This window comes from Streptomonospora halophila (genome assembly GCF_039542725.1).
Classification (GTDB): domain Bacteria; phylum Actinomycetota; class Actinomycetes; order Streptosporangiales; family Streptosporangiaceae; genus Streptomonospora; species Streptomonospora halophila.
Map to the genome: position 1 here is coordinate 1 of NZ_BAABIK010000015.1, position 55,670 is coordinate 55,670.

General features: G+C 73.7%; 51 protein-coding genes and 1 pseudogene (1 of these 52 running past the window's edge). 20 read left to right on the forward strand and 32 right to left on the reverse strand.

What is annotated here, in order from left to right; all coding sequences use genetic code 11:
* Positions 1–109: 109 nt before the first annotated feature.
* The 3 genes from ABEA15_RS14045 to ABEA15_RS14055 all read right to left on the reverse strand — a co-directional run bounded on the left by ABEA15_RS14045 (position 110) and on the right by ABEA15_RS14055 (position 1,865).
* Positions 110–358: a hypothetical protein gene (locus tag ABEA15_RS14045; RefSeq protein WP_345556987.1), complete on the reverse strand. Its 249-nt coding sequence runs from the start codon at positions 356–358 to the stop codon at positions 110–112.
* A gap of 255 nt (positions 359–613) precedes the next feature.
* Positions 614–925, reverse strand: coding sequence for a DUF6401 family natural product biosynthesis protein (locus ABEA15_RS14050; RefSeq protein WP_344142409.1), 312 nt, complete (start codon positions 923–925; stop codon positions 614–616).
* A gap of 166 nt (positions 926–1,091) precedes the next feature.
* Positions 1,092–1,865 (reverse strand): ferritin-like fold-containing protein, encoded by a 774-nt coding sequence (locus ABEA15_RS14055; protein WP_344142410.1) that lies wholly within the window; start codon positions 1,863–1,865, stop codon positions 1,092–1,094.
* Between the two features lie 914 nt (positions 1,866–2,779).
* Between ABEA15_RS14055 and ABEA15_RS14060 the strand changes: the two genes are divergently transcribed.
* Entirely contained in the window at positions 2,780–4,258 is a 1,479-nt protein-coding gene (locus tag ABEA15_RS14060; RefSeq protein WP_345557056.1) for a DEAD/DEAH box helicase, read from the forward strand.
* Between the two features lie 457 nt (positions 4,259–4,715).
* A complete protein-coding gene (locus tag ABEA15_RS14065) occupies positions 4,716–5,606 on the forward strand; it encodes an alpha/beta fold hydrolase (protein ID WP_345556988.1) in 891 nt (296 codons plus the stop codon).
* A gap of 247 nt (positions 5,607–5,853) precedes the next feature.
* Here the strand turns inward: ABEA15_RS14065 and ABEA15_RS14070 are convergent, their stop codons facing one another.
* The 4 genes from ABEA15_RS14070 to ABEA15_RS14085 form a co-directional block, all read right to left on the reverse strand.
* Entirely contained in the window at positions 5,854–7,020 is a 1,167-nt protein-coding gene (locus ABEA15_RS14070) for an MBL fold metallo-hydrolase (RefSeq protein ID WP_345556989.1), read from the reverse strand.
* Between the two features lie 166 nt (positions 7,021–7,186).
* Entirely contained in the window at positions 7,187–8,077 is an 891-nt protein-coding gene (locus tag ABEA15_RS14075; RefSeq protein ID WP_345556990.1) for a PHP domain-containing protein, read from the reverse strand.
* 51 nt (positions 8,078–8,128) lie between these two features.
* Complete coding sequence (locus ABEA15_RS14080; protein ID WP_344142416.1) at positions 8,129–8,785, reverse strand: DUF6758 family protein; 657 nt, start codon at positions 8,783–8,785, stop codon at positions 8,129–8,131.
* A 166-nt stretch (positions 8,786–8,951) separates the two neighbouring features.
* Positions 8,952–10,307, reverse strand: coding sequence for a CPBP family intramembrane glutamic endopeptidase (locus ABEA15_RS14085; RefSeq protein ID WP_345556991.1), 1,356 nt, complete (start codon positions 10,305–10,307; stop codon positions 8,952–8,954).
* Between the two features lie 408 nt (positions 10,308–10,715).
* Between ABEA15_RS14085 and ABEA15_RS14090 the strand changes: the two genes are divergently transcribed.
* Positions 10,716–11,861, forward strand: coding sequence for an Mrp/NBP35 family ATP-binding protein (locus ABEA15_RS14090; protein ID WP_345556992.1), 1,146 nt, complete (start codon positions 10,716–10,718; stop codon positions 11,859–11,861).
* Between the two features lie 231 nt (positions 11,862–12,092).
* The gene (locus tag ABEA15_RS14095) at positions 12,093–12,566 is read left to right on the forward strand and encodes a nucleoside deaminase (RefSeq protein WP_344142419.1); all 474 of its coding nucleotides are present in this window, start codon (positions 12,093–12,095) and stop codon (positions 12,564–12,566) included.
* A 308-nt stretch (positions 12,567–12,874) separates the two neighbouring features.
* On the opposite strand, the pseudogene ABEA15_RS25645 reads toward ABEA15_RS14095, so the two are convergent.
* From ABEA15_RS25645 to sigE, 7 genes and pseudogenes are all read right to left on the reverse strand, one after another.
* Positions 12,875–13,030, reverse strand: a pseudogene (locus ABEA15_RS25645) (IS982 family transposase); the annotation flags it as partial.
* A gap of 28 nt (positions 13,031–13,058) precedes the next feature.
* Positions 13,059–13,445, reverse strand: coding sequence for a VOC family protein (locus ABEA15_RS14100; protein WP_345556993.1), 387 nt, complete (start codon positions 13,443–13,445; stop codon positions 13,059–13,061).
* A gap of 10 nt (positions 13,446–13,455) precedes the next feature.
* Entirely contained in the window at positions 13,456–14,256 is an 801-nt protein-coding gene (locus ABEA15_RS14105; protein WP_345556994.1) for a helix-turn-helix domain-containing protein, read from the reverse strand.
* A 59-nt stretch (positions 14,257–14,315) separates the two neighbouring features.
* Entirely contained in the window at positions 14,316–16,025 is a 1,710-nt protein-coding gene (locus ABEA15_RS14110) for a S1C family serine protease (RefSeq protein WP_345556995.1), read from the reverse strand.
* Between the two features lie 177 nt (positions 16,026–16,202).
* Positions 16,203–17,306, reverse strand: a complete 1,104-nt coding sequence (locus ABEA15_RS14115) for a sigma-E factor regulatory protein RseB domain-containing protein (protein WP_345556996.1) — start codon at positions 17,304–17,306, stop codon at positions 16,203–16,205.
* Positions 17,303–17,977: an anti-sigma factor family protein gene (locus ABEA15_RS14120; protein ID WP_344142427.1), complete on the reverse strand. Its 675-nt coding sequence runs from the start codon at positions 17,975–17,977 to the stop codon at positions 17,303–17,305. The genes ABEA15_RS14115 and ABEA15_RS14120 overlap by 4 nt, the downstream gene beginning before the upstream one ends.
* 2 nt (positions 17,978–17,979) lie before the next feature.
* Positions 17,980–18,591 (reverse strand): RNA polymerase sigma factor SigE, encoded by a 612-nt coding sequence (gene sigE, locus ABEA15_RS14125; protein ID WP_344142428.1) that lies wholly within the window; start codon positions 18,589–18,591, stop codon positions 17,980–17,982.
* Between the two features lie 408 nt (positions 18,592–18,999).
* Here sigE and ABEA15_RS14130 point away from each other — a divergent pair, with 408 nt between their 5' ends.
* On the forward strand, positions 19,000–19,623 hold the full coding sequence (locus tag ABEA15_RS14130; RefSeq protein ID WP_344142463.1) for an O-methyltransferase: 624 nt from the start codon (positions 19,000–19,002) through the stop codon (positions 19,621–19,623).
* Between the two features lie 29 nt (positions 19,624–19,652).
* Here ABEA15_RS14130 and ABEA15_RS14135 read toward each other — a convergent pair whose 3' ends face one another.
* On the reverse strand, positions 19,653–21,191 hold the full coding sequence (locus ABEA15_RS14135; RefSeq protein WP_345556997.1) for a leucyl aminopeptidase: 1,539 nt from the start codon (positions 21,189–21,191) through the stop codon (positions 19,653–19,655).
* Positions 21,192–21,300: 109 nt separating this feature from the next.
* Positions 21,301–21,468 (reverse strand): DUF3117 domain-containing protein, encoded by a 168-nt coding sequence (locus tag ABEA15_RS14140; RefSeq protein WP_084722758.1) that lies wholly within the window; start codon positions 21,466–21,468, stop codon positions 21,301–21,303.
* Positions 21,469–21,886: 418 nt separating this feature from the next.
* On the opposite strand from ABEA15_RS14140, the gene ABEA15_RS14145 reads away from it, so the two are divergent.
* Complete coding sequence (locus ABEA15_RS14145; RefSeq protein WP_425579399.1) at positions 21,887–22,603, forward strand: enoyl-CoA hydratase-related protein; 717 nt, start codon at positions 21,887–21,889, stop codon at positions 22,601–22,603.
* 39 nt (positions 22,604–22,642) lie between these two features.
* Here ABEA15_RS14145 and ABEA15_RS14150 read toward each other — a convergent pair whose 3' ends face one another.
* The 4 genes from ABEA15_RS14150 to ABEA15_RS25650 form a co-directional block, all read right to left on the reverse strand.
* A complete protein-coding gene (locus ABEA15_RS14150; protein ID WP_345556999.1) occupies positions 22,643–24,460 on the reverse strand; it encodes a serine/threonine-protein kinase in 1,818 nt (605 codons plus the stop codon).
* A gap of 60 nt (positions 24,461–24,520) precedes the next feature.
* Complete coding sequence (locus tag ABEA15_RS14155; protein ID WP_425579396.1) at positions 24,521–25,102, reverse strand: hypothetical protein; 582 nt, start codon at positions 25,100–25,102, stop codon at positions 24,521–24,523.
* 400 nt (positions 25,103–25,502) lie between these two features.
* Positions 25,503–26,099: a DNA-3-methyladenine glycosylase I gene (locus tag ABEA15_RS14160; protein ID WP_345557000.1), complete on the reverse strand. Its 597-nt coding sequence runs from the start codon at positions 26,097–26,099 to the stop codon at positions 25,503–25,505.
* Positions 26,096–26,776 (reverse strand): hypothetical protein, encoded by a 681-nt coding sequence (locus tag ABEA15_RS25650; RefSeq protein ID WP_425579397.1) that lies wholly within the window; start codon positions 26,774–26,776, stop codon positions 26,096–26,098. Before ABEA15_RS25650 ends, ABEA15_RS14160 begins: the two co-directional genes overlap by 4 nt.
* A 152-nt stretch (positions 26,777–26,928) precedes the next feature.
* Between ABEA15_RS25650 and ABEA15_RS14170 the strand changes: the two genes are divergently transcribed.
* On the forward strand, positions 26,929–27,279 hold the full coding sequence (locus tag ABEA15_RS14170) for a hypothetical protein (RefSeq protein ID WP_345557001.1): 351 nt from the start codon (positions 26,929–26,931) through the stop codon (positions 27,277–27,279).
* A 316-nt stretch (positions 27,280–27,595) separates the two neighbouring features.
* On the opposite strand, the gene ABEA15_RS14175 is transcribed toward ABEA15_RS14170, so the two are convergent.
* The 3 genes from ABEA15_RS14175 to ABEA15_RS14185 form a co-directional block, all read right to left on the reverse strand.
* Positions 27,596–28,423, reverse strand: a complete 828-nt coding sequence (locus ABEA15_RS14175; RefSeq protein ID WP_345557002.1) for an LOG family protein — start codon at positions 28,421–28,423, stop codon at positions 27,596–27,598.
* A gap of 136 nt (positions 28,424–28,559) precedes the next feature.
* Positions 28,560–29,624: a succinyl-diaminopimelate desuccinylase gene (gene dapE, locus ABEA15_RS14180; protein ID WP_345557003.1), complete on the reverse strand. Its 1,065-nt coding sequence runs from the start codon at positions 29,622–29,624 to the stop codon at positions 28,560–28,562.
* Positions 29,625–29,769: 145 nt separating this feature from the next.
* Entirely contained in the window at positions 29,770–30,606 is an 837-nt protein-coding gene (locus ABEA15_RS14185) for a 2,3,4,5-tetrahydropyridine-2,6-dicarboxylate N-succinyltransferase (RefSeq protein WP_344144374.1), read from the reverse strand.
* A 277-nt stretch (positions 30,607–30,883) separates the two neighbouring features.
* On the opposite strand from ABEA15_RS14185, the gene ABEA15_RS14190 reads away from it, so the two are divergent.
* Complete coding sequence (locus ABEA15_RS14190) at positions 30,884–31,747, forward strand: VldE C-terminal domain-containing protein (protein ID WP_344144377.1); 864 nt, start codon at positions 30,884–30,886, stop codon at positions 31,745–31,747.
* 62 nt (positions 31,748–31,809) lie between these two features.
* Here ABEA15_RS14190 and dapC read toward each other — a convergent pair whose 3' ends face one another.
* Positions 31,810–32,925: a succinyldiaminopimelate transaminase gene (gene dapC, locus ABEA15_RS14195; protein ID WP_345557058.1), complete on the reverse strand. Its 1,116-nt coding sequence runs from the start codon at positions 32,923–32,925 to the stop codon at positions 31,810–31,812.
* Positions 32,926–33,109: 184 nt separating this feature from the next.
* The gene (gene fdxA / locus ABEA15_RS14200) at positions 33,110–33,433 is read right to left on the reverse strand and encodes a ferredoxin (RefSeq protein WP_344144612.1); all 324 of its coding nucleotides are present in this window, start codon (positions 33,431–33,433) and stop codon (positions 33,110–33,112) included.
* 525 nt (positions 33,434–33,958) lie between these two features.
* Here fdxA and ABEA15_RS14205 point away from each other — a divergent pair.
* On the forward strand, positions 33,959–35,293 hold the full coding sequence (locus ABEA15_RS14205) for a hypothetical protein (RefSeq protein ID WP_344144380.1): 1,335 nt from the start codon (positions 33,959–33,961) through the stop codon (positions 35,291–35,293).
* A gap of 255 nt (positions 35,294–35,548) precedes the next feature.
* Positions 35,549–36,520: a site-2 protease family protein gene (locus ABEA15_RS14210; protein WP_345557004.1), complete on the forward strand. Its 972-nt coding sequence runs from the start codon at positions 35,549–35,551 to the stop codon at positions 36,518–36,520.
* A gap of 30 nt (positions 36,521–36,550) precedes the next feature.
* Here ABEA15_RS14210 and ABEA15_RS14215 read toward each other — a convergent pair whose 3' ends face one another.
* Both ABEA15_RS14215 and mshB read right to left on the reverse strand, forming a co-directional pair.
* Positions 36,551–37,009 (reverse strand): hypothetical protein, encoded by a 459-nt coding sequence (locus ABEA15_RS14215; RefSeq protein ID WP_344144384.1) that lies wholly within the window; start codon positions 37,007–37,009, stop codon positions 36,551–36,553.
* 115 nt (positions 37,010–37,124) lie between these two features.
* On the reverse strand, positions 37,125–37,985 hold the full coding sequence (gene mshB, locus ABEA15_RS14220) for an N-acetyl-1-D-myo-inositol-2-amino-2-deoxy-alpha-D-glucopyranoside deacetylase (protein WP_345557005.1): 861 nt from the start codon (positions 37,983–37,985) through the stop codon (positions 37,125–37,127).
* 117 nt (positions 37,986–38,102) lie between these two features.
* On the opposite strand from mshB, the gene ABEA15_RS14225 reads away from it, so the two are divergent.
* The 6 genes from ABEA15_RS14225 (at position 38,103) to ABEA15_RS14250 (ending at position 44,245) form a co-directional block, all read left to right on the forward strand.
* The gene (locus tag ABEA15_RS14225; RefSeq protein ID WP_345557006.1) at positions 38,103–40,337 is read left to right on the forward strand and encodes a prolyl oligopeptidase family serine peptidase; all 2,235 of its coding nucleotides are present in this window, start codon (positions 38,103–38,105) and stop codon (positions 40,335–40,337) included.
* Between the two features lie 477 nt (positions 40,338–40,814).
* Positions 40,815–41,228, forward strand: a complete 414-nt coding sequence (locus ABEA15_RS14230) for a hypothetical protein (RefSeq protein WP_345557007.1) — start codon at positions 40,815–40,817, stop codon at positions 41,226–41,228.
* Between the two features lie 309 nt (positions 41,229–41,537).
* Positions 41,538–41,933 carry a DUF3054 domain-containing protein gene (locus ABEA15_RS14235; RefSeq protein WP_345557008.1) on the forward strand — a complete coding sequence of 132 codons (396 nt, stop codon included), beginning with the start codon at positions 41,538–41,540 and terminating at the stop codon, positions 41,931–41,933.
* Between the two features lie 331 nt (positions 41,934–42,264).
* A complete protein-coding gene (locus ABEA15_RS14240; RefSeq protein ID WP_344144392.1) occupies positions 42,265–43,017 on the forward strand; it encodes a class I SAM-dependent methyltransferase in 753 nt (250 codons plus the stop codon).
* A gap of 168 nt (positions 43,018–43,185) precedes the next feature.
* Positions 43,186–43,563 (forward strand): hypothetical protein, encoded by a 378-nt coding sequence (locus ABEA15_RS14245; RefSeq protein ID WP_345557009.1) that lies wholly within the window; start codon positions 43,186–43,188, stop codon positions 43,561–43,563.
* Between the two features lie 79 nt (positions 43,564–43,642).
* The gene (locus ABEA15_RS14250; RefSeq protein ID WP_345557059.1) at positions 43,643–44,245 is read left to right on the forward strand and encodes a TrmH family RNA methyltransferase; all 603 of its coding nucleotides are present in this window, start codon (positions 43,643–43,645) and stop codon (positions 44,243–44,245) included.
* Positions 44,246–44,360: 115 nt separating this feature from the next.
* Here the strand turns inward: ABEA15_RS14250 and ABEA15_RS14255 are convergent, their stop codons facing one another.
* The 3 genes from ABEA15_RS14255 to ABEA15_RS14265 are packed head-to-tail and all read right to left on the reverse strand — an operon-like array spanning position 44,361 to position 47,749.
* On the reverse strand, positions 44,361–45,110 hold the full coding sequence (locus ABEA15_RS14255; protein WP_345557010.1) for a succinate dehydrogenase/fumarate reductase iron-sulfur subunit: 750 nt from the start codon (positions 45,108–45,110) through the stop codon (positions 44,361–44,363).
* Positions 45,107–47,047 (reverse strand): fumarate reductase/succinate dehydrogenase flavoprotein subunit, encoded by a 1,941-nt coding sequence (locus ABEA15_RS14260; RefSeq protein WP_345557011.1) that lies wholly within the window; start codon positions 47,045–47,047, stop codon positions 45,107–45,109. The genes ABEA15_RS14255 and ABEA15_RS14260 overlap by 4 nt, the downstream gene beginning before the upstream one ends.
* Positions 47,048–47,749 carry a succinate dehydrogenase cytochrome b subunit gene (locus tag ABEA15_RS14265; RefSeq protein WP_345557012.1) on the reverse strand — a complete coding sequence of 234 codons (702 nt, stop codon included), beginning with the start codon at positions 47,747–47,749 and terminating at the stop codon, positions 47,048–47,050. It lies immediately after the preceding gene.
* Between the two features lie 79 nt (positions 47,750–47,828).
* Here ABEA15_RS14265 and ABEA15_RS14270 point away from each other — a divergent pair, with 79 nt between their 5' ends.
* From ABEA15_RS14270 to ABEA15_RS14285, 4 genes are all read left to right on the forward strand, one after another.
* Complete coding sequence (locus ABEA15_RS14270; RefSeq protein ID WP_344144402.1) at positions 47,829–48,770, forward strand: LysR family transcriptional regulator; 942 nt, start codon at positions 47,829–47,831, stop codon at positions 48,768–48,770.
* 393 nt (positions 48,771–49,163) lie between these two features.
* Positions 49,164–49,982, forward strand: a complete 819-nt coding sequence (locus ABEA15_RS14275) for a hypothetical protein (protein ID WP_344144404.1) — start codon at positions 49,164–49,166, stop codon at positions 49,980–49,982.
* Positions 49,983–50,083: 101 nt separating this feature from the next.
* The gene (locus ABEA15_RS14280; RefSeq protein WP_345557013.1) at positions 50,084–52,021 is read left to right on the forward strand and encodes a fumarate reductase/succinate dehydrogenase flavoprotein subunit; all 1,938 of its coding nucleotides are present in this window, start codon (positions 50,084–50,086) and stop codon (positions 52,019–52,021) included.
* Positions 52,018–52,818: a succinate dehydrogenase/fumarate reductase iron-sulfur subunit gene (locus ABEA15_RS14285; protein ID WP_344144408.1), complete on the forward strand. Its 801-nt coding sequence runs from the start codon at positions 52,018–52,020 to the stop codon at positions 52,816–52,818. The genes ABEA15_RS14280 and ABEA15_RS14285 overlap by 4 nt, the downstream gene beginning before the upstream one ends.
* 94 nt (positions 52,819–52,912) lie before the next feature.
* Here ABEA15_RS14285 and ABEA15_RS14290 read toward each other — a convergent pair whose 3' ends face one another.
* A complete protein-coding gene (locus tag ABEA15_RS14290; protein ID WP_345557014.1) occupies positions 52,913–54,082 on the reverse strand; it encodes an FAD-dependent oxidoreductase in 1,170 nt (389 codons plus the stop codon).
* 313 nt (positions 54,083–54,395) lie between these two features.
* A protein-coding gene (gene typA / locus ABEA15_RS14295) for a translational GTPase TypA (protein ID WP_344144412.1) crosses the window boundary here: on the reverse strand, positions 54,396–55,670 show its 3' portion. It continues 612 nt past the right edge of the window; the window shows 1,275 of its 1,887 coding nt (coding positions 613–1,887); its start codon lies beyond the right edge, outside the window — the gene reads right to left on this strand; the stop codon is at positions 54,396–54,398.

Here is a 55,670-nt window from a genome sequence, read left to right on the forward strand (position 1 = left end):
CGCAAAGGGGGCGGAGCCGATCGATCGGCTCCGCCCCCTTTGCGCGCTTCCGCGGTCTCCCGGCCGCCGGCTGCGCCGCGCCACCGCGCCCGGCGCTGCCCCGGCGGTCTCAGAGTAGCTCGTCGTTGCCGAGCTCCTCGCGCGCGAGCCGCTTGATGCGGCGGACGATGAGCACCCCGGCGACCAGGACCGGGATCACGGCGAGCCAGAAGGCGATACTCGCCCAGCCGACGCCGATAAGCACCATGACCGCCAATGCGACCACGATGATCGAGGTGAACAGCGAGAAGTCGACGCGGTCCTGCTGGATCAGGACGCCGATCGGCGGTCGCGCCGCACCATGCCGGCCGCTCCCCATGCGCTCTTCCTTTCTTGCGGTGCGGGCACCGCGCGTACTCGTCCCGGAGTGCGGCTCCACGCGGGCGGCTGCGGGCCCGCGTCCCGGCACCCGTTCCCGGGGACACCGGCGCGCCGACGCGCCTGAGCCGCGAGCTGCGCGGCCACTCCGGATCGGGCCAAGCCTACGCTCAGTCACCACGTTCGTGAGGGGACTTCGCGGATCGGCGCCGCGGCACCGTCCGAGCCCCCGTTTCAGGTGAGAGTGAGAACAAACCTAGCGGACGAAACCGTGTTCCTTGGCCAGTCTGCAGACCGCCAGCACGCGCAGTGTCTCCCAGTCGTAGCCGTCGCAGGAGGAGTGCCAGCCCCGTTCGCGGCATCCGTCCATGAACCCGTCGAGGTAGCGGGAGAGGCTGATGCGGGTGATCGGTCCGCTGTCGGCGGCGATGGAATCGCGCACCGCGGCGGCGTGCTGGTCCAGCTCAGCGGTCATCCAGGGCTCCATCGTGTCGCCGAGGGGACCGAGCAGCCCGAACTCGCGGGAGAGCCGGGCCAGGGGGCCTTCGGCATAGAACCCAGGACGCATGGATGGCTACCTCAGCACAGGGGACGGAGCAAGAACGCGACCGACTATATACGAAACGAAGAGCAAATCGTGACGCGCCATTGTAAAGCCCACAAGACGGACGCCCTGGACACAGCCCCGCGCGCCGAGCGGGAACGGTGCCGGCCGCCCCGCCGCAGCGCTCCCGTCAGGTGCTCAGGCCCATCGCCTCCAGCCGGGCGGTGTGGGCCTCGGTGAGGTCGGCGAACATCCGGCTCACCATGGCCAGGTCGGCGGCTTCGGCCGCCTGGGCACGGTCCCCGTCCTCCGCGGCCTCCCGATCGGCGGCGCCGGAGTCCTCGCCCTGCGCGGCCGAGCGCATGCCCGAGGCCAGCAGCGCCGCCAGCTCCGGCCGGCGCGCGGCCACGCTCTGCGCCTGGCTGAGCGCCTCGCCCACGAGCCGGCGCGCCCACAGCGACAGGCGGCCGGCCAGCCTCGGGTCCTCGGCGATGGCGGCACGCACCTGCGCGGCGACGAACTCGGCGCGGCCGGACTCCACAAGGGTGTCGCGGACGATCGCGTGCGTGTTGGGATCGCACAGCTCGGCGACCTTGCTGTAGAAGTCGCCGGCGATGCCGTCGCCGACGTAGGCCTTGACCAGGCTCTCCAGCCAGCTCTGCGGCTCGGTGCGCGCGTGCCAGGCGTCCAGCGGGACGACGAAGGGCTCCATCGCCGCCTCGGGGTCGGCGCCCAGCTCGGCCAGGCGGTCGTGCAGCCGCCGGTAGTTGGCGTGCTCGGCGGCGGCGAGGTCGGCCAGCGCGCCCTTGCTCGCCAGGGTCGGCGCCAGTTCGGCATCGCCGGCCAGGCGGAAGAAGGCCACGAGGCGCGCGTAGGCCAGCAGGCCGAGCAGGTCGCTCGCACCTTCGGCGGCCGCCGGGGCGTCCTGTGCCGCGTCGGACGCGACGGGGTTCTGCTCGCTCACCGCGTCCCGCCCGTCGAGGAGCGGAACGGCCGCTGCACTGCCCTTCGAGCACGCGTGGTCATGGCGGACAGGCTACCGCCCCGGCGCGGCGCCGCGCCCCGGAGCCGCTCGAACGCCCGCCGGCGCACGCGTTCGCGAGGCGCCGGGCGGCGCTCGGGACTTTTCGCCGGCCCCCGCGCGTTGACCAGCACGGAGAAGGCCGCTCGGAAGACCGCTCGCGAGAGTGACGCCGTTCTGCCACTGCGTACGGAAACGCGGCATATCCAGCAGCAGAGCGGCGGGTTAGAATCGGTCGCAGTGGCCGCTAGGAGTCGGCCATCGCGCGGCGCCCTCGCCGCAGCCGTACCGCACCCAGCGGGCGCGGACGCGCTGCTGCAAGGCCGCGCGCGGCGGTCTCCACGCGGTTCCCCGCGCCGCCGCCGCGCGGTGTGCACCGCGGCGAACCATGACAACAACCGTCACCGGCGCCACGAACGCGAAGGTGAACGAGCGAGCGTCAGCGTCGACCGCCCGCAAGTGCCGGGACCGCCGGGACACTGCGGCGGGCTAAGGAGCGTGAACGTGCGGCGGACATGCCCTCACACGCCCACCCGTCAGCACCCGGCGGCCGCTGACGCCCGACGACAGGAGGCGGACGGCCCTGCGACGGTGCCGAACCGTGCCGCCGGGCCGCGCCGGGGACCCGAACCGGTCCCCGAGCCGCGCCGGCCGAGCCCCCCAGCGGGCACGTGCGCGAGGAGCGCCCTGCCCGCCCATCGGGCCACCGTCCGCCACACACCACGGCCACGAACGCAAGAACGGCCCGCCCAGAGGAGGCATGAGCCCTGACAAGCGCAGACACGAACGAAGAACGCCAGACGTTCCGCGGACTCGGAGTCGAACCCGAGATCGCGGACGCACTCGAAGCGGAAGGCATCGTCGAGCCCTTCCCCATCCAGACCCTCGCCCTCCCGCTCGCGCTCGCGAGCTCCGACATCATCGGCCAGGCCCGCACCGGCACCGGCAAGACCTTCGCCTTCGGACTCCCGCTGCTTCAGCGCGTCAAGGAGACGCCGGGTTCGTCCAAGAAGCCGCGCGCCCTGGTGGTGGTGCCGACCCGCGAACTGGCCATACAGGTCGCGGCCGACCTCGGCACCGCCGGCAAGCGCACCGGCGGGAGGATCCTGACCGTCTACGGCGGCCGCGCCTACGAGCCGCAGATCGACGGCCTCAAGGACGGCATCGACATCGTCGTGGGCACTCCGGGGCGCCTGCTCGACCTGGAGAACCAGAAGCACCTGAGCCTTCGGGACGTATCGGCGGTCGTGCTGGACGAGGCCGACAAGATGCTCGACCTCGGGTTCCTGCCCGACATCAAGAAGATCCTCAGTAAGATCCCCGACGAGCGCCAGGTCATGCTGTTCTCGGCCACCATGCCGAGTGAGATCGTCTCCCTGTCGCGCAACTACCTGCGGCGTCCCACCCACGTGCGGGCCGGCGACGACGACGAGCCGGGCCAGGCGCGCATCCTGGACATCTCCCAGCACGTCTTCCGCACCCACCCGATGGACAAGCCCGAGATGCTCGGGCGCCTGCTCCAGGCCGAGAACCGCGGGCTGACGATGGTCTTCTGCCAGACCAAGCGGGCCTGCGACAAGGTCGCCGCCGACTTGAAGGACCGCGGGTTCGCGGCCGCCGCCGTGCACGGCGACCTCGGCCAGAGCCAGCGCGAACGCGCACTGCGGGCCTTCCGCGCCGGCAAGATCGACGTGCTGGTGGCCACCGACGTCGCCGCACGCGGTCTGGACGTCGACGACGTCACCCACGTGGTCAACTACGAGTGCCCCGAGGACGAGAAGACCTACACGCACCGGATCGGCCGCACCGGCCGCGCCGGGCGCTCGGGCACCGCCGTGACCTTCATCAGCTGGCAGGAGGTCGCACGCTGGAAGCTGATCAACACGGCTCTCGACCTGCCGCACACCGACCCGCTCGAGACCTACTCCACCTCGCCGCACTTCTTCGAGGAGATGGGCATCCCGGAGGGCACGAAGGGCCGCCTGGCCGCCGACCGGCGTGAGCGCGCCGGCCTGGAGGCCGAGGAGGTCGAGGACATCGGCGACACCGGGCGGCACCGCACCGAACGCGGCGGCAAGGACGGGCGCGAGGAGCGCGGAAGCAAGGGCGGCGAGCGGCGCGGCCGCTCACGCAACCGGCGGCGCACCCGCAGCTCGGGCGGAGCGCCCGCGAGCGCCTCCGGCGACACCGGCAAGGCCGCCGAAGGCGGTTCCGGCGCCGGTGCCAAGCCCGAGCCCGACGGCGCTTCGGGCGGCGAGTCCCCGGCTCCCCGCCGGCGGCGGCGCCGGCGCACCCGCAGCGGAGTGGAGCAGCCCGGCAACGACCAGGCGCAGTAACCGCCGCACCCGCGTTCCGCGCGGCACAGGAGGCCGGAGCCGCCGACCGGGCGGCGTCCGGCGAAGCACGGCACCGGTCGCGGGCGCAAGGCCGCGACCGGGCACGAGGGAGCGGTCCGCCGACGGGGCCCGCGCCGGTTCCAGCGCGCACCGGCCCCGTCCCCCGGCGCCCCCGTACCGTACGGACAGCGCCCCGCGCGCCTCCGCGCGGCGCAAGCCCGTCCCCGCCGCTCCGGCGCCGCCCGCCCCGGCGGCAGCGTCCCCGAACGGCGCCCCGTCCCGGGTGCCCGCCCCGGTCCCGCACCGCGCCGGGGCTTCCCACCGCTCCCGGATCCCCCCATCGCGACTCCCCTCCCGCGACCGGCCGCCACCCCGCGGCGGCGATTCGCACCACACGCTCGTCAGGCGCGTTCCGTCCGCATCTGCGGTCGCACAGTGGCGCATATAGTGAGCCGACGTGAGTACTCCTCGTTTCCTGGGCCTCCCGCCCGGCGTCCGGAACACCACCGTCCGCACCCCCATGGGCAACGTCGCGGCTTTGCAGGCCACGCCGTCGGCCGGCGGTTGCGAACGGCAGCCGGCGCTGCTCGTCCCCGGCTACACCGGCAGCAAAGAGGACTTCATCGCGCTGCTGCAGACGCTGGCGGCCGCGGGGCGCTCGGTGACGGCGGTCGACCTGCCCGGGCAGTACGAGTCCCCCGGCTTGGTCGACCCCGGGGAGTACACCCGCGTCGGCCTGGGCGCGATCGTCGGCGAGGTCGCGCTGACCCTGGACGACGGCCCCGTCCACCTGCTCGGCCACTCCTTCGGTGGGCTGGTGGCCCGCGAGACCGTCATCTCGGCCGCGGTTCCGCTGCTGTCCTTCACGCTGATGAGCTCCGGCCCCTCGGCGATCGGCGGGGCCCGCGCCGTCGACGCCCGGCGGCTCGCGGACGCCATCGGCCGGGCGCGTACGCGCGAGCGCCTGGAGGAGATCTGGGCCGAGCACCTGGACGCCCCGACCCGCGCGAGCGGCGTCTCCCCCGAGATCCACGCCTTCCTGCGCGAACGCATGGTCGCCAACCACCCCGACGCGCTGGTGCACATGGCCGAGGAACTGCTCAACGCGACCGACCGCACCCCGGAGCTCGCCCGGTCGGCGCTGCCGATGCTGGTGCTCTACGGCGAGAACGACGACGCCTGGCCGCCCGAGGCGCAGTCGGCGATGGCCGGGCACCTGGGCGCCGAGCGGGTGGTCATCCCGGGCGCGGCCCACTCGCCCAACGTCGAGGCGCCCGAGACCACGGCCGAGGCCCTGACGGCGTTCTGGAACCAGGTCGAGTCCAAGGACCGCAGCGGCACCGCGTAGACCGGCGAGCAGGCCACCGGCCGGGGCCGCCGCGGCGGGTTCGGCCACGAACTCGCCCGCACGGGCCCGGGTGCAGGCCGCTCCCGGACATCTGCCGGACGCGCGTCGGGCAGAGCCGAGACGGCGGCAGCGGGGCGCGGGTGGTCTCCGCTCGCGGCCCCGCGCGTTTCCGGACGCCCGCGAGCCCGCCGGAGGCGGGACCGCGCACGGCGCCGGTCGGACGCCGCGGCCCGCACCCCGGCGGGGATCAGTGCGTGGAGACCCAGGTGTCGAAGTTGTCCGACTCCGCGCCCACGGACGTCTCGGCGCCGCTGTCGGGCAGGACGCGGGTGTCGGGCGGCAGCGTCAGGATCATCTCGCCGATGGAGTGCAGCTGCTGGGTGTAGTCGATGTAGCCGCCGGCGACGGTGCCGACCTCGCCCTTGCGCAGCGAGTCGCCGGTGAAGACGACGCCCTTTTCGGCGACGTAGTAGGCGACGCTTCCGACGGAGGTGCCCGGGATCGGCAGGATGTCGACCTCGATGTCGCCGGCCTTCAGCGAGCCGCCGCCCTCGACCTCCAGGTCGGGGCGGTGCTCGGCGCCGTGCAGGCGCCGCCAGGGCCGCAGCTCGCGCCGGTGCAGGGCGATCGGCGCCTCGTCGCGCTCGGCGACCTCGATGGCGGCCGCGATGTGGGTGTTGTAGCCGTTGGTGCAGGCCACCAGGTACACCTCGCGGTCGCCCACGGCCTCCATGATCGCCTCGGCGTCGTGCGCCGGGTCGATCACCACGACGCCCTCGTCGTCGGCGTCGACGATCCAGGTGTTGCTGACGACGTCGACCTCCTGGTCCTCGGCCTTGAGCACGCCGATGGTGCGGACGCGCTGCACACCCTCCTCGTCGCGCTCGGACACGCCGGCGGTCTCGGGCTCGTCCTCGTCGGCGAACAGCGGCTTCCCGCCCGCGACGACCGGGGCGGCGTCGTCGGCCTCCTCGCGGTCGCCGTCCTCGTCGGAGGCGTCCTCGTCCTCGTCCTCGTCCTCCGCGGCGTCCGCCTTCGGGTCCGTCGCGCCCGTGTCCTCGTCGGACTCTCCGGCCTTCGTCGACGCTTGCGCGGAGCCCTTCCCCGCGGGAGCGTTCTCGGCGTCCTCGTCCGCCGCCGCCTCGCCGCCCCCGGAGTCCTCGGACTCGGTGCCCGCGGCCCCGCCGTCCGGCTTCGCGGCGGCGTCCTTCTTCGTCGCCCCGCCGGACTTCGCGGCCGTGTCCGGCTTGCCGGCCGCGGCGTCCGCCGTCTCCGCCGTCGCCGGCTCCGCGCTCTCGGCGGCGGCGTCGTCGGCGGTCCCGTCGGTGTCGGCGCCCTTGGTTGCTACCGACGCCGCACCGGGCTCCCCGGCCTCCTCGCCGTCCTTCTTCTTGCCCTTCCGCTTCCAGAACACGGTGCCGACCCTTCGCTGTCCGTCTCGAACACTTGACTAACGGGACCATTGTCACCGCCACGCGGGCCACATCGGTACCCGCACCAGACGGCCGCCGATTATCCCATTCGGCGGCTAAACCGCCTATAAGACTTCTCAGCGCGGCGTTCGCGCCGCGCGGACCGCCTCATTCGGCGGTGATGGGAGCGGCTCCGGTCGCCGGTCGAATCAGGCGAGCGTACTCCTCGGGGGCGGTTTCGCGGCAACCGAGGCGGTGGCCCGTCAGCTCACCGTGGTCGTCGCTGGAACCGGTGACGGCCAGCTCCAACCGCTTCGCCACACCCCGCCAGAACGCGGCCTCCTCCTCGTCGTGCGCGGGGTGGTCGGCCTCGATTCCGCCGAGCCCGGCCTCAGCCATCTGCTCGACCAGCGCCAGGGGGACCGCGCCGTCGGGGGTCGCCTCACCGCGGGCCGGGTGGGCGACGGCGCACACCCCGCCGGCCGCGCGCACCAGCTCGACCGCCCTCAGCGCGTCGAGCGCGTAGCGCGCCACGTAGCCGGGGCGGCCGAACCCGATCCAGGTGTCGAAGGCTTCGGGCACGTCGGCGGCGGCACCGGCCTCCACGATCGCCCGGGCGATATGGGGGCGCCCGATGACGCTCTCGCCGGCGGCTCCCGCCGGCCCGTCACCCCCGGCGGGCACGCCCGCCAGCTCGCACACACGCTCCCAGCCGACGGCCACACCCGCGTTCCGCAACCGCTCGACCATGGAGCGGGCCCGGATGGCGCGGTCGTCGCGGATGCGCCGCAGTTCGGCCTCCAGTTCGGGGTGGGCGGGGTCGAAGAGGTAGGCGAGCAGGTGCACGCCGGCGCCCTCGTGCAGGCAGGACAGCTCCATGCCCGGGACCAGGGTGAACCCCGCAGGCAGGGCGGCCGCGGCGGCGGCGATGCCGGAGACGGTGTCGTGGTCGGTCAGGGCGAGGACGTCCAGACCGGCCTCCGCCGCGCGCCGGACGACCTCGGCGGGGGGCTCGGTGCCGTCGGACACCGAGCTGTGGGCGTGCAAGTCGATGCGCATCCGCCGATCATTCCACGCCTGCGCGCGACTCCGGCTGCCCGGCGCGACCGCCTAGGCGACGGGCTTCAGCGCGGAGGCGAGGAAGGGCGAGGGAGCGCCGAAAGGGGGCTCCAGCGCGGCCCCGCCGTCGTGGCGGTCGCGCAGGTCGCGCAGGTCGGTCAACTCGGCGATGAGCACGGCGGCGTCGGCGGGGCTGAAGACGACCCACAGCCAGTCGGCCATGGCCTCGCCCGCATAGGCCGCGCGTCCGCTGCCGGTGTCGACGCTCCACAGCGCGATGTCGTGGCCGTCGTAGCGGACCTTGGCGTCGGGCGGCCCGGAGCCGAACCCGGTGCCGGGATCGGGGCCGTCGAGCCCGGCCAGGCGGGCGCCGACGCCGATTCCGGGATCTTCGGCCACCAGCGCCAGCTCGCCGACGCCGCCCAGCGGAGCGGGCCCGGAGAGCGCGACTGCGGCCCCGAGCGCGCCGCTGCGCTCGTCGCCGGCGTCGGCGAAGCCGGTGACGAGCCATCCCGCGGGAAGCGGCCACGGCAGCCAGACCGGCACCTGGGTGAAGTCGAGCAGGACCTCCAGGGAGGCGCTGCCGGGTGCCCGCACGGGGTTCAGCGGGGCGACGGGGCCGTGGGCGTCACACTGCCACGCACTCGACCACAGTCCCGGCGGGTGGACGGCGCGTCCGCAACGGGGGCACGACGGATCCGACTTCATGACTGCCGGGAGGATACCCGTGCCCACAGTGGGGAAACGCGGTCGGGGGGACGCTGCGGCACCCGCGTTGCCCGTGTCGCCACAGGTGGAGGCGCGACGTCCGCTGCCCCGCGCGGCGCCCGTGGTGCGGCCGTTCGCCGCGCCGGGCGCAGCGGGGCGCAGTCCGCTATCCGCCGGAGCCCGGCGCCGTCCACGGCGATCCGCCGCCCGGGCCGCCGGAGGGACCCTGGGGATACCCCGACCGCCACTGCGCGGGGCCCGGTACCCGGTCGGCCTGGCGCTCCCAGCCGGGGTGCGCGGGCTGCTCAAGCTGCCACGGCGCGGAGGGGGGCTGAGCGCCCCACTCGGGAAGCGCGGCAGAGGCACCGGCGGTGTTCCGGTCGCCCTCGTCATCGGCGACGGTCCGGCGCACGCCCAGCCGCCGGGCCAGCCACACCACCGCGGCGCAGTAGAGGGCGACCTCGATCGAGGTGCTGAGGACGCCCTGCCAGGAGCCGCCGCCGGTGGCCACCTGGTCGAGGGTGCCCTCGTAGGCGCTGATGGAGAAGGCGGTCAAATTGTGCAGGACGTGCAGCCCCAAGGCGGCTTCGAGGCCGCCGGTGAACCAGGTCAGCCAGGCCATGGCGAGGCCGAATACGGCGACGTCGGCCAGTCCCCAGCCGGAGTAGTCGTGCAGCAGGGTGAAGACGGTGCCGCTGAGCAGGATCGCCAGGAACGGCGTCCGCAGGAACCAGGAGATGTGGCTCGCCCCGCGCCGCTCGCCGGCTCCGGCGCCGATCGAGCCCACCGCCTGCATCAGGAAGCCGCGCAGCGCGATCTCCTCGGCCGAGGCCTGGAAGGGCACCAGCAGCACGATCAGCACGAGGGCTGAGACGAAACCGGGACCGCCCGCGTACTCGCCGATGAAGGGCGTGCCCGGCGAGGTGATCCGGTGGAGGCCGAACAGCACGGCGAAGGAGATCACCAGCGCGGGCACCGCCGGCGCCAGGCAGCACAGCAGCCAGCGCCACCGCATCCGTCCGGCCACCGAGAACAGGGTGCCCACCGGCCGCCGCTGCACCGTCCAGGCGGCGGCGAAGACGATGGGCGCCATCGTGGCGACGACGACCAGTTGCAGCACCAGGTTGGCCAGCGGCGAGCGGAAGACGTCGTCACCGGTGCCCTGGATGCCGGCGACCACGGCGACCACCACCGCGGCGGTGGCCATGATGAGCTGCACGACCACGATCGCCAGCACCGCGGCGAGGACGGCCAGCGGCGGCATCCACCAGCGGTGGCGGCGGGTGCGTGCGAGTCGGTGGTAGGGGGCCCCGGCGGGCGGCGGGACGGTCCCCGAGGGGCCGCGGCGCGGCTGAGCCGGCGGCGGCCACGCCCAAGCGGAGGAGGTGTGCACCTCGTCCCGGCTCGCCGCCGGCGGCCAGGCCCAGACCTGCTCATGCTGGTGCGCCGACCCGTCCGGGCCGATGGGCCCCTGCGGTTCAGACGACCAGGACGAGCCGGGTGGCGGCGGCGAGTTTCTCATCGTTTGCCGAGATTACCCTCCGAGGTTGTATTGGCCGTGTTAAGAACGCACAGACACCACCCGATTACCGCATCCGACCTGGGCGGACTCCGGTCCCGGCGCTCGCCGCGCGCCCCGCCCGCGCGGCACCGGCCGCCCGGTACGGGCCCCGCCGGCGCCGGGCGCACTCCGCGGAGCAGGCCGGGGGCGCTGCCGGCGCCGCGCCGAGAGGGCGGTTACCGGCCGGTACTCCAGTCCCGAAGCTGGTGAGTTACGTCACATCCGAGGCGCGCGCTGCACCGCACACCCCTCCGCACGGGCGCGATCCCCTCCCGGCGCGCGGCGGCGGCCGCCCGTCCGGGGGGCGGCCGCGGAATCGGGCTGCGCAGGGAGTCGGGGTCTCCGGACCTTCTTGCATACCATGGGGACATGTCCTCCACACCCACCACCGAGCTGGTGAACGCGGCTCTGGCGACCGTCCAGGACCCCGAGATCCACCGCCCCATCACCGATCTCGACATGGTCAAGAGCGTCGAGGTCGCCGACGGCGGTGTCGTACACGTCGGCATCTACCTCACGGTGGCCGGTTGTCCCATGAAGGGGCGGATCGAGAGCGACGTCACCAACGCCGTATCCAAGGTCGAGGGCGTCACCCGGGTGACCGTCGAGCTCGACGTCATGAGCGACGAACAGCGCAAGGCCCTGCAGACCAAGCTGCGGGGCGGGCAGGCGGAGAAGGAGATCCCCTTCGCCAAGCCCAACTCGCTGACGAAGGTCTATGCGGTCGCCTCAGGCAAGGGCGGCGTGGGCAAGTCGTCGGTGACCGTGAACCTCGCGGCGGCGATGGCCGACCTCGGGCACAAGGTCGGCGTGGTCGACGCCGACATCTACGGCCACTCGGTGCCGCGGATGCTCGGTGTCTCCGGCCACCCCACCAAGGTCGAGGACATGATCATGCCGCCGACCGCACACAACATCAAGGTCATCTCGGTCGGCATGTTCACCCAGGGCAACCAGCCCGTGGTGTGGCGCGGCCCGATGCTGCACCGCGCGCTGCAGCAATTCCTCGCCGACGTCTTCTGGGGCGACTTGGACATCCTGCTGATGGACCTGCCCCCAGGGACCGGCGACATCGCCATCTCGGTGGCCCAGCTGCTGCCCGGCGCCGAGATCCTCGTCGTCACCACGCCGCAGCAGGCCGCGGCCGAGGTCGCCGAGCGGGCCGGGGCCATCTCCGCCCAGACCCACCAGCGCGTCGCGGGCGTCATCGAGAACATGTCCTACTTCGTCGCGCCCGGCACCGAGGAGCGCACCCGCCTCTTCGGCGAGGGCGGCGGCCGGAGCGTGGCCGACGGCCTGACCAAGGCCCTCGGCGCCGAGGTGCCGCTGCTGGGCGAGGTCCCCCTGGACATGCGCCTGCGCGAGGGCGGCGACGCCGGCCAGCCGCTCGTGCTCAGCGAGCCCAACACCGAGGTCTCGCGGCTCCTGCGCGGGATCGCCGAGGACCTCGTCGGCAAGCCGCGCGGGCTGTCGGGCATGCAGCTCGGCGTCACGCCCATCGGGGGCGGCCGGTAGCTCCACGGACCGCTCCACCGACCCCGCCGGGGGCCGCCGTCGCCGACGGCGGCCCCCGGCTTTGCTGTCGGCCGGTCTCTTTCGAGCGGCGCGCGTACGCCCACAGGACGCGCGGGCGCGCTCCGCCCGCGCCCCGGCGCCCCGGCGCCCGCCGGTAGCATCGGAGGCCGCCGCGGCCCGCCGACCGGGCGGAGCCGCGGCGCCGCCGACACCGACGCTCCGGAGGTCCCGTTGCCCGAGCCCGCGGACACCGTCCGCTTCCGGCAGTGGCTCGCCGTCGCCGCCGAGGAGGCGCGCGCCGGGCTCGACGAGGGCGGCGTCCCCATCGGCGCCGCGCTGATCGGCCGCGACGGCGCGGTCCTGGGGCGCGGCCGCAACCGCCGGGTGCAGGACGGCGACCCGTCGGCGCACGCCGAGACCGCGGCGTTCCGCGCCGCGGGACGCCAGCGCGGCTACACCGGCACGACCATGGTCACCACGCTCTCCCCCTGCTGGTTCTGCAGCGGCCTGGTGCGCCAGTTCGGGATCTCGCGCGTGGTCGTCGGCGAGTCGCGCACGTTCACCGGCGGACACGGCTGGCTGGCCGAGCACGGCGTGGCTGTCACGGTGCTCGACGACCCCGACTGCGCGGCCATGATGGCGGAGTTCGTCCGCGACCGCCCCGACCTGTGGAACGAGGACATCGGCGCGGCCACCGACGGCTAGCTGTACTCGGTCATGGCGTCGGTGGAAGGCGGCTCATCAGTGGGCGCATCGGCGCGATACGCCGGGTTCGGATGCGTCACTGGCCACGGGCGTCCCCGGTGGCGGACGCGCTGGACGATGAGCCTTCGCCCGCAGGCGGTCAGGCGTGCGCCGGCGTGGGCCGCGACGACCTCCAGTGGTGTGCGGACGGCCGCCTCAACTCCACTGGAGGTCGTCGTTGTGGACCAACGGACAACGCCGATGTGTCATCAACCCGATGGCCGAGCACGGCGGGATCGTTGCTGGGAGTTGTCGGGCGCCCGGGATCGATGGTCATAAGCGGTCAGGGACCGCTTGACCGGGGCGCCGATCAGCCGGTTGTGCCGGATCGCCGCGTTGAGCGCGCAGATGCGCCGGCACACCCGCGCCCACAGGCCCTCGGTGGTGCGGGCGGCGTGGCGTTCCAGCCCGAGCCGGCTCTTCAGCCCCAGGCATATCGGCCGCGGTTCCCCTTCAGCGAAGGTCGCCGCTGATCACCCACAGGTGTCCGAACGGGTCTCTGACCCTGCCCTGGCGCCTGCCGTAGGGGCGGTTCTCGACCGGGATCACCGATTCGGCCCCCAGCCGCACCATGCGGTCCGCGGTCGAGTCCGGATCGGGCACCTCGGCCATGATGAGGACGGGCGAGCCGCCCGTCGAGCGGGGATCGTTCCACCCCCACTCCTCGACGCTCTGCGCCACGGCGAAGGCGGCGGACCCGAGGGTGATCTCGGCGTGGTTCACCACGTCGTGCTCATCGGCCGCCCGGAAGGCAAGCGTGGCGCCCAGCGCTTCGGTGTAGAAGCCGATCGCCGCATCGGCGTCGGATACGAGCAGCTTGGGACGGATCTCTGTGGTCATGTTCCGATGATCACGGCGAGGGGCGGCGCCAGCCTTGTAGATTCCGGCCCTCCTCGGCCAGCCATGCGGACGGTGTCGTGTGCATGAGATCCCGGAAGTCGCGCACCAGGTGGCTCTGGTCGTGGTAGCCGCTCTCGGCCGCCACCTGGGCCCAGGAGCCGGCTCCTTCGGCGGCCCGATCGACGGCGGCCGACAGGCGAGCGACGCGCGACGCGAGCTTCGGGCCGATCCCGAGCGCGGTGCGCATCACGTGCCGCAGGTGGCGCGGGCTCAGGTGCGCGCGCCGAGCCAGATCGTCCACGGGCACCCGCCCGGCACCGGCCCCGATGATCTTCAGCGGTTCGAGGGCGTCTCGGGAAACGGCGCGCCGGTCGGGCCGCTCCAGCCGCTCCAGGAGCCGGACCCGCATGAGCCGCTCCCGCTGCCCGGCCGTGCGGCCCGCCAGCTCCTCGCTCAGCCGGCGCAGCCACGGCAGAAGGGTGTCGGCGCCGACCCCGCCGGCGTCCACTTCGCCGAGCGGCACCCCGGTCAGGCGGTGCATGGCCAGAGGGGACAGCTCCACGTACACCGTCGGCTGGTGCGGCCGGAGGACCAGGGACGGGGTCGCCTTCCCGGGCCGCATCAGCCCCGCGACGACCGCCTGCATGCTGCTGGTGTGTCCGTCGTAGCGGATTTCGACGGGGGCGCCCAGGCTGAGGACCAGTCGGGTGGACAGCGCAGGCAGGGCTCTGTGCAGGCGCGGGGGGCCGGTGTGCTCACCCGCGGCGACCACACCGATACCGGCCTCGCGGCACGCGTGACCCAGCTCCACCCCTGCATTCTCGCATCGCCCGACCGGCCAGGGCCGGACGGGCGGGGGCGGGACGGTCGTCAGTCCGTGGTCGAGCCCAGGGTGATGTCGGTGGTGCGGCGCTCGCCGTCGCGCTCGTAGACGATCTCCACCCGGTCGCCGGCCTCGTACTCGCCGATGAGGCGGACCAGCGTGTCCGCGTCGGAGATGTCCCGCCCGTCGAACCGGATGACGACGTCGCCTTCGCGCAGGCCCGCCTCGTCGGCCGGGCCGCCGGGCTCGACCGCCGAGACGCCGCTCTGCCCGTCGGGGACGGCGATGCGCGCGCCCTGGTCGTAGCTCTCGTCGAGCAGCACGCCCATCTCGGCGCCGCCCTGCGAACCGGAGCCGCCCCCGCCCGCACCGCTGATGATGTCGTCGACGACGCCCTCGACCTCCGCCGAGGGGATCGCGAAGCCGAGCCCGATGCTGCCGCCCTGGCCGCCCTGCGCCCCGCCGCCGCCGAGGGTGGCGATCGCGGTGTTGACGCCGATCACCCGGCCCTGGGCGTCGACCAGCGGTCCGCCGGAGTTGCCCGGGTTGATGGCGGCGTCGGTCTGCAGGGCGCTGATGGCGGTCCCGCCGCCGGAGGAGCCCTCTCCCAGGTTCACGGGGCGGTCGACCGCGCTGATGATGCCGGAGGTGACGGTGCCCGCCAGGCCCAGCGGCGCCCCGATCGCGATGACCTCGTCCCCGACCGTCACCTTCTCGGAGTCGCCGAACTCCAGCGGCTGGACGTCCATGGGGTCTTCCAGGTCCAGCACAGCCAGGTCGGACTCGGGCCGGGTGCCGACGATGCTCGCGCCGCTGGTCTGGCCGTCGCTGTAGACGACCTCCATGTCGCCGCCCTGCAGCGCCGAGGCCACGTGGTTGTTGGTGACGACGTGGTCGTTCTCGATGACGAAGCCCGAGCCGTTCCCGCTCAGCGATGTGCCGCCGTCCTGGATGGAGACCACGCTGGGGCTGACGCGCTGAGCGACGCCCGCGACGGTGTCGGGGGCCCGGCTCGGGGCATCGGAGGGCAGGTCGGTGTTGAGCCGGGGCGAGGACTCGCCGGGCGAGGGGGCGGCGGTCTGCACACCCAGCGAACCGCCGAGGGCGCCGCCGACACCCGCCGATCCGACCGCCACCACCGCGACGACGATCAGCACCGCCCACAGCGGCATGCCGCGCCGCTGCTTCGGCGGCCGGGGCGGCGGGAAGCCGGGCGCGGGGAAGGGCCCGGCACCCCCCGGGTCGCCCGGTCCGCCGGGTGCACCGGGCGGCGGGGCTCCGGGACCGCCCATGCCGGGGACGCCGCCCTGCTGCGCGTAATGGGGGGCTCCCGGCGCCTGGCCGCCCGCGCCCTGGATCGGCCACTGGCCGGTTCCGGTCACGGGGGCGCCCGGGTGCTGAGGGGGGCGGGCCGCCCACGCACCCGCCGGCGGCGGACCCTGGGGAGGCTGCCACTGCTGCGCATAGGGGGAGTCGGGTGCCGCGCCCGCGCCCGCATCGGGCGGCGGGCCGGCGGGCCCGCCGGCCCAGGGGTCGGCCGACTGCTGCGGCGGTGCGGGCGGCTCGGCCTGCTGCTCACCGGTCCCGGCATCGGCGAACTGCTGCGGCGGAGCCGGCGGTTCGGGCTGCTGCTCAGCGGGGGGCGCGTCCGCGGGGGGCTGTGCGGCCTCCGGTCGCCCCTCCGCCGGGGACTGCGGGTGCGACCAGGTCTGGTCGGGCCCGCCGTCGGGGGAACGGGGTCCGGTTTCGTCGGTCATCCAACTCTCCGTCTGTCGCCGCCGCCCCAATGGTGGAGCAGTCCGCATAAACCGGCTGTTAGGTCCGCTGCCGGGCATCGCCACCGGCGGACCCTATGCCCCCCGGTGGGGGTTTCGCAGCGATTGGCAGCATGAGTCCGCCCATGACGGACCTTTCTGGACCCTACTGGCCGCGCTTCACTCGGTCACAGTCGCGGAGAGGTGGCCGAACCCCCGCAGGACCCGCGCCCAGAAGAGGAGCGGCTCCGCGTCGGGGAAGCCGTCGGCCGCCGCGTCGAGCAGACCCCGCGGCGCCTGGCCCATGGCCGTGTAGACGAAGCCGTCGGCGTCCCAAATCCGCTGCTGCCCGGTGCCGGACCCGCCGGCGCCGTCCCCTTTTACGACCTTCGGGGCACCCTCGCCGGTTCCTTCGGATCCGCCGGGAAGGCGCCCGCGCTGGGCGAACACCGAGACGACCGAAAGCCCGTCGGAGTAGGCCAGGTGGACCACGCGGCCGCCTTCGGCCGGCTTGGTCCAGGCCCGGACGAGGCGCAGGTTCCAGGACGGCCGCTCGGGAATGTGCCAGCCGCGCTCGCGCAGGTCCGCCAGCTCACTGTCGGAGAGGTCCTCGGACCACGGCTGCGCCCGCGCCGCCTTCGCAGCCAGCGGTTCGGGATCGCCGTCCACGCGCACCTCGACGAACTCGAAGGCGTGCACGAGAGCGCCGGAGTGGTCGCGGGTCTCCCGGCGCAGCGGCAGTCCCGTGGACCGGTCGATCCACATCCGCCCGGCGACGGTGCCGTCGGTCCGGCGCGCCTCCACCACGGTCGCCGGGCGCCCGCACATCCGCCCCGTTCCGGAGCGGGTCACCCGGTAGTTGGCGGCCAGCTGGTCCAGCAGCTCGTCGTCGGCCTTCGTCAGCGGCGGGGTCTCGCCGACCACCACCTCGCGGTCGGGGCGCGCTCCGCCGGAGTAGCGGTAGCCGGTCGCCTCGCCGGCCCGGTGCACGACGTCCACCAACCGGGAGTCGCCTCCCGCGTTCACGAGCTGCACGCCCTCGAAGGAGACCGATCGGGCCGAGTCGGACGCCCGGCGCAGCAGTGCCATGCCGTCGTCCTCGCCGGCGGCCGGCACGTCGTCGGCCCGGGCGGTGGCCGACCCCGGCAGCAGCACCAGGACGACCAGCGACAGGGACAGCAGGACGAGCGGGACCCTGACGGGCGGGCCGGAGCGCTGTGCCGCCCTCGCGGGCGGCGGGAGGCGGGAGGGCGCGCCGCCGTTCGACGGCCCCGCGCCCCTCACCGCGGTTCGGACGCCGGTGCGGAGGCCTTCGCCACCGCACCGGTCTCCGGGGCGCTGCTTTCGGGTTCGGGCACGGTGGCCTGGCGCGAGGTCACCGCGTGCTCGATGGCGTAGTCGTCGACGTTGGGGATGACGACCGGGGCGTCCTCGACGTCGCCGCCGACGACGAAGGCCGTCCCGAGCGCGACCGCCAGAACCGAGACCCCGGCGACCGCGTAGCGCGTGCGCTCCCAGCGCGGGCGCAGCACCGAGAGCGGGCGCTGCGGGCGCGGGCGGCGGGGGCGCGCCGGAGCTGGGGCCGGGGCCGGTGCCTCCTCGGCCACGGCAAGGGCGGTGTCGCCACCGAAGGCGCGGGGCAGCCCGCCGCCGATCGGTCGGCTGGAGCCCAGCGGCGGCATCGAGCCGAACCCGCCGGCGCCGCCCATGGGCGGCTGCGGGCCCTGTCCCGGCGGCTGCCCCGGCGGACCGCTCATCGCCGACAGGCGTCCCAGGAAGTCGGTGGAGGGCTCAGGGGAGTCGAGGCCGTGCAGGCGGCGCTTGAGGCCCCGCAGCATCTCGGCCTCGAACCGGCAGTTCTCGCAGGAGGCCAGGTGCCGCAGGACGCGGTCGCGCTCGGAGTGGCCGAGCTCGCCGTCGACCAGAGCGGACAGGCGCTCTTCCATGTGGTCCATGTTCACTCCACCTCCCCGATACTCGATTCGGCGCCCTGCGCACCGAGCGGGGACTCTTGAGCGGCCAGCCGCCGCCGGTGCTCCAGCGCCTTGCGCAGCTGGGCGCGTCCGCGGTGGATCCGGCTGCGCACGGTGCCGAGCTTGACACCCAGAGTCGCGGCGATCTCCTCATAGGACAGGCCTTCGATGTCGCACAGCACGACCGGCGCGCGGAACTCCGCGGGCAGGTCGTCGAGCGCGGCCTGGATGTCGGCGTCGAAGTGCCGGTCGTCGAACGACTGGGCGGGCGAAGGCTCGCGGCCCTGGAGGCGGTCGTCGGCGTTGTCGGAGAACCCCTCGAACCTGATGCGCTGCTTGCGCCGCGCGGTGTCGAGGAAGAGGTTGGTGGTGATCCGGTGCAGCCAGCCCTCGAAGGTGCCGGGGGTGTAGCTGGACAGCGACCGGAAGACGCGGATGAACACCTCCTGGGTGAGGTCCTCGGCGTCGTGCTTGTTTCCGGTGAGGCGGTAGGCCAGCCGGTAGACCCGGGCCGAATGGTTGCGCACGACCTCATCCCAGCTCGGCGGCTCCCACGGCTCGAAGTCCACGGCAGCGTCGGAGTCTGCCACCGCCACTCCCTTCGGATCGCGTGCCCTCGCAGCGGCGGCGAACCGCCTCTGCGACGTCAGACCGGTCGTGCTGGGGCCACCACCGGGCAGTCGGATTGTCGAATCGTCCCTACCCAGTTTGCAACGCCGCCACAGGGCGAATAAGTTCCCGGGGCCGCGAACACGCCGCGCACGCCCCTGGCAGGCTAGTCTGTGCCCTGGACCCGGTGGCGGGTGAGCACATCGGCACGCTGAGTGAGCCCGGGTGCGCCCGGTGCGTTCCGCGGTCCGCGCAAGCCGGCGCACGCCGCGTCCGCCATCCGGCCGAACCAGGTCCCGCGACGGGGCCGCCCGGCTCGGGCACCCAGGAAAGTCACACGCGGGGAGGCCGCCATCGCCAGCCGAGACGACACACTGGCCCACACACTGGCCCACATCGAGCAGTACGCCGTCGAGGACGCCACGCTGTCCTCGGCGCGCGAGACCGGGCAGCGGGCCGAGTCATCGCCGATCAGCGCCTCCGGCGGGGCTGCGCTGCGCTTCCTGGCCGCCTCGATCGGCGCCCGGGCCGTGGTCGAGGTGGGCACCGGGTGCGGCAGCTCCGGGATCTGGCTGCTCCGGGGCATGCGCGGGGAATCGGTGCTGACCAGCGTCGACATCGAGCCCGAGTACCAGGAGCTCGCGCGCGCGGCCTACCGCCGGGCCGGGTTTCCGGCCAACCGGGTGCGGCTGATCCTGGGGCGCGGCCTGCACGTGCTGCCGCGCCTGACCGACGGCGCCTACGACATGGTCTTCGTCGACGCCGAGCCCGCCTCCTACCCGGCGTACCTCGCCGAGGCGCTGCGGCTGCTGCGCGTCGGCGGGATCGTGGTGTTCAACAACGCCCTGGAGGCCGCCACCAGCTCCGACGGACCGCTGAGCGCGCCCGATGCGGGCACGGCGGCGGTGCGCGAGGTCGCCCGCCTGGTCCGCGACGACGAGCAGCTCATCCCGCTGCTGCTGCCGATCGGCGAGGGCCTCCTCGCGGCGATCCGCGAGGAGGCCCCTGCCGACAGCTGAGCGCCGGCCCCGCAGGAGGCGGCGCCGCGCTAGCCCGCAGCTCGGGCCGGGGCGACCGGCGGTTTCTCGCCCGACAGCCAGCGCAGCAGCAGCCGGGTGGAGAACCCGGTGCCGCCCTTGCTCAGCACGCCCTCGTCGCTCATTGAGCGCCCGGGACCGGCGATGTCCAGGTGCGCCCACGGCACGCCGCCGGTGAACTCGCGCAGGAAGAGCGCAGCCTCGGCGGCGCCCGGCCGCCCGTAGTCGCCGTTGCCGATGTTGGCCAGGTCGGCCACCCGGGAGTCCAGGCAGTCGCGGTACTCCTCGGTCAGCGGCAGCCGCCACACGGGCTCGCCGGATCGCTCCGCCGCCTCGCTCAGCGCGGCGGCGAGATCGTCGTCGCCGCTGAACAGGGCTCCCATACCGGTGCCGAGCGCCAGTTTCGCCGCGCCGGTGAGGGTGGCGACGTCGACGATGGCGTCCGGCTCCAGCTCGGCCACCGCGTAGCCGAGGGCGTCGGCCATGACCAGCCGACCCTCGGCGTCGGTGTTGAGCACCTCGACGGTGTGCCCGTCGTAGGTCGTGATCACGTCGCCGGGCCGCTGCGCCGAGCCCGAGAAGGAGTTCTCGGCGACGGCGAGCAGACCGGTGACGGCCACGCCGGAGCCCAGCCCGGCCAGCGCCGACATGACGCCGAGGACCACGGCGGCGCCGCTCATGTCGGTCTTCATCAGCTTCATGTTGTCGTTGGGCTTGAGGGAGAGCCCGCCGGTGTCGAAGGTGATCCCCTTGCCGACCAGGACGACGTGGCCGCCGGGGTTCTCGGGCCGGTAGTCCAGCCGCACCAGCCGCGGCGGCCGGTCCGAGCCGGCGCCCACGGCCAGGATCGAGCCGAAGCCGTCGCGGACGAGCGCACGCTCGTCCCAGATCCCGGCCGTCAGACCGGACTCCGCGGCGACCACTCCGGCACGCGCGGCCAGCCACGCCGGGTCCTTCTCGGCCGAGGGCGTGTTGATCAGGTCCCGGGCCATGCCGGTGGCCTGTGCCAGGGCCTTGCCGCGCTCGACCGCCGCTGCGGCGGAGCCGGAGTCGGCGCCGACCAGTTCGAGGGCCGCCACCGCCGCGGCGCCTGTGGCCGAGGAGGCCAGGGTGAAGCGGTAGGAGGCCAGCAGGACGCCTTCGACGAACGCCTCCACCCCCGCCGCACCGTTCTCGGCCGCCGCGTCCAGCAGCGCCACTGTGGTCGCCGCCGCTGTGTGGCCCCTGGCCGCGCGGGCCAGGGCGGCACCGGCGGCGCGCAGGTCGGCAGGGGCCGCCTCGCCGACGCCCAGCAGCACGACCCGCACGAGCCCAGCACCGAAGTCGGCGGGGAACTGCGCGATTTCACCCGGCTTCCCGGTCAGCTCGTAGTGCGCGACCAGGTCCGCGAGCGATGCGGGCAGCCGCGCGGCCAGTTCGGCCGGGTCGGGACCCGCGCCGACGGTGACGGCGGCCGGCGCCTCGCCGCGGACGACGGGGATGGCCACCAGATCGGCGGCCGAGTCGATGAGGGTGCCCGCAACTGGGCGGATCTCCGTAGCGATCGGCACGGATGCTCGCAATCGTGGGGTGGGGTCTCGGTGGAGCCGCGGCCCCGCGTCGCGGTGGCAGCGGCACGCTCGCGCGGCGGTCGGAGTCGCCGCCGGGCGGAGCGGCGGATCAGCCGACGACGCCGTCCAGGGCCTCCTTGAGCTCGGCGGCCTCGTCCGGCGTGAGCTCGACGACGAGTCGCCCGCCGCCCTCAAGCGGGACCCGCATGATGATGCCGCGGCCCTCCTTGGTGACCTCCATCGGACCATCACCGGTCCTCGGCTTCATCGCCGCCATGCCGTATCCCCTTTCATAGGAAGACTGCAGTGAATGGGCCGCTCGGGCGGAGATACCCCCTGCATCGGGGCGCCGGTCCGGTCGCGCCGCATCCGCGTGACTCAGGGAACGAATCACTGTTCTGCCATTATCTCGGTTTTGGGAACCGATTGGGAACGATCGGACAGTGCCGGGACCATCGGTCCCGAGGAATCCGAACAGTAAGGTTATAGCCGCAGCGCACTTTCGCGGTCGCGGGGACCGCGCCAGCAGCCGAACAGACCGGGAGATTGGCTTGTCCGAGTCAGACACCGCAGGCACCGCCGGCAATAACGCCGAAGCGGGCGACGGGAGAGCCGGTGCGGACACCGGCGACTCCGCTGTCAGCTACGAGCTCGCCGACGGCGTCGCCACGATCCGGCTGAACCGGCCGAAGGCCATGAACTCGCTGACCGTGCAGACCAAGCAGGCCCTGCTGTCGGCGATCGAGCGCGCCAAGAACGACACCGGGGCCCGCGCGGTGCTGCTCACCGGCAGCGGCAAGGCGTTCTGCGCCGGACAGGACCTGCGGGAACACGCGGAGAACCTCAATGAGGGCCGCGGACTCAACGGTACCGTCCGCGACCACTACAACCCCATCGTTTTGGGCCTGGCGCGCATGCCCAAGCCGGTCGTCGCGGCGGTCAACGGCACGGCCGCGGGCGCGGGCGCCTCGCTGGCCTTCGCCTGCGACCTGCGCGTCGCGGCCGAGAGCGCGTCGTTCCTGATGGCCTTCGCCAATGTCGGGCTGGGCTCGGACTCGGGCGCCTCGTGGACACTGCCGCGCCTGGTCGGCCACGCCCGCGCGATGGAGATGCTGATGCTCGCCGAACCCGTCCCGGCCGCGCGCGCCCTGGACATCGGCCTGGTCAGCAAGGTGGTGCCGGACGACGAGCTGGAATCGGCCGCACGGGAGCTCGCGGTGCGCCTGGCCGAGGGGCCCACGGTCGCCTACGCCACCATCAAGGCCGAGCTGACGTTCGGCTCGGGGCTGGACCTGGCCAACGCCCTGGAGATGGAGGCCAGCCTGCAGGACCAGTGCGCCGAGACACACGACCACCTCACCGCCACCGTGGCCTTCTTGAAGAAGGAGAAGCCGGAGTTCGAGGGGCACTAGCCGCCTCCCGCCGCGGGTGCGCTCGCCGCCGCGGTCCCCTCAGGAGAGGATCACGGCGATGACGATCCCCACCAGGACCACGACCAGGAGCGACGCACCCGCGACGATGCCGACGATCACGCCGGCCCCGCTGCCGCCGGAGGGCTTGGCCGGCGCGGTCCCGGCGGGGCCGTACGGCTGCTGGCCGCCGGTCTGCGGACCGGCGCCGACCGGCCCGTACGGCGCGGGCGCCTGCGGCCCTGAGACCGGACCGCCGGGGCCGCCGGGTCCCGGCGCGTAGGGGGTCTGGGGCCCGGACTGAGCGTGCGGCGGCGCGGCTCCGGCGGGACCGTAGGGCGACTGCGGGCCCGATGCGGGCCCCGAAGGCCGCTGCGGGGGCTGGGGCCCCGGACCCGGGGGAGCCTGTCCGCCGGTCGGGCCCGCCGCGGCTTGGGGAGCGTAGGGCGAGGGAGGCGGCGTCGCGGGCCCCGGACCGTAGGCCTGCTGCTGCCCCGGCGGCGGGCCGCCCGGCCCGCCGCCGGGTCCGGGCGCGAGCGGCGGCTGCGGGCCCGACGCGGACGCGGCGGGACCGGGACCGAAGGGCTGCTGGCCGCCGGTCGGGGGCATCGGAGCAGGCCCGCCGCCCGGGTAGGGGCGCTGCGGCCCGGAGGACGCTCCATGCGGCGGCTGCGAGGCGGCTCCCGAACCGGGCGCCGACCAGTCGCCGGCGGGCGGGTTCGGCCGGGGCGCGCCGCCGGTCGGTCCAGCGGGCGGCGGGGGCGTCTGCGGGCCGCTCGGCGCCGCGGGCGGGGTCTGCGCCGGGCCGTAATGCGGTCCCGTCCCCGGCGGGGGCGCGGTGGGCGGGAACGAGCGGAAGACGCCCTCGTCGCCGCCCGGCTCTCCGGCGCCGTGCGGCAGGCTGTCGCGCAGTTCGGCGGCGGTGCGCTCACGCGCCTCGGGAGCGGCCGCCGCGACCGCCCCGGCCGCCAGGGTGTGAACGGGCAGCGCCCCCGCTTCGCCGGCCGGGGTTTCGGGCTCCTCCGGTGCCGCCGCCGCGGGGTCGGCCATGGCCACGCCGAGCACGCCCATCAGCGTCTCGGCCGCCGTGGGCCGCTCGGCGGGGTCCTTGGCCAGGCAGCGCGCGGCGATTTCGCGCAGCCGCCCGTCGAGCGCGCCCAGCTCCGGCGGCTCGCTGGTGACGTTGTGCAGGACCTCGTGCAGCGAGTCCTGGCCGAACGGGCTCGACCCGTTGGCCGCGTAGACGATGGTCGAGCCCCAGGAGAACAGGTCGACCGCGGGTCCCAGCGCCTCGCCGGCGATCTGCTCGGGCGCCATGTAGGCGGGCGTCCCGGCGATCTGGCTGGTGAGGATGGCGGTGCCCTCCAGGGCGCGGGCGATGCCGAAGTCGATCACTCGCGGCCCGTCGGGGCCCATGAGCACGTTGCCCGGCTTGAAGTCGCGGTGCACGATCCCGGCCTGGTGGATGGCCGCCAGCGCCGTCAGCGTGCCCACCGCAAGCCGCTCCAGGGACGCGCCGCGCATCGGGCCGTCCCGCCGGACGATCTCGCGCAGGGTCGGCCCCTCGATGTACTCGCTGACGACGTACGGGGGGTCGGAGTCGATGTCGGCGGCCAGTACCTGGGCGGTGCAGAAGCGCGCGACCCGGCGGGCGGTCTCGATCTCCTCGCCGAGCTGCCGACGCAGCCCGGCGGCGTCGATGCCGTCGGAGTGCAGGGTCTTGACCGCCACGGGCGCGCCGTCGGAGTCGTCGTGGCCGAGGTATACGACACCCTGGCCGCCCTGCCCCAGGCGGGCGGTCAGCGCGTATCCGCCGATGCGCCTTGGATCGTCGTCTGTCAGGGGCTGGGTAGCGGTCATCTTCCCTCCACGGGCCGTGTTCCGCGCACAGCGGGCGCGCGGACCTCAGCGGCGCCCACCCTAACGGAGAGTCCCGGTGGAGGTCATCGGAGTACCGTCATGCGAGACGGCGGTCCAGCGGGCTTTGAGCGTACCTGCGGAGTCGCCGCTCTCCAGGACGAGCTCGGACTCGTCCACGCAGTTCTCCCCCGGGTCGTAGGTCTCGACGTAGTCGAACGAGAGGCGGTCGCCGGTGCGTTCGGTCAGGTCGAGGCTGCCGCGGCAGTCCAGGGTGTACCACTCCGAGACACCGCGCTCCTCGCCCTGCTCCAGCTTGACCTCGGCTCCCCAGTCGACGACGTGCTCGCCCTGCTCGTCGACCTGGCTCATCTCGCCGCGCCAGGTCCCCGCGTAGGACTCCGGCACGGACGAGCCGTCGGCCGTCGCCGCGTCCCCGCGCTGCAGCGCCCACACCGCGGCGGTGCCGAGGCCCGTTCCGAGCAGAAGCACGGCCAGTACGCCGACGATGAGGCTCCTGCGGCGCTTGGCGCTGTGGCGGGTGGAGCGCGGCGGCGGCCACAGCGACATCTGCCGGATCGGCGAGCCGCCGCTCTGCGGATCGGCGCCGTCCTCGTGGGAGGCGGAGCCGGGGGGGCCGCTCACCGCGGGCTCCAGGGCACGGCCCGCACGCGGGCTTTGGCTGTGATCATGGCGTTGACCTCCAAGGCGAACAGGCGCAGGTGTCCGCTCGCGGCTACAGCGACAGAGAATAAGCGACGCGTTCGGCCACCGTCGCCGACAAAAGGCGATGAGGCACACAGCAGATGAAATCCAGCCCCAAATCACCTATATCCGGCACGGAGACGAGGGGCCGTCGAGGGCCGGGGGCGGGCTGGATCGAACGGCGCGGCGAGCCGGTGCGAGGGCGGGACCGAACGGAGGAGCACGCGCCCGCCTCCGCCCCGCCGACCGCCCGGGGACAAGGCGGCGCCGGTTTCCGAGTGTGCAGCAGGAGCCTACAACGCGTCGGGCCGCGGCGCGGTTCCCGCGCGGGTCCGCCGTATCAGGCCGGGCGCGCCTTGTGGAACCGGCGGAAGCACCCGCCGAGGTGGTCGTCGACGACCCCCGCGGCCTGCATCGTCGCGTAGGCGGTGGTGGGACCGACGAACGTGAACCCGTGCCGCTTGAGCGCCTTGGCCAGCGCGGCGCTTTCGGGTGTGGAGGCCGGAACGTCGGTGACGCGGTCGGGCACCCGGTGGTCCTGCGGCGCGTGCTCCCACACGAGCGAGGCCAGTCCCGCGGGTAGGTCCAGCGCGGCCCGCGCGTTGCGGATCACCGCCTCGATCTTGGCGCGGCTGCGGATGATCCGCGCGTCGCCCAGCAGGCGCTCGACGTCGGCCTCGCCGTAGCGGGCCACGGTCGCGGGGACGAACCCGGCGAAGGCCTCGCGCAGGGCGGGGCGCTTGCGCAGGACCGTCAGCCACGACAGACCGGCCTGGAAGCCTTCGAGGCAGATCCGCTCGAACATGGCGTCGTCGCCGGTGATCGCCACGCCCCACTCGGTGTCGTGGTAGTCGAGCAGCTCCTCGCCCGCGAGCGCCCAGTGGCAGCGGCGGAGGCCGTCGGGGCCGGGCCGCGCGGTCGCGTCGTCCGCCGTCATCGGGCGCTCTGGCGCTGTGCCCCGGTGGCCTCGGACCCGCGGTCGGAGGCCGTCGCGCCGGAGCCGTCCGCGGCCGCCGAGCCGCCCTCGGAGCCCTCGCGGTCGTCAGGGGGTCCGGGGTCGTCGCCGTCCTCACCCGCGCCGCCGGACTCGCCCGGCCCGCCCGCGCCCGGCCGGTCGCCGGAACCCGCGGCGCCGCTCGGCGACGCGCCGCCCCGGGCGTGGGCACCCGTGCGGACGGCCGCGGCGCCGCCGGTGCGGTCGGGGGCCTCGGGCTCGCGCGGTGCGTCCCAGACCGAGCCGGAGCGCGGCCCGGAACCGGTCCCGGAACCCGTCCCCGGGGCGGTCTCGGGAGCGGCGGTGTCCGGCGCGGGCCGCCCGGTCTCCTGAAGGCGCCGCTCCAGGTCGGCGATCCGGGCGTCGCGCTCGGAAAGCGCGCCCACCACGCGGCGCAGCACGTCGTCGACCGCGCGCACGTGGTAACCCCACAGCGACAGCGGCAGCAGCACCCGGCTCACGTCGGAACCGGACAGCGGGCGGTCGGCGGGGAGGTCCAACGGCGGGTGGTCGGCCTCGAAGCGCGCCAGCTCACCGCCCTTCCCCATGACCACGAACGCCACGCCGGCGAGTACCGCCACCGCAGCGAGGGCGATCAGGACGCTGATGATCGGAGACATTAGCCTCAATGGTGCCACAACCGCGAGGGCTCGGCGCCGTCGCCGCCGCGGCGACGCGCAGCGCACGAGCCGCTCCGCGGCCTCCTCCGGGCGCTCCGCCGACCGCGCGGGGCGGTGGCCCGACCAGCGCGGACCGACAGGAGGGACCGGCGATGGACACGGCGCCGGACGAGACACGCGGCGTCCGAGTGGTGGCGCCCGGCGCGGTCGTCGAGGGCGCCGAGGACCTCGGCTACCGGCCCGCCCCCGAGGACGTGCGGCGCCTCGCCGAACGCGGGCGAACGGTGCTGGTCCGCTGCACTCCCCCGCGGGGCTCCGGCGACAGGCCCGCGCCGGAGGCCGGTGCCGCGGCGGAGGAGGTGGCGCTGGCGTCGGTCTACGCGTGGCTGGGCGCCCGGGTCTTCGCCACCGGGCGGCCCGACGCGGTCCGCCAGGCGCTGGACCTGGTGGCGTCGGTACAGGGCCGCCGCCCGCCCGCGGTCGCCCGTCGCGGGCTGGCTTAGCGCGTGTTCGACGGGCCCGTCCCTAGCGGGCGGCGCACGCGGGTGCGCCCCGCGCCCCGGGCGCGAAGCGTTCTTCCGGCGCGGGCCTCTGCGAAAGGAACCGGTGCCGCTCTCGCCGAGCCGAGGAAGGAGCCGGGGCGGCTCCCCCGCCGGCGGACGAGAAGGCAGCTGGAGCGGTGCCGGCACACCGCGCAGGAGGACAGCGACCCGCAGAACACGCCTCAGCGCGGCGGCACCCGCGCGGCGGGTGCGGCGGCGGCCCGGGCGGCGGACGCGCGTGCGCGCCGACGCCCGGGCCCGCGCGCGGCGGCGCCCGTCACACGTCCCGGGAGGACTCCGCGGCCCGTTCCGCGGACTGCAGGTCCGCGGCCTCGTCGGCCACGCGCGAGGCCTCGAACTCGCGGCGGGCGAGGTCGACCTGGGACTTGCGGACGATCTCGACGACCTCGTCGGGATCGTCGGTCAGGTGCAGCAGGTCCGGGTCGCCCGGTGAGATCGTCCCCTCCTCCAGGAGCGTGTTGCGGATCCAGTCGCGCAGTCCCGACCAGAACTCGGTGCCGACCAGCACCACGGGGAACCGGGTGACCTTCCCGGTCTGCACCAGGGTGATCGACTCGAACAGCTCGTCCAGCGTGCCGAACCCGCCGGGCAGCACGACGAACGCCTGCGAGTACTTCACGAACATGGTCTTGCGCACGAAGAAGTACCGGAAGGTGACGCCGATGTCGATGAAGTCGTTGAGGCTCTGTTCGAACGGGAGCTCGATGCCGAGGCCGATCGAGGTGCCGCCGGCGTCCTGCGCCCCCCGGTTCGCGGCCTCCATCACGCCGGGCCCGCCGCCGGTGATGACGGCGTAGCCGGAGGAGGCCAGTTTGGTGCCGATCTCCTGGCCGAGGTCGTAGTAGGAGGTTCCGGGCTTCGTGCGGGCCGACCCGAAGACGCTGACCGCGTGGCCGACCTCGGAGAGCAGTCCGAACCCTTCGACGAACTCGGACTGGATGCGCAGGACGCGCCAGGGGTCGGTGTGCACCCAGTCGGCCGGTCCGCGCCGGTCCAGCAGCCGTTGATCGGTCGTCGTCTCCGGTATTGCGTCTCCACGGTAGGTGAGGGGTCCCGCGCTGCGGGTTTTCCGATGTTCCGTCATGCGGCAACGCTATCCGGATTCGGCGAGCGCCATGCTGAATCCCAGGCCACACCCGGGCGACCACAATCGGACCGCCGCCTGTCGGCCCCGGCGGCACCGGGCTCGCGTCCGCCCCGGGGGAAGGCTGTGCGGCTCCTCAGCCCGTCCCGGACAGCCAGGAGGCCATCCGCGCCTCCGCTTCGGCGACCGCGTCGAGCGCGACCCACTCGTCGCGGGTGTGCGCCAGGGTCGGGTCGCCGGGTCCGTAGTTGACCGCCGGCACGCCCAGCTCCGCCATCCGCGCGACGTCGGTCCAGCCGAGCTTGGCGCGGACCTCTCCGCCGCCCACGGCCGAGACGAAGTCGGCCGCCGCAGGATCGTCCAGCCCGGGCCGGGCCGGCGGCGCGGAGTCGGTCACCCGGACGTCGAAGTCCTCGAACAGCTCGCGCAGGTGCTGCTCGGCGTCGAGGGAGGTGATGTCGGGGGCGAACCGGTAGTTCACGGTGACGGTGCACTCGTCGGGGATGACGTTGCCGGCCACGCCGCCGGAGACGAACACCGCGTTGAGGCCCTCGTGGTACTCCAGCCCGTCGACCACCGGCTGCCGCGGCGTGTAGGAGCGCAGCACGTCCAGGATCGGTCCGGCGCCGTGGATGGCGTTGCTGCCCATCCACGAGCGGGCGCTGTGCGCGCGCTCGCCTCGGGAGATGACCTCCACCCGCATCGTCCCCTGGCAGCCGCCCTCGATGACGCCGCCCGTGGGCTCCAGCAGGACCGCGAAGTCGCCCCACAGCCGGTCGGGCCGGGTGTGCGACAGCCGGCGGAGGCCGTTGCGCTCGGCGTCGACCTCCTCGCAGTCGTAGAACACGAAGGTCACGTCGTGCGCGGGCTCGGGCACCGCGGCGGCGAGCCGGAGCTGGACGGCCACCCCGCTCTTCATGTCCGAGGCGCCGCAGCCGTACAGCCGCCCGTCCATCGTGCTGGAGGGGACGTTGCCGACGATGGGCACGGTGTCGATGTGCCCGGCGAGCACCACGCGGCGGCGCCGGCCCAGCTCGGTGCGGGCGATGACCGCGTCTCCGTCGCGTTCGACCGCGAGGTGCGGCAGCCGGCTCAGGGCGGTCTCGATGGCGTCGGCGAGCGGGCGCTCGCCGCCGCTGACGGATTCGGTGTCGACGAGCTCGGCCGTGAGCGTGCGGACGTCGGCGGTCAGATCCAGCATGTCGGCTGCCTTCGGTTCGTCTCGGGTCTGCGGAAGGCGCGGCGCACCCGCGGGTGCGCGCGGGCGGTGCGCCGCGCCGGTCCCCCGGAGGCGCCCGGCCGCTCGCGGCGCGGTGCCGCACGCGTACGGGGGCGCGGGATCGGGCTCAGGCGTTGACGCCGTGCTCCCGCAGCAGCTCGTTCAGCGCCAGCTTGTCGTGCTCCTGGCCGGCCTCCAGGCGCTTGAGCACCAGCAGGCACGGCATGCCGAAGTCGCCGCCGGGGAAGCTCTTGACCCGGTTGGCGGTGACGCACACCGACCAGGCGGGGGCCTCGCCGCGCGGTAGCTCGTCGCCGGACTCGGCGTCGAAGACCCGGGTGGAGGAGGTCAGGATCGTGCCCGCGCCGAGTTTGGCGCCGCGGCGCACGCGGGCCCCCTCGACGACCATGCTGCGCGAGCCGAGGAACGCGTCGTCCTCGATGACGACGGGAGACGCCTGCGGCGGCTCCAGGACGCCGCCGACCCCGACCCCGCCGGAGAGGTGCACGTTCTCGCCGACCTGCGCGCAGGAGCCGACGGTGGCCCAGGTGTCGACCATCGTGCCCGAGCCGACCCAGGCGCCGAAGTTGGTGAAGGAGGGCATGAGCACGACGCCGGGAGCCAGGTAGGAGCCCCAGCGGGCGATGGCGCCGGGCACCACGCGCACGCCGTCCAGGCGCGTCTTGAGCGGGATGCGGTCGTGGTAGTGGAAGTCGCCGACCGCGGCCTCCTGCATCCCGAGGACGCGGAAGCTCAGCAGGATGGCGCGCTTGGCGCGCTCGTCGACGACGACCTGGTCGGTGGCCTCGTCGACGAAGGCGACCCGGGCCTTGCCGGTGTCCAGCTCGTCGACCGCGCCCACGATCAGGTCGCGGGCCTCGGTGTGGTCGGGGGTCAGTTCGGATCGGCGCTCCCAGAGGGCGTCGAGCTCCTCGGGAAGCGGACTGGTGAACGCGGTGGTCATGGCCACGGAGCCTACCGGTGGCCGACCCGCTCCCCAACCCGGCGCACGCGGCCGCACCGCCATCGCCGCGGCGGATCCGGCGGCTTAAGGCGCCGTACAGTCCCGGATACGCTCCGTCACGCGCGGGCGCGGTTTTCCCCTACGCCTTACTATGCGTGAAGACCCCGGCTTCGAGACGCGCGGCGGCCGGTGCCGCGCCCGGGACCGCGCGGGGTCGATCCTGCCAACCGAGGCGCGCGGCTGCACCGCCCGCGCCCCCAACCACTACGGTCTGCCTGTGCCTCGAAAGCTCAGAAGGGTCTCCGCCTTCTTCAAGATCCTCATCGCGCTCACGGTGGTCTGCGGAGCGCTGGTCGCCGGCGGGTACTACGTGATCTCCTCGGTACGGCCGCTGGAGGTCGCCGACGAACCCGAGCCCGTCGATAAGTGCACGTTCACCGCCGACGGCGACACCGACTCCCTCGAACCCGAGCAGGCCGCCAACGCCGCGACGATCGCCGGGGTGGCGCTCCGGCGCGACCTGCCCCGGCAGGCGGTGGTGATCGCCTACGCCACGGTCTGGCAGGAGTCCAAGTTCTACAACATCGAGTACGGCGACCGGGACTCGGTCGGGCTGTTCCAGCAGCGGCCCTCGCAGAAGTGGGGAGAGCCCGACCAGCTGATGGATCCCGTGTATGCGAGCGGGGCCTTCTACGACAAGCTCACCGAGATCGACGGCTACACCGACATGCCGGTCTATGAAGCGGCCCAGGCCGTGCAGCGCAGCGCCGACGGCTTCGCCTACGACCAGCACGAGCCCGTGGCCCGCCAGATGGCCGAGGCGTTCACCGGGGCGTCGGGGCCCACGGTCGCGTGCGTGCTGCCCGACGGGGTGGGCAAGGCCGACCTGGACGCCGCACGCGAGGAGATGGTCCGCGTCTTCGGCGAGGACCCCGGCGCGATCCCGCCCGGCGGCTCCTACCAGACGGGCGACCTGGGCTGGGCGATGGCGCAGTGGGCGGTGGCCAACGCCGGGAAGTACGGCATCAGCTCGGTGACCTACCAGGACCAGCGGTGGCGCGTCGACGCGGGAGAGAAGGGCTGGCAGACGGTCCCCGACGCCGCGCCGCGCGGCGAGATCGCGCTCTCCTCGGCCTCCTAGGTCTCCTAGGTCTCCTGCGACCGCGCTTCGGCCGGCGGGCCGCCCGGCCCGCCGGCCCGGGGTCAGGCCAGGGCGCGCAGGCGCTTGGCCGCCGCTTCGACGCGCTCGTCGGTGGCGGTGAAGGCCACCCGCACGTGCCCGGCGCCCGCCGGGCCGTAGAAGTCGCCGGGCGCCACGAGGACGCCGTGCTCGGCGAGCAGCGCCACCGAGCCCCAGGCGTCGTGCTCGGGGTGGGCCGCCCACAGGTACAGCCCGGCCTCGGAGTGGGTGATCCGCCAGCCCGCGGCCTCCAGCGCGCCGCGCAGCGCCGTGCGGCGGGCGGCGTAGCGGTCCTTCTGCTCGCGGGCGTGGTCGTCGTCGTCCAGCGCGGCGCGCATGGCCGCCTGGACCGGGCCGGGCATGATCATGCCGGCGTGCTTGCGCACCGCCAGCAGCTCGTCGACGAGCGCCTGGTCGCCGGCGGCGAACGCCGCGCGGTAGCCGGCGAGGTTGGAGCGCTTGGACAGCGAGTGCAGCGCGATCAGCCCTTCGTGGGAGCCGCCGCACACGTCGGGGTGCAGCACCGAGACGGGGTCGCCGCCCTCCCAGCCCAGGCCGATGTAGCACTCGTCGGAGGCGACCACGGCGCCGCGCTCGCGCGCCCAGGCGACGACCTTGCGCAGGTGCTCGACGCCCAGCACGCGGCCGGTCGGGTTGGCCGGGGAGTTGACCCACACCAGCCGCACGGGTGCGGGCCCGAGCGCGGTGAGGCCGTCGGAGGCGACGGGTGCGGCGCCGGACATGCGGATGCCGACGTCGTAGGTGGGGTAGGCGAGCTCGGGGTGGACCACGGTGTCGCCCTCGCCCAGGCCCAGCAGGGTGGGCAGCCAGGCCACGAACTCCTTGGAGCCCAGCGAGGGCAGGACGGCCGCGGGGTCCGCGCTCACCCCGTGGCAGCGCCCCAGCCAGTCGGCCGCCGCCGCGCGCAGCTGCGGCGTGCCGTAGGTGGCGGGATAGCCCGGGGAGTCGGAGGCCGCGGCGAGCGCCTCGCGCACGCGCTCGGGCACCGAGTCGACCGGGGTGCCGACCGACAGGTCCACCGCCCCGTCGGGATGGGCCTCCGCTGTCGCCTTGTGCGGGGCCAGGCGGTCCCACGGGAAGGTCGGCAGCCGGTCTGCCACTCGCCTGCGATCGGCCATGGTGTCCATCCCTCGATCATCGCCGGTCCGGGTGGGGACCGGTCACATGACGCACCGCCGCCGCGGCGCGGCGGGCTCCGGCTTCCGTCGAGCGGGCCGGTCCGGCACGCGGGCGGCCCGCTGCCGGCGGCCCGCCCGGTCGAAGGGCGGACCGCCGCGCGCGTGGCCTGCCGGAGTCCGCGCCCTACTCCTCTGCCTGCGGGGGCAGCTTGGCGACCACGGGGTGGTCGGTGTCGAGCTGGCCGACCTTGGAAGCGCCGCCGGGAGAGCCGATCTCGTCGAAGAACTCGACGTTGGCCTTGTAGTACTCCGACCACTGCTCCGGAAGGTCGTCCTCGTAGTAGATGGCCTCCACAGGGCACACCGGCTCGCAGGCGCCGCAGTCGACGCACTCGTCCGGGTGGATGTAGAGCATGCGCTTGCCCTCGTAGATGCAGTCGACGGGGCACTCCTCGATGCACGCCTTGTCGAGCACATCGACGCAGGGCTGCGCGATGACGTAGGTCACGTCGTACTCCTCTTCGGTCTTCGCCACGTTGACCGCGCGTAAGTGTCTTCGCTGTCACATAGCCTGGGCGATGCCGGGAGTCCGGAGCGGGACCGCCGGGCATCTGACACACGATTCGCAGTCTCCAGTATTGCGCCCACCGGGCTTTTCCGCGTAATTGGGGGTCGATCCCATGGGTCCAGGCCCGCGCATGCGCCAGGAGCTGACCCCTGGCGACATCGGTCGGCGCGCCACTGTGCGCCTGCGGCTGTCCGGCGGCGGGTTCCGGGATATCGTCGGGGTACTGGAGTCCTGGCAGGACGGCCTGCTGCGACTGCGCCGACGCGACGGAAATGTGACAGAGGTCACCGCCGAGGACGTCGCAGGAAGCCGTATCGTGCCGCAACGACCGCCCACACGCAGGCGGGGGGCCGAGAGGCCGACGACGGACGGCTAGCGGCCCGCCGCGCGCGAGCCGCACCGCGGGCGCTCCCCGCGGTGCCCGCCGGACGCCGATGTTGAAGGGGGAGGTGGCGAGTCCACGCCATGCAGGAGACCGTCGCTTCCGCCCTCGCCCAGCTCGCCCGCTCCGACAGCCGTGCCGCCCAGGTCGCCGAAACCGCGCTCTCCACCCTCACCGACGGCCGCAACCTCGAAGCGCTCACCCAGCACTCCGTCCAGGAGTTCTGCTGGTACGTGCTGCCGGTGCGCTTCTCCGCCGACTCCGCCGAGCGGGCGTTCGCCGCCCGCTCGCTGGGCCGCCTGTTCTCCCTGCTCGGCCTGGACCGCTACGCCGCCATCTGCACGTCCGGCACCACCCGCGAGATCCTGGAGAACCACCGGGTCAGCCACGACTCCGGCCACCAGGCCTACCGCCGGGCGATGCGCGCCTCCGGCGTCGAGCCGCCCGACCTTCCCGAGCTGACCTGGGGCAGCACGCTCGGCTCGGCCGAGATCGCGGCCTACCAGGCCACCTCGGCGTCATTGGAGCTCGCCGTCGCGCTGGAGGAGCTGCGGCCGGGCACGCCCGCCTGGCGCAACACCCAGCAGCAGCGCACGCGGGCGTTTCTGACCCAGCCCGACCCGCAGGGGCGCAGCAGGCTCGACCGCGTGCGCGAGGAGCGGGTGCGCGCCTGGCTGTCCTCCCCCTCGCACCCGCACCGCCAGCGGCTGTGGCCGCTGCTGGGACAGCTCATCAGCGGCGCCGAGACCCCGCCCGACGCCGCGGCCGCGCTGGCGCCGGTGGTGCGGCTGCTGGACTACGCCGACGACGGCATCGGGCTCACCCAGATCGGCTACATCTCGCCCAGCGTGGTGCGCGAGCTCTGCGCCGAGTTCGGCTGGGACACCTCTCCCTCGCCGCCGCGCAGCGAGACCGACTCCACCCAGCTCATCGCGCTGCACAAGCTGCTGCGCACCATGCGGGCGGTGCGCAAGTCGGGCCGGCGCCTCGTGCTCACCCGGCGCGGGCGGATGCTGCACGACGACACCGAGGCGCTGTGGCGCGCTGTGGCCGAGAGCGTGCTCGACACCGACGGGTTCGCCCAGGCCGCCACCGAGACCCTGCTCGGGCTGCTGCTGTCCTTCTCGTCGCGCTCGACCGGCAGCCACGCCCGCGGCACCTGCGGCGACATCGCCGAAGAGGCCCGCCTGGTGCTCGCCGACTCCGGCTGGGGCAGCGAGGCCTCCAGCCGACTGCCCGACACCCAGCAGGTGGGCTCGGTGCTGATCACGGTCACCTGGCTGCTGGAGACGCTCGGCTTCGTCGTGGGCGGCGACCTGCTGGGCGAGGGCGGCAGCCACCAGCTCACCAAGGCCGGGCACGCGTTCTCCCTCACCGCCATGCACATCTCGGCGACCACTCCCCCGACCTCGCTTTAGGCGTGTTCGACGGGTCCGTCCCCAGCGAGCGTCGCACGCGGGTGCGCCCCCGCGCCCGCCCGGCGCACAGCGGGCTGGCGGCGCGCTCGGCGACCCGGTGCGCAGGTCCGGGCAGGTGCGCCTAGCCTGGATGACGGCGCGCCGCCGCCGATCCCCCGCGCACCGCGCCACCCGGCGCCGCGCGACTCGCCGATCGCGACCCGCGCGGCCCGCCGCCGGCCTGTTGACATCCGTTATCCGACGAGCTGGAGCACCATGCCCGCGCCTGAGCCCACCGACCGGGAAGAAGACGCCGCGCCGCGGCCAGACGCCGCCGCGGCCACCACCGGGGGCCACGGCGCGCCCGAGGAGGCGGCCGAGGGGCGGGACGGCGGCGAGGCCGGCGCGGCTGGCGCGGAGGACGCGGACGCGGGCTCCCCCGGCTCTCCCGCGCCGGCCACCGGGCGGTCGGCGGCCGACCTGCTGCCCAGCCCGGTCTTCGTGCTGCTGCTGGGGATCGCCGGACTGGCCGGATGGTTCTCCTGGACGCGTGCCGAGGTCGACTGGACCGGCGACGACTCGCGGGTGTACCTGCCCTTCGTGTTCATCCTGACCGGGTGGATCGTCTCGCTGGTCCTGCACGAGTACGGGCACGCCGCGCTCGCCTACCGCTTCGGCGACCGGGCGCTGCGCGGCGGCGGCTACCTGCGGCTCAACCCGCTCCGCTTCCGCGAGCTGTTCTCCAGCCTGCTGCTGCCGGTGGCGTTCCTCCTGCTGGGCGGGATCGGCCTGCCGGGCCCCGCGACCTACCTGGACGACGCCGCCGTGCCGAGCCGGGCCCGGCGCAGCCTGGTCGCCGCCGCGGGGATCGCCGTCAACCTCGTGCTGGCCGCCGCGGCGGCCGCCGCCGTCGCCGTCCTGGTACCCGCCGGCATGTTCACCGACAACTGGATGCTCGGCGGGCTGATGTACCTGTGCTATCTCAACCTGACCGCGGCGGTGCTCAACCTGCTGCCGATTCCCGGCCTGGACGGCTTCGGCGTCGTCGCGCCGTACCTGCCCGGCAGGATCGCCGAGCGGGTGCGCCCGTGGTCGCTCTTCGGGGTCATCGCGGTGTTCGCGGTGCTGTGGGTGCCGCAGGTCAACGTCGAGGTGCCGCGGGCGATGACGCAGGTGTTCGCGGGCCTGGGAATGCCGCAGGTGGACGTCGGGTTCGGCGAGGTGCTGCTGCGGTTCTGGGCGTCCTGACACCGGTGCCGACGCGGTGCCGGCGCGGCCTCAGTGGCCGGGCTCGGTCACCACGGCGGCGATGCCGACCGCGGTGAGACCGCCGAAGAGGTAGCAGTAGTCGATCACGGTCGAGGTCAGCACGATGTCGCCGCCGGAGGTCACCGCGATCAGCGAGAACACGGCGGCCGCCCAGCCCAGCGCCGGCAGCAGGGCGCCCAGCCGCGAGCCCATCCCCCAGCCCGCCCCTCGGCAGCCGGCGAAGAGCGCGGCCAGCACGGCCACCAGCGCCACCGCGGCAACCGCCTGCCCGGCCGGGCCCGCCACCCACAGGTAGGACAGCCACCCGGCGAGGACCGAGCCGCCGAATCCGACCGCCGCTCCCGCGGCGAGCAGCACCGTGTAGCCCAGTCCGGTCACGACCGGATCGGCGATCCGCTCCACCGCGCCCGTGCGGCCCTCGGCGGCGGCACCCGGCCGGGGCGGGGGCGGCTGCTGCTGTGCGGTCACGGCGGGAGGTCCTCCTGGCGTGCTCGTGGTCGTGGTCGTAGTCGACGGGGCGGACGCGCGGCGGGCGCGGGCCCGACGGGCGGCCGGGCACCGGCGCGGGCGGCGGGTCGACCGGTCAGGCGAACAGGTCGGACTCGTAGCCGTTGGGCCCCCGGCGCGCCACCGGACCGGCGAGCTGGGTGAAGTACTCCACCGCCTGGATCTCCTGGGCGGTCCCGTTGGAGAGCGCGAACAGCTCGCCGTCGACGCTGATCTGGGTGGCGTGCGCGCGCATCGCCAGCACCTTGGCCGGCCAGTGCGCCGAGGCGTCGATGCGCGCCGTGACGAGGCGGTCCGGGGTGCCCGGCGCGATGTCGGACGCGGTCGCGGGCGCCGTGAACGGGCCGGGAGCACTGCGCAGCCGCTCGACCGACTCCTCGATCACCGACCTGGGCTGGGCGACGGCGTAGAGCTTGCGTGTCTGCCAGGGCGTACCGGGCAGGGCCCGCTCGGCGGCCCGCTCGAACGCGCGCACGGCGACGCGGTGCGCCTGGATGTGGTCGGGGTGGCCGTAGCCGCCGTTGTCGTCGTAGGTCACGACGACCTGCGGGCGCACCTCGCGGATGACCTGGGCCAGCAGGTGCGCGGCCTCCTCCGCGTCGGCCTGCCAGAAGCAGCCGCGCCGCCGGTTGGTGGCGGCGCCCATCATCCCGGAGTCCCGGTAGCGGCCGGGGCCGCCGAGGAAGCGGTGGTCGCGCACCCCCATCGCGAGGCAGGCCTTGTCCAGCTCGCCGACCCGGTGCTCGCCGAGGGTGTCGTCGCGGTCGGAGCCCAGGTGCGCGAGCTCGGGCGGGATGATCTCGCCCTCTTCGCCGCGCGTGCACGTCACCAGCGTGACCTCGACGCCTTCAGCGGCGTACTTGGCCATGGTCGCGCCGGTGACGATGGACTCGTCGTCGGGATGGGCGTGCACCAGCAGCAGTCGCCGATCTGTCATGGTCTGGACGATACCCCGGTCGCGGCCCTGTGCACGGCACTGCGCCCGGCACGTCCGCACGCGCTCCGCGGACAGCGTCGGAGGGCCGCCCCGCGGCCGATGCGCCACAATCGAGGCATGAGCTTTCCCCGGCAACAGGCCCGCACACGGCGATTCACCATCGGCGTCCCGCGCGCGTTCCAGATCTCACCGGACGGCAGGCGCGTCGCCTTCCTGCGCGGCAGAGACGGCGAGGACGCCGCGACGTGCCTGTGGATACGCGACCTCGACGAGGCGGCGGAGCGCGTGGTGGCCGATCCGCGCACCATCGGCGCCGACGACGAGGACCTGCCCGCCGAGGAGCGCGCCCGCCGCGAGCGGCTGCGCGAGACCGGCGCGGGCATCGTCTCCTACACCGTCGACGCGGACTTCACCCGCGCCGTCTTCACGCTCTCGGGGCGGCTGTACACGGCCGATCTCGCGGGCGGGGGCGCCCCGCGCGAGGTCGCGGCCGCGGTCGCGCCGGTCGTGGACCCGGCGGTCTCGCCCACGGGCGAGGCCGCGGCCTACGTCAGCGGTGGCGCGCTGCACGTCGTCGGGCTCGACGGCGGCGGCGACCGCGTGCTGGCCGAGCCGGACGGCGACGGGGTCGCGTGGGGGTTGGCGGAGTTCGTCGCCGCCGAGGAGATGAGCCGCTACCGGGGCCTGTGGTGGGCGCCCGACGGCTCGGCGGTGCTGGCGGCGCGCGTGGACGACTCGCCGGTCGCCCGGTGGACCATCAGCGACCCCGCCAACCCTGCCGCCGCGGCGCAGACCGTGGCCTACCCGGCGGCGGGCACGCCCAACGCCGATGTGCGGCTGGCGGTGCTGAGCCTCGGCGGGCACGGCCCCGCCGAGCCGCGCTGGATCGAGTGGGACCGTGAGGAGCTGCCCTACCTCGCCCGCGCCGGTTGGACGTGCCGCGGCGCCGGCAGCGGCCCCGCCGACGCCTCCCGCCCCGATGAGCCCGCCGAGGTCGTGTTCACCGCGCAAAGCCGCGACCAGCGCACGCTCGCCCTGTTCCGGGCCGATCCGCTCACGGGAAAGGCGAGCCGCGAGCTCTCCGAGACCGACGGAACGTGGGTCGAGATCATGCCGGGGGTGCCGGCCTTCACCGCGAGCGGCGAATCAGTGTGGATCGGGCGCCGCGAGCGGGACGGGCGGCGCGCCCTGCTGGTGGGCGGCCGCGAGGCGGGCCCGCCGGACGGCGCCTACCTGCGGGGTGTGGCCGACGTCGACGGCGACCGGGTCCTCTACTCGGCTTCGCCGGACGGACGGCCCGGCGAGGTGGGGCTGTGGCTGCTGGACACGGCCACCGGCGAGACCTCCGCTGTCGAGGTGCCGCCTGCGGCCGCCGGCGGCCGCCGCCCGGATGCGGAGGGCGCCGTGCTCTCGGGCAGGCTCGGCGGCGACACGCTGGTCGTCCAGCGCCGAGGCATGGACGCCGACGGCGTGCGCACGCTGCTGCTGCGCGGGTCGGCGTCCGGCGGCGGGCCGGAGGTCGCGGGCGAGGTCGAGAGCCTCGCCCTGGCACCCGACCTGCCGGCGCCCAACGTGCGCTTCTGGTCGGCGGGCGAACGGGGCGTGCCCGCGGCGCTGGTGCTGCCGTCCTGGTACGACCCGGACGCCGAGGGATCCGCTGCCCGCCTCCCCGTGCTGATGGACCCCTACGGGGGACCGCACGCCCAGCGGGTGCTGCGCACCCGCGGCGCCTACCTGACGTCGCAGTGGTTCGCCGACCAGGGGTTCGCGGTGGTGATCGCCGACGGGCGCGGCACACCCGGTATCAGCGTCGAGTGGGAGCAGGCGGTCGACGGCGACCTGGCGGGGCCGGTGCTGGAGGACCAGGTCTCGGCGCTGCACGATGCGGCCGCCCGCTTCGGCTGCCTGGACCTGGACCGGGTCGCGATCCGCGGCTGGTCCTTCGGCGGCTACCTGGCGTCCCTGGCGGTGCTGCGCCGGCCCGAGGTCTTCCACGCGGCGGTGGCGGGCGCCCCGGTCACCGACTTCAGCCTGTACGACACCCACTACACGGAGCGCTACCTGGGTACGCCGCAGGGCCGGCCGGAGGCCTACGCGCGCTCCTGCGCCCTGGAGGGCTGGGCCGAGCCGAACCGCCCGCTGATGCTCATCCACGGCCTGGCCGACGACAACGTGGTCTTCGCCCACACGCAGCGGCTGTCGTCGGCGCTGCTGGCGGCGGGACGGGCCCATACGGTGCTGCCGCTGTCGGGCATCACCCACATGGCCTCCGAGGAGACCACGGCGGAGAACCTGCTGCTGCTCCAGGTGGAGTTCCTGCACCGGTCGCTGGGCGCCGGCGCGGACTCATAACCGCCGCTTGTCGTCCGGCGGCGCCCGGGCGGGGAGGGCTCTCCGGTCCGTTGCGGGAGCCCTTCCCGCCCCGCTCCGGCGACGCGCTACCCGACCTCGGGTTGGCGCATCCGCGTGGCCGAATCCGGCCAGTTCCGGGTGCTGCAGCGACTGTGGGTAACCGGTTGTATCGGCACCTGCACTGCGCACTCATGCGGCCCCGGAGCCGCTCCCGGCTCCCCCTCCGGCTCCCGGGCGCCGCGCGCCCCGCCCCGTGCCGCCGCAGGGGGCGACGTGGGGTGACGGCGGGAGCGCTCCGCCGACTGTCGCGGCAGCCGGCTATGACCTAGGGTTTCGGGCGCTCGCCGAAAGTCGGTGGGCGGGCACGGCGGTCTTGTGTCCCCCTCCTTGCGTGCGACCGCCTGCCGCCGGCGGGCCCCCGCTGAGTCCCCGCTCGTCGGCGGGGCCCGCCACCCCGCTACCCCTGGAAGAACAGCAGTGCGCAAGTCCCCCTGTGCCATGGCGTTCGGCAGCGCAGCCGTCGCCCTCGGCCTCGTCGTCGCCGGTGCCGCGACGACCGCCGACCACACCCCCGTTCCGCAGGACGTGTCCGTCTCCGCGGGCTCGCCCGGCGCCGCGCACGCGGCGCCGCGGCACACCCCCGGTCCGGCCGCGCCGACCGCTGAGGGCACGGCGGCCGCATCCGGGACGGAGCCGGTCGCGCGCTCCGCCGCGGAGCGGCTCCGCGCCCGCCTCGGCGAGGCGTTCGCCCCCGGCGTCCCGGATGCCGCGCACGACGAGCTGGGCGTCACGTTCGGACCCGGCGCGGGGGTCGGCGCGGGAGGCCGGAACGCCGCTGTGGGCGGGGATCCGGCGCCCCATGCGTTCGGGCCGAACCCACGCACGGGCTAAGCTGCCGCTGAGGCTCGTCGGTATGTGGCAATAGCCGGAATCGGACCGATATGTCGCAGGGGCACCGAGCAGGGCACCGGAGGCGGTGCGCACGCGGCGCCCCGCCGACCCAGCGGCTTCACGAGCACTCCGGTGCCGACAGGGGCGCCGGAGTCTCGCGCATCGCAACGCCCGGGTGCGCGAGGCCGGTCGGCGTATCCCACCCGCATCCATTCCCCCCTACGCCGGCCGGCTCCCCGGGCCTTCCGGGCCGCCTCCGCGCCGCCGCACGCGGGCGGGAGGGCGGATCGCCGTCCCTAGAATGTGGCCATGCGCTATGTCCTGTCGGCCCTCCTGCTCGACGCCGCCTTCGTGCTCGCGTTCGTGGTCGTCGGGCGCGTCAACCACGCGGAAGGCCTGACGCCGACCGGCGTGGCGCTCACGTTCGGGCCCTTCGCCGCCGCGCTCGTCGCGGGATGGCTGGCGGTGCTGCCGTGGCGGCCGTGGCGCAACCCGAAGGCCGTGGTGTCGACCGGCTGGCTCGTGCTGCTGATCACGGTGGGCGGAGCGATGCAGCTGCGCGAGGCCACCGGTGAAGACGCCCCCTTCTCGTTCGTCGTCGTGACGGCGGTCTTCCTGGGCGTCACCCTCCTGGGCTGGCGCGCCCTGGCCGCCCTGCTCCGCCGCCGGCGCACCCCCGCCGCCGCGGACACCCCCGCCGACTAGGAGCGCGCGGCTGGGGCCGCACCCTCCGCCTCCTCCGTACCCGCCCCCGTGCGAGCCGCCGGGGGCGGTCACTCGTGTCCGCACGCGGCGACGCGATGCCGCGTCCCCACCCCGGCACCGCCGCGGCGCCCGAAAGGCCTGAGCCTCCTGAGCCGAAAAGGATTCGCGGGAACCGCGCGAGCGGTTGCGCGCTCAGCCTACACTCAGGATTCACAGCGAATTCCCAGATTTCGGGCCGCCGCGTCGGCCGGCACGCGTCCCCCCGGGCGCTCAGGCGACCAGCCGAATCGCGTGCCGAACGCGGCCGGGTCCGCCGACGGAAGGGGTCACAATGCCCAACCCGATGGGCGCCATCAACAAGTACGGCCAGATCGAGGAGTACACGCCGGAGGAGATCGCCTCCGGCGCGCACCGCAAGCGGGTAGGCGCCTACTGGGACGAGATCGGCCGACTGCAGTACAAGTTCCTCGTCGAACAGGGGCTCACTCCTGATTCCACGCTGCTCGACGTCGGGTGCGGCTCCCTGCGCGGTGGCATCCACTTCATCCGGCACCTGAACCCGGGCAACTACTACGGCATCGACGTCGACCCCGCGCTGGTCAAGGCCGGGCTGGAGCACGAGCTGCCCGCCGTCGGCCTGAGCGAGCGCCTGCCCGCCGACAACCTGCGGGTGACGTCGCGGTTCGCCTGCGACTTCGGGGTCAGGTTCGACTTCGCGCTCGCCCAGTCGGTGTTCACCCACCTGCCGCTCAACCACATCCGGCTGTGCCTGTACCGGGTGGCCAAGGTCATGCCGCCCGGCGGGCGGTTCTACGCCACCTACTTCGAGGCCCCCGCCGACGAGCCGTTCGACAAGCCGCACCGCAAGCGCTACCCCGAGAAGGACCCCTTCCAGTACCGGCCCGAGGAGCTCGCCTGGGCTGCCAACGTGGCGGGCTGGCGGTTCCGCAGCATCGGCGAGTGGGGCCACCCCCGCGGCCAGCGCATGGCCGAGTACCGCCGGGTGGCCTCACCCCGCGAGACCGTCCGCCGCGTCCGCCGCAAGGCCAGGCGCGTCGCGAGCCGCTACACGTCCCGCCGGTGATCCCCGCATCCGGCTCGAAGCGCCGCGCGGGAGGGCGCTCCCTCCCGCGCGCGCCGCTGCCCGGGGGCGCGGCCGGTATCGGCGAATCCCTGGCGGCGCGGGCGCCGGTCCGAGAGTATGGGGCACCGAAACGCTTCCCGCTCATCCGCCGACGCCCGGGAGGGCCCTGTGGTCGACCAGGTGCTCATCGCCATCGCCGCCGCCGTAGCCGGCAAGGCCGTGGAACCGATGGCCGAGCAGGCCGTATCCGCTCTGCGCGGTCTGCGCAAGGCCGTCATCGAGCGCTTCCGCGACGATCCGGAGGCGCGCGGGGCCCTGGAGGCCGCGCAGATCGACAACGAGGACGGCGAGGCCGTCGAGGCGCTCGCGGGGCACCTGGACTCCGCCGCCGCCTCCGACCCCGCGATCGGCAGGCTCACCGAGGAGCTGCGCCCGCACTTCGGCGCCGCCGAGGGCGGGGTGGTCAACACGGTGCAGGGCGACGTCAGCGGAACCGTGGTCCAGGCCCGCGACATCCACGGCGGTGTGCGCTTCGACCGCCCCTAAGCTGGGGCGCGTGACCGACCAGGCCCTTCCCGACTCCGCAGACCCCGACACCCGCGGCGGGAGCCGCGACCCGCACGAGATCGGTGTGGGCCCGTGGCGGGGGCCCTGGCCCGAGGGCGACCACTACGACCCCGAGCTGCTGGCCGAGGGCGACCGCCGCAACGTCGTGGACCGCTACCGGTACTGGCGCCGCGAGGCGATCGTCGCCGACCTCGACACCCGGCGCCACCCCTTCCACGTGGCCGTGGAGAACTGGGAACACGACTTCAACATCGGCTCGGTGGTGCGCACGGCGAACGCGTTCGCCGCAGAGGCCGTGCACATCGTGGGCCGGCGCCGCTGGAACCGCCGCGGCGCTATGGTGACCGAGCGCTACCAGCACGTCCACCACCACGCCGACACCTCCGGCCTGGTCGCCTGGGCGCGGGAGCGCGGGCTGCCCCTCGTCGGCGTCGACAACCTGCCGGGCGCGGTGCCGCTGGAGACCTACCCGCTGCCGCGCGCGTGCGTGCTGGTCTTCGGCCAGGAGGGCCCCGGGCTTTCGGCGGAGGCGCGGGCCGTGTGCCAGGCGGTGCTGTCCATCGGGCAGTACGGGTCCACCCGCTCGGTCAACGCGGGCGCGGCGGCCGCGATCGCCATGCACGCCTGGGTCCGGGCACACGTCTTCCAGCAGCGGCCCTGAGCGCTCCCGCACCCGCGCGGGCGCCCTCCCGGCCGGTCCCGCGGACGGGCGCGGACGCGATCGGGGACCGCCCCGCTGCGCGCGGAACGGCCCCCGGATGCGTCGGCCCCCGCCGCTACTCGGACCTGCTGCTGGTCAGCGAACCCAGCAGGTCGCGGTTGAGCTGGGAGATCGTGTCCAGCGGGATGCCCTTGGGGCACACCGCGGCGCACTCGCCGATGTTGGTGCAGCCGCCGAAGTCCTCCTCGTCGTGCTGGTTCACCATCTGGACGACGCGGGCCTCCCGCTCGGGCTGGCCCTGCGGCAGCATGCCCAGGTGGGTGACCTTGGCCGCGGTGAACAGCATGCCGGAGGCGTTGGGGCAGGCGGCCACGCACGCGCCGCAGCCGATGCAGGTCGCCGCGTCGAACGCGCGGTCGGCGTCGGCCTTGGGAACCGGCATGGCGTGGGCGTCGGGCGCGGTGCCGGTCGGCGCGCTGACGTAGCCGCCGGCCTGGATGATCCGGTCGAAGGAGCCGCGGTCCACGACCAGGTCCTTGATGACCGGGAACGCCTTGGCCCGCCACGGCTCCACCGTGATGGTGTCGCCGTCGGAGAAGCTGCGCATGTGCAGCTGGCAGGTCGTGGTGGTCTCGGGACCGTGGGCCTCGCCGTCGATCACGACGCCGCAGGCGCCGCAGATCCCCTCGCGGCAGTCGTGGTCGAAGGCCACCGGCTCCTCGCCCTCGAGGATGAGCTTCTCGTTGAGGACGTCCAGCATCTCCAGGAAGGACATGTCCTCGGAGACGTCCTCCACCTTGTAGGTGACCATCCGACCCTTGTCGTCGGGGCCCTTCTGGCGCCAAACGCGCAGGGTGATGTTCACTTGTAGCTCCGCTGCTTCATCTCGACGTACTCGTACTCCAGGGGTTCCTTGTGCAGGACGGGCGGCTCGCCCGTCCCGCCGAACTCCCACGCGGCGACGTAGGCGAACTCGTCGTCGTGGCGCAGCGCCTCGCCGTCCTCGGTCTGGCTCTCGGCGCGGAAGTGCCCGCCGCAGGACTCCCTGCGGTGCATCGCGTCGATGCACATCAGTTCGGCCAGCTCGAAGAAGTCGGCGACGCGGCCGGCCTTCTCCAGCGACTGGTTCAGCTCCTCGTTGGTACCCAGCACGCGGACGTTCTGCCAGAACTCCTCGCGCAGCTCGCGGATGCGCTCGACGGCCTTGCGCAGGCCCTCCTCGCTGCGCTCCATTCCGCAGTAGTCCCACATGATGTGGCCGAGCTCCTTGTGGAAGGAGTCGACGGTGCGGTCCCCGTTGATCGAGAGGAGCTTGTCGATGCGCGCGCGCACCGCCGCGGCCGCCTCCTCGACCTCCGGGGAGCTCTCGTCGACCTTCTCGAAGGGGCCGGCGGCGAGGTAGTCGTTGATGGTGTTGGGCAGCACGAAGTAGCCGTCGGCCAGGCCCTGCATCAGGGCGCTGGCGCCCAGCCGGTTGGCGCCGTGGTCGGAGAAGTTGGCCTCACCGGTCACGAACAGGCCCGGGATGCTGCTCTGCAGGTCGTAGTCGACCCACAGTCCGCCCATGGTGTAGTGCACGGCCGGGTAGATGCGCATCGGAACCTCGTAGGGGTTCTCGCCGGTGATGCGCTGGTACATGTCGAAGAGGTTGCCGTACTTGGCCTCGACCGCCGGGCGGCCCATGCGCTTGATCGCGTCGGCGAAGTCCAGGTAGACGCCCAGTCCGCCCGGGCCCACGCCGCGTCCCTCGTCGCAGACGTTCTTGGCGGCGCGCGAGGCGATGTCGCGCGGCACCAGGTTGCCGAAGGCGGGGTAGATCCGCTCCAGGTAGTAGTCGCGCTCGCCCTCCGGGATCTCGCGCGGGTCGCGCTTGTCGCCGGCCTCCTTGGGCACCCAGATGCGGCCGTCGTTGCGCAGCGACTCGCTCATCAGCGTCAGCTTGGACTGGTAGTCGCCGCTGACGGGGATGCAGGTGGGATGGATCTGGGTGTAGCAGGGGTTGGCAAAATGCGCGCCCTTGCGGTGCGCCCGCCAGGTCGCGGTGACGTTGCACCCCATGGCGTTGGTCGAGAGGTAGAACACGTTGCCGTAGCCGCCGGAGGACAGGACGACGGCGTCGGCGAAGTGCGTCTCGATCTCGCCGGTGACCATGTCGCGGGCGACGATGCCGCGCGCCCGGCCGTCGACGACGATCAGCTCCAGCATCTCGTGGCGGGTGTTCATCTCCACCGTGCCGGCCTGGACCTGGCGCTCAAGGGCTTGGTAGGCGCCGATGAGCAGCTGCTGCCCGGTCTGCCCGCGGGCGTAGAAGGTCCGCGAGACCTGGACGCCGCCGAAGGAGCGGTTGTCGAGCAGGCCGCCGTACTCGCGCGCGAACGGCACGCCCTGGGCCACGCACTGGTCGATGATCTCGACGCTGACCTGGGAGAGCCGGTAGACGTTGGACTCGCGCGAGCGGAAGTCGCCGCCCTTGACGGTGTCGTAGAACAGCCGGTAGATGCTGTCGCCGTCGTTGCGGTAGTTCTTGGCCGCGTTGATGCCGCCCTGCGCGGCGATGCTGTGCGCACGCCGCGGGCTGTCCTGGTAGCAGAACGACTTCACGTTGTACCCGGCCTCGCCCAGCGTGGCGGCCGCCGAGGCGCCGGCGAGGCCGGTGCCGACGATGATGACCGACAGCTTGCGGCGGTTGGCGGGGTTGACGAGCTTCGCGGAGAAGCGGCGCTTGTCCCAGCGCTCGGCGACGGGTCCCGCAGGCGCCTTCTCGTCGCGGATTTCGTCGCCTTCGATGTAGAGGTCCTTCATTTATCCCACCAGCCCGAAGGTCACGGAGAGCGGCGTGAGCAGGAAGCCGACCGTCAGGCCCGCCGCGATCACGGTCGCGATGATGTTCAGTGAGCGCTGCCGGCTCTGCCGGTTGGCGCCGAGCGTGGTCAGCGCACTCCAGACCCCGTGCCGGAGGTGGAGGCCCACGGCGAGCACGGCGGCCACGTAGAACAGGGTGACGTACCAGAACTCCGGCTGGAAACCGGAGACCATCCGCTCGTACGGGCTGTCCGAGGGGCCTCCCGGGTGGATGGTGTTGGTCGTCAGGTGCAGCACGTGGAACACCACGAACAGCGCGATGCCGATGCCGCCGTAGCGCATCGTGTAGGAGGAGTAGCTGCGCTGCACGCGCTTGGTGACCTGGTAGCGCACCGGGCGGGCGCGGCCGGCGCGCCGCCACAGCACGACCGCCGCGTAGGTGTGGATGAGGACGCTCGCCAGCAGCACCACGCGCATGATCCACAGGAAGCCCCCGTGGGGCAGCATGGGCTCGCCCAGCTCGCGCAGGTGGTGGGAGTAGTTGTCGAAGGCCTGCCGGCCCGCGAACACGTTGAGGTTGCCGTACATGTGCGCAATCAGGAAGAGCACGAGGATCACACCGGTGACCGCCATCGCGGACTTCAGGGCCACCGTGGAGCCGAGTGCCTCCGATCGCTGCTTGGTCAGGGTACTGTTCGCCACAACTCGTCACTTTAAGACTTGATAAAGAACAACGTCTAAGTCATGAGAGTGCTGGTGTCGATAGCCGTAGGCTATGGTCATGCAGTTCCAGCAGCTGGCGTATTTCCTCGCCGTGGCCGAGACGCGCCATTTCACCCGCGCAGCCGAGGTTTCGCACGTCGCCCAGCCCAGCCTGAGCCGCCAGATCCGCAACCTGGAGGAAGAGCTGGGCGCCTCCCTGTTCAGCAGGGCGCGGGGAAATATCACACTCACGCCCGCCGGCGAAGCGCTCCTGCCGCTGGCCCAGCGCATCGTCGCCGACACCGAGACGGCGCGCCACGAGGTGCAGCAGCTCGCCGGGATGCGGCGCGGGCGGCTGCGGCTGGGCGCCACGCCCTCGCTGTGCGCCGGGCTGCTCGCCGAGGCGCTCGCGGGCTTCCACGACCGGTTCCCCGGAGTCGAGCTGCAGGTCGAGGAGAGCGGGTCGCGGGACCTCATCCGCGCCCTGGGCCGCGGCGAGCTGGACCTGGCGCTGATCATCCTGCCCCTGCAGAGCAGCGACCCGGCGTTCGTGACCACCCCGATCCTGCGCGAGAACCTGGTCGTGGTGCACGCGGCCGACGCGCCGCCGCCCACGCAGCGCGCGTCGATGCGCATGACCGATTTGCGCGACCGTCCGCTGGTGATGTTCCGGCACGGCTACGACGTGCGCGAGGCGACGCTGCACGCCTGCCGCGCCGCGGGCTTCGAGCCGCGGCTCGCGGTCGAGGGCGGCGAGATGGACGCGGTGCTGCGCTTCGTCGAGGCGGGCCTGGGCATCGCGGTGGTGCCCAGCATGGTGCTGAAGAACCGGCCCGGGCTGCGGGGCACGCCGCTGGCCCAGCCCCGCCTGCTGCGCACCATCGCGCTGGCCCACCGCAAGGACGTCGACCCCTCGCACACCGCGCGGGCCTTCCGCCGGCACCTCATGGCCTACCTGACGCACCTCACCCGCGACGACCTCGGCGAGGACCTGGAGGTCATCGCGCCGCTGCACCCCTGATCGAAAGCCCCGACGGCGCGGCGGACGCGGGCGGGCGCCCGACCCCGGCGCGCCGCGTCCCACCGGCGGCGCGGATATGCGATAAATTCTGTTCATGAAGGCTCGGCTTACTTTCACATAGCGGGCATATGCCTTCATATTTCACAAAATTCACTTAAACCCAAAAAGCCTCATACAGCCCCACTTCTCCGCAAACCAGCCACCCGCGAATACGCGGCGTGGCATTTTTCACATTCATTTCGGGTAATTTTCGAGCTGAATTCGTGATCGCTGCGGCCTAACGTGGCTTCCCTAACCCGTCCGCACTGCCTGATCAGACGGCTGCGGGAGCGGCCCGAGCCCCGCGCTCCGCCATCGACGGGGCCGCCCGCGCCAAGATGGAGACGCAGCGAAATGACATCGACGCTTCCCCCGCCGGAGCGGGCCGGACTCAAGCGCCCCCGCATCGCCGCACGGACCCTGCGCACCGACCGCTGGTGGGCCGGTCCGGTGTGGACCGTGCTGGGGCTGACCGCGTTCCTGGTCTACGGGCTGGTCCGCGTACTGCAGCAGGACAACTACTGGGTGGCCGACTACCACTACCTGACGCCGTTCTACTCGCCGTGCCTGTCGGCGTCCTGCGTGCCCGAATCAGCGCATTTCGGGACCCTGCCCTGGGAGTTCCCCTGGTTCCTGCCCTACGCGCTGTTCAGCCTGCCGTTCCTGCTGCTGTTCCGCTTCACCTGCTACTACTACCGCAAGGCCTATTACCGCGCGTTCTGGCAGGCCCCCACCGCCTGCGCCGTGCGCGAGCCGCACGGCCGCTACACCGGCGAGTCCCGGTTCCCGATGATCGGCCAGAACCTGCACCGCTACTTCTTCTACATCGCCGTCGTCATCTCCCTCATCAACACCTACGACGCGGGGCTCGCGCTCTACGGCGGCCTCGCGGACGGGTTCGGGGTCGGGCTCGGCAACCTGGTCCTCATCGCCAACGTGGTGCTGCTGTGGGCCTACACGCTCAGCTGCCACTCCTGCCGGCACGTCTTCGGCGGACGGCTGAACAGCTTCGGCGGCAAGCCCGTGCGCTACTGGATGTGGACGCAGATCTCGCGGCTGAACACCCGGCACATGACGTGGGCCTGGATCACGCTGGGATCGCTGGTACTCGCCGACCTCTACGTGGCGCTGGTCGCGAGCGGGACCATCACCGACCCGCGGATCTTCGGCTAGCACCCGAGAGTCCGCATTAGGCAGCCCCCAACCGCGGGTATCCGGCACTCCAGGCGCCCGAGCGCGACCACGCCGGAACCGGCGCAACGAAAGTCAGGAAGATGTCCGAGACAACACGGCACAGCTACGACGTCGTCGTGATCGGCGCCGGCGGCGCGGGCCTGCGCGCCGCGATCGAGGCCCGACAGCAGGGCAAGAGGACCGCCGTCATCTCCAAGTCCCTCTTCGGCAAGGCCCACACCGTCATGGCCGAGGGCGGCGCCGCGGCGGCCCTGGGCAACGTCAACAGCAGCGACCACTGGAAGGTGCACTTCCGCGACACCATCCGCGGCGGCAAGTTCATGAACAACCCGCGCATGGCCGAGCTGCACGCCAAGGAGGCGCCGGAGCGGATCCTGGAACTGGAGTACTGGGGCGCCCTGTTCGACCGCACGCCCCAGGGGCGCATCAGCCAGCGCAACTTCGGCGGGCACGAGTATCCGCGGCTGGCCCACGTCGGCGACCGCACCGGCCTGGAGATGATCCGCACCCTGCAGCAGCGCGTGGTCCAGCTCCAGCAGGCCGACGCCGCCGAGTTCGGCCACCCCGAGGCCATGCTCAAGGTGTTCGCCGAGACCACCGTCACCGAGCTGCTGCTCGACGGCGAGCCCGGCGGTGAGGACACCCGCATCGCCGGCGCCTTCGGCTACGTCCGCGAGACCGGCGACTACCTCGTCTTCGAGGCTCCCGCGGTCGTCCTGGCCACCGGCGGCATCGGCAGGTCGTTCAAGGTCACCTCCAACTCCTGGGAGTACACCGGCGACGGCCACGCGCTGGCGCTGCGCGCCGGGGCCACGCTGCTGAACATGGAGTTCGTGCAGTTCCACCCCACCGGCATGGTCTGGCCGCCGTCGGTGAAAGGCATCCTGGTCACCGAGTCGGTGCGCGGCGACGGCGGTGTGCTGCGCAACTCCGAGGGCCGCCGCTTCATGTTCGACTACGTGCCCGACGTGTTCCGCGACCACTACGCCGAGTCCGAGGAGGAGGCCGACGGCTGGTACGCCGACCCCGCCAACCACCGGCGCCCGCCCGAGCTGCTGCCGCGCGACGAGGTCGCCCGGGCCATCAACAACGAGGTCAAGCAGGGCCGCGGCTCGCCGCACGGCGGGGTGTTCCTGGACGTCTCCACCCGGCTGCCCGCCGAGGAGATCATGCGCCGGCTGCCGTCGATGCACCACCAGTTCAAGGAGCTGGCCGACGTCGACATCACCGCCGGCCCCATGGAGGTCGGGCCCACCTGCCACTACGTTATGGGGGGTGTCGAGGTCGACCCGGACACCGGGGCCTCCCTGGTGCCCGGCCTGTTCGCCGCCGGCGAGGTGGCCGGCGGCATGCACGGCTCCAACCGGCTGGGCGGCAACTCGCTGTCGGACCTGCTGGTGTTCGGCCGCCGCTGCGGCCTGGGGGCGGCCTCCTACCTCGACGGCCTCGGCGAGGAGCGCCCCGACGTCGACCCCGACGTGATCGAGCGCCTCGGCGCGGAGGCCGCCGCCCCCTTCGAGCACGAGGCGGGCGAGAACCCCTACCAGCTGCAGCAGGAGATCCAGCAGACCATGAACGACCTGGTCGGCATCATCCGGCGCGGTCCGGAGATGGAGCAGGCGCTGGAGTCGCTGGACAAGCTGCGCGAGCGCGTGGCCGGGGTGCGCGCGGAGGGCGACACCGTCTACAACCCCGGATGGCACCTGACCCTCGACCTGCGCAACATGCTGCTGGTCTCGGAGGCCGTGGCCCGGGCCGCGCTGGAGCGCCAGGAGTCGCGCGGTGGCCACACCCGCGACGACCACCCCGCGATGTCGGCGGAGTGGCGGCGGAGCAACCTGGTGCTCTCGCTGCGCGAGGACCGCATCCGGCTGCGCCGCCAGCCGCTCGACACGCTGCGCCCCGACCTGATGGAGCTGTTCGACCGCGAGGAGCTGGGCAAGTACCTCACTGAGGAGGAACTTCCCCCCGCGGACCGGTCCGACGGCGCCGAGACCGCGAAGGAGGACAACGAATGACCAAGCGGACGTTCCACGTCTGGCGCGGCGGTGGCGAAGGCGACCTGGCCGAGTACGAGGTCGAGGTCAACGAGGGCGAGGTCGTGCTCGACGTCCTGCACCGCCTCCAGGCCACGCAGACACCCGACCTGGCCGTGCGCTGGAACTGCAAGGCGGGCAAGTGCGGCTCGTGCTCGGTGGAGATCAACGGGCGCCCGCGCCTGTCGTGCATGGCGCGCATGAGCACGTTCGAACCGGACGAGAGCATCACCGTGACGCCCATGCGCACCTTCCCGGTCATCCGCGACCTGGTGTGCGACGTGTCCTTCAACTACCAGAAGGCGCGGGAGATCCCGTCGTTCACCCCGCCCGAGGGCACCGAGCCCGGCGACTTCCGGATGGCGCAGGCCGATGTGCAGCGGTCCCAGGAGTTCCGCAAGTGCATCGAGTGCTTCCTGTGCCAGGACGTGTGCCACGTCATCCGCGACCACGAGGAGAACAAGGAGGCCTTCTCCGGCCCCCGGTTCCTCATGCGGGCCGCCGAGCTGGAGCTCCACCCCGAGGACACCGCCGACCGCCGCAAGATCTCCCAGGAGGAGTTCGGGCTGGGCTACTGCAACATCACCAAGTGCTGCACCGAGGTCTGCCCGGAGAACATCAAGATCACCGACAACGCGCTGATCCCCTTGAAGGAGCGCGTCGCCGACCGGCAGTACGACCCGCTGGTGTGGCTCGGCTCCAAGATCGGCCTGCGCAAGGGCGCCGACACCCCGCTGCCGCCCAACACCCGCACGCCCTCCTCCGCACCGGAGCAGTAGCCGGAGCGGGGGCCGCCGCGGGGCGGCCCCCGCCGCGGCAGAGGTGCGGGACGCCTGCCGCGCTCCGCGCGCCGATCGGCGGCGCCCCGGTCGGTCACAGCCGGCCGGGTGAGCGCCAGTCGCCGACCGGGCGGGTGTAGCGGGCGAGCAGCGTCGGTGCGGCCGCGCCAACCACCGCGGCTGCGGTGTCGCGCACCCGCGCCGCCAGCGGCGACTCGCTCTGCACCGCCTCGGCCAGCTGGGCGGAGCGCTGCACGAGCGCGCAGGTGCGGCCCAGCCGGGCGTCGGAGTAGGACTGCAGCGCCCGGGGGACGTAGGCGACCGACCCGCTGATGTGGCGGGCGAGCACGACCGCGTCCTCCAGCGCCTGGGCGGCGCCCTGGCCCAGGTTGGGGGTCATGGCGTGGGCGGTGTCGCCCACCAGCGCGACGCGGCCCCGGTGGTAGGCGGGCAGCGGGGTGTCGACGTGCCACACGTCGGTGCGCACCACCGACTCCGGACGGGCGGCGGCCGCCAGGCGCGGCAGCGGGTCGTGCCATCCCTCGACCCGCTCGGCCAGCCGGGCGTGCTCATCGGGGCTCCGCCCGCCCGCGGGTACGTTGCCGGTGGCGTAGCAGAACGCCGCGTCGCCGCTGAGCGGCAGCACCCCGGCCACGCCGCCGCGCCCCCAGCTCTCACCGAAGGCCATGGCGGGCTCGGGCCGGGGCACGATCGCGCTCCAGCAGGCGAAGCCTGCGTAGACGGCGCCGGGGTGCTCCAGGAACAGCTCGGTGCGCAGCGCCGAGCGCGCGCCGTCGGCCAGCACCACCAGGTCGGCGGTGTGCTCGCCTGCGTCGGTCGCCACTCGGGCGGGGCGGCGCGTGTCGCCGGGCTCGACCGCCGTCACCGTGGCGGCGGTGTGCACGGCGGAGCCGGGCAGCCGCTCCAGCAGCATCGCGGCCAGCTCGCCGCGGCGCAGGACGCACACGGCGTCGCCGAACCGCCGGCGGGTGCGCTCGGCCGAGACGCGCAGGATCCACGCGCCGTCGCGGCGCCGGATGGCGGCGACGCCCTGCTGCGCGGAGTGCTTGCGGACGTCCTCGCCGAGGTCGAGGGAGTCGAGGGCGCGCAGCGCGTTGGGGGCCAGCGCGAGGGCGAGCTCGGCGGGCTCGATGCCGGGGGCGCGCTCGCAGACGGTGACCGTCCAGCCGACCCGGCGCAGGGCCAGCGCCGCGGACAGCCCGCTGATACCGCCTCCGACGACGACGGCGTGCGGCTCTGCCATAGGGCTCGTCCTTCGCGGGGGTCAACGCGCGGTTCCGCGGCCGGAGCCGTACTCGGAACCCTGGGGTTCCAAGGCTAGGGCCGCCGACCCGCACGCGCTACGGAACACCGGGTTTCGGTCGAATCCGGTGCGGCGCCGCCACGTCACGCGGAGTACTTATCGCCGCCGCCGGCTCGGCGTGTCCTCCGAAAAGGCGTCCGGCGGCGGCGCGGCGGGGCGCCGCCTCCCGACCGCCGGCGGTGTGCGCGGCGCCTGGGCCGCGGGCCGCCGGGCCCCGGATCCGGCCGCAGCGGCCGGATCCGGCGGTCGCGTGTCAGCCGCGCTTCTTGTGGGCGGCCATGCGGCCCCGCTCCTTGGAGTCCAGGACGGTCTTGCGGATGCGCACCGATTCGGGTGTCACCTCGACGCACTCGTCCTCGCGGCAGAACTCCAGTGCCTGCTCCAGCGACAGCCGGCGCGGCGGCACAAGGCGCTCCAGCTCCTCGCTGGTGGAGGAGCGCATGTTGGTGAGCTTCTTCTCCTTGGTGATGTTGACATCCATGTCGTCGGCCCGGGAGTTCTCGCCCACGATCATGCCCTCGTAGACCTCGGTGCCCGGATCGACGAACAGGACGCCGCGCTCCTGCAGGCTGAACATGGCGTAGGTCATGGCCTGGCCGGTGCGGTCGGCGACCAGGGAGCCGGTGGGGCGGGTGCGCAGGTCGCCGAACCACGGCTCGAAGCCCTCGAAGACGTGGTGGGCGATGCCGGTGCCCCGGGTCTCGGTGAGGAACTCGGTGCGGAACCCGATGAGGCCGCGCGAGGGCACCAGCCAGTCCATCCGCACCCAGCCGGTGCCGTGGTTGGTCATCTGCTCCATGCGGCCCTTGCGGACGCTGAGCAGCTGGGTGATGGCGCCCAGGTAGTCCTCGGGCGCGTCGACGGTGAGCCGCTCGACGGGCTCGTGCAGCTTGCCGTCGACCTCGCGGGTGACCACCTGCGGCTTGCCGACCGTCAGCTCGTAGCCCTCGCGGCGCATCTGCTCGACGAGGATCGCCAGCGCGAGCTCGCCGCGGCCCTGCACCTCCCAGGTGTCGGGGCGCTCGGTGGGCAGCACCCGCAGACTCACGTTGCCGACGGTCTCGCGGTCGAGCCGCTCCTTGACCAGCCGCGCGGTGACCTTGGCGCCCTTGGTCCTGCCGACCAGCGGCGAGGTGTTGATGCCGATGGTCATCGAGATGGCCGGCTCGTCCACGGTGATCAGCGGGAGCGGGCGCGGGTCCTGCGGGTCGGCCAGGGTCTCGCCGATCATGATGTCGGGGATGCCGGCGATGGCGATGATGTCGCCGGGGCCCGCCTTCTCGGCCGGCTTGCGCTCCAGCGCCTCGGTCATCAGCATCTCGCTGATGCGCACCTGGTCGACGGTGCCGTCGCCCTTGATCCAGGCCACGGTCTGGCCCTTGCGGATCTCGCCCTGGTGCACGCGGCAGAGCGCGAGGCGGCCCAGGAACGGCGAGGCGTCCAGGTTGGTGACGTGGGCCTGCAGCGGGGCGCCGGGGGTGTACTCCGGAGCCGGGACCGTGTCCAGGATGGTGTGGAACATCGGGAC

What these genes read in the sequence shown, in the direction of transcription:
- ABEA15_RS14110 (WP_345556995.1), bottom strand. Translation starts at nt 16,025, where the DNA reads ATGACCGACGAAACCGGACCCCGTTCCCCCGACGGCGGGCCCGACCAG.
- ABEA15_RS14290 (WP_345557014.1), bottom strand. Translation starts at nt 54,082, where the DNA reads ATGGCAGAGCCGCACGCCGTCGTCGTCGGAGGCGGTATCAGCGGGCTG.
- ABEA15_RS14140 (WP_084722758.1), bottom strand. Translation starts at nt 21,468, where the DNA reads ATGGCGGCGATGAAGCCGAGGACCGGTGATGGTCCGATGGAGGTCACC.
- ABEA15_RS25650 (WP_425579397.1), bottom strand. Translation starts at nt 26,776, where the DNA reads ATGTCTCCGATCATCAGCGTCCTGATCGCCCTCGCTGCGGTGGCGGTA.
- ABEA15_RS14235 (WP_345557008.1), top strand. Translation starts at nt 41,538, where the DNA reads ATGCGCTATGTCCTGTCGGCCCTCCTGCTCGACGCCGCCTTCGTGCTC.
- ABEA15_RS14175 (WP_345557002.1), bottom strand. Translation starts at nt 28,423, where the DNA reads ATGACGGAACATCGGAAAACCCGCAGCGCGGGACCCCTCACCTACCGT.
- ABEA15_RS14270 (WP_344144402.1), top strand. Translation starts at nt 47,829, where the DNA reads ATGCAGTTCCAGCAGCTGGCGTATTTCCTCGCCGTGGCCGAGACGCGC.
- ABEA15_RS14120 (WP_344142427.1), bottom strand. Translation starts at nt 17,977, where the DNA reads ATGGACCACATGGAAGAGCGCCTGTCCGCTCTGGTCGACGGCGAGCTC.
- ABEA15_RS14100 (WP_345556993.1), bottom strand. Translation starts at nt 13,445, where the DNA reads ATGACCACAGAGATCCGTCCCAAGCTGCTCGTATCCGACGCCGATGCG.
- ABEA15_RS14160 (WP_345557000.1), bottom strand. Translation starts at nt 26,099, where the DNA reads ATGACGGCGGACGACGCGACCGCGCGGCCCGGCCCCGACGGCCTCCGC.
- ABEA15_RS14085 (WP_345556991.1), bottom strand. Translation starts at nt 10,307, where the DNA reads ATGAGAAACTCGCCGCCGCCACCCGGCTCGTCCTGGTCGTCTGAACCG.
- ABEA15_RS14260 (WP_345557011.1), bottom strand. Translation starts at nt 47,047, where the DNA reads ATGAAGGACCTCTACATCGAAGGCGACGAAATCCGCGACGAGAAGGCG.
- mshB (WP_345557005.1), bottom strand. Translation starts at nt 37,985, where the DNA reads ATGACAGATCGGCGACTGCTGCTGGTGCACGCCCATCCCGACGACGAG.
- ABEA15_RS14145 (WP_425579399.1), top strand. Translation starts at nt 21,887, where the DNA reads ATGAACTCGCTGACCGTGCAGACCAAGCAGGCCCTGCTGTCGGCGATC.
- ABEA15_RS14150 (WP_345556999.1), bottom strand. Translation starts at nt 24,460, where the DNA reads ATGACCGCTACCCAGCCCCTGACAGACGACGATCCAAGGCGCATCGGC.
- ABEA15_RS14050 (WP_344142409.1), bottom strand. Translation starts at nt 925, where the DNA reads ATGCGTCCTGGGTTCTATGCCGAAGGCCCCCTGGCCCGGCTCTCCCGC.
- ABEA15_RS14210 (WP_345557004.1), top strand. Translation starts at nt 35,549, where the DNA reads ATGCCCGCGCCTGAGCCCACCGACCGGGAAGAAGACGCCGCGCCGCGG.
- dapC (WP_345557058.1), bottom strand. Translation starts at nt 32,925, where the DNA reads ATGGCCGATCGCAGGCGAGTGGCAGACCGGCTGCCGACCTTCCCGTGG.
- ABEA15_RS14080 (WP_344142416.1), bottom strand. Translation starts at nt 8,785, where the DNA reads ATGAAGTCGGATCCGTCGTGCCCCCGTTGCGGACGCGCCGTCCACCCG.
- ABEA15_RS14170 (WP_345557001.1), top strand. Translation starts at nt 26,929, where the DNA reads ATGGACACGGCGCCGGACGAGACACGCGGCGTCCGAGTGGTGGCGCCC.
- ABEA15_RS14185 (WP_344144374.1), bottom strand. Translation starts at nt 30,606, where the DNA reads ATGACCACCGCGTTCACCAGTCCGCTTCCCGAGGAGCTCGACGCCCTC.
- ABEA15_RS14090 (WP_345556992.1), top strand. Translation starts at nt 10,716, where the DNA reads ATGTCCTCCACACCCACCACCGAGCTGGTGAACGCGGCTCTGGCGACC.
- dapE (WP_345557003.1), bottom strand. Translation starts at nt 29,624, where the DNA reads ATGCTGGATCTGACCGCCGACGTCCGCACGCTCACGGCCGAGCTCGTC.
- ABEA15_RS14285 (WP_344144408.1), top strand. Translation starts at nt 52,018, where the DNA reads ATGACCAAGCGGACGTTCCACGTCTGGCGCGGCGGTGGCGAAGGCGAC.
- ABEA15_RS14275 (WP_344144404.1), top strand. Translation starts at nt 49,164, where the DNA reads ATGACATCGACGCTTCCCCCGCCGGAGCGGGCCGGACTCAAGCGCCCC.
- ABEA15_RS14075 (WP_345556990.1), bottom strand. Translation starts at nt 8,077, where the DNA reads ATGCGCATCGACTTGCACGCCCACAGCTCGGTGTCCGACGGCACCGAG.
- ABEA15_RS14045 (WP_345556987.1), bottom strand. Translation starts at nt 358, where the DNA reads ATGGGGAGCGGCCGGCATGGTGCGGCGCGACCGCCGATCGGCGTCCTG.
- ABEA15_RS14240 (WP_344144392.1), top strand. Translation starts at nt 42,265, where the DNA reads ATGCCCAACCCGATGGGCGCCATCAACAAGTACGGCCAGATCGAGGAG.
- ABEA15_RS14225 (WP_345557006.1), top strand. Translation starts at nt 38,103, where the DNA reads ATGAGCTTTCCCCGGCAACAGGCCCGCACACGGCGATTCACCATCGGC.
- ABEA15_RS14280 (WP_345557013.1), top strand. Translation starts at nt 50,084, where the DNA reads ATGTCCGAGACAACACGGCACAGCTACGACGTCGTCGTGATCGGCGCC.
- ABEA15_RS14205 (WP_344144380.1), top strand. Translation starts at nt 33,959, where the DNA reads ATGCAGGAGACCGTCGCTTCCGCCCTCGCCCAGCTCGCCCGCTCCGAC.